The organism is Faecalispora jeddahensis, from assembly GCF_000577335.1.
In the GTDB taxonomy this organism is placed as follows: Bacteria; Bacillota; Clostridia; order Oscillospirales; family Acutalibacteraceae; genus Faecalispora; species Faecalispora jeddahensis.
The window spans coordinates 1-57,671 of sequence record NZ_CBYL010000016.1; the positions used below are offsets into that span (position 1 = coordinate 1).

At 52.1% G+C, this 57,671-nt stretch carries 47 protein-coding genes, 1 tRNA gene and 1 other annotated feature; of the genes, 8 read left to right on the top strand and 40 right to left on the bottom strand.

Annotated features, from left to right (window positions below; all coding sequences use genetic code 11):
* Positions 1–292 precede the first annotated feature (292 nt).
* The 3 genes from TY09_RS18595 to TY09_RS07810 all read right to left on the bottom strand — a co-directional run bounded on the left by TY09_RS18595 (position 293) and on the right by TY09_RS07810 (position 2,559).
* Positions 293–448 (bottom strand): hypothetical protein, encoded by a 156-nt coding sequence (locus tag TY09_RS18595; protein ID WP_009061695.1) that lies wholly within the window; start codon positions 446–448, stop codon positions 293–295.
* Between the two features lie 834 nt (positions 449–1,282).
* Positions 1,283–1,462, bottom strand: coding sequence for a hypothetical protein (locus TY09_RS07805; RefSeq protein ID WP_042432816.1), 180 nt, complete (start codon positions 1,460–1,462; stop codon positions 1,283–1,285).
* Positions 1,463–2,115: 653 nt separating this feature from the next.
* Positions 2,116–2,559, bottom strand: coding sequence for a DUF3888 domain-containing protein (locus TY09_RS07810; protein ID WP_042432820.1), 444 nt, complete (start codon positions 2,557–2,559; stop codon positions 2,116–2,118).
* A 185-nt stretch (positions 2,560–2,744) separates the two neighbouring features.
* Between TY09_RS07810 and TY09_RS18310 the strand changes: the two genes are divergently transcribed.
* The 3 genes from TY09_RS18310 (at position 2,745) to TY09_RS07820 (ending at position 4,691) form a co-directional block, all read left to right on the top strand.
* Entirely contained in the window at positions 2,745–2,897 is a 153-nt protein-coding gene (locus tag TY09_RS18310; protein ID WP_157037047.1) for a hypothetical protein, read from the top strand.
* A 175-nt stretch (positions 2,898–3,072) separates the two neighbouring features.
* Positions 3,073–3,876, top strand: a complete 804-nt coding sequence (locus TY09_RS07815) for a hypothetical protein (protein WP_042432823.1) — start codon at positions 3,073–3,075, stop codon at positions 3,874–3,876.
* Positions 3,877–4,415: 539 nt separating this feature from the next.
* Positions 4,416–4,691 carry a late competence development ComFB family protein gene (locus TY09_RS07820; RefSeq protein WP_009061721.1) on the top strand — a complete coding sequence of 92 codons (276 nt, stop codon included), beginning with the start codon at positions 4,416–4,418 and terminating at the stop codon, positions 4,689–4,691.
* A gap of 168 nt (positions 4,692–4,859) precedes the next feature.
* Here the strand turns inward: TY09_RS07820 and TY09_RS18315 are convergent, their stop codons facing one another.
* From TY09_RS18315 to TY09_RS07890, 14 genes are all read right to left on the bottom strand, one after another.
* Positions 4,860–5,027 (bottom strand): DUF6774 domain-containing protein, encoded by a 168-nt coding sequence (locus tag TY09_RS18315; RefSeq protein ID WP_155863503.1) that lies wholly within the window; start codon positions 5,025–5,027, stop codon positions 4,860–4,862.
* Positions 5,028–5,456: 429 nt separating this feature from the next.
* The gene (locus tag TY09_RS07825; protein WP_042432826.1) at positions 5,457–6,314 is read right to left on the bottom strand and encodes a YitT family protein; all 858 of its coding nucleotides are present in this window, start codon (positions 6,312–6,314) and stop codon (positions 5,457–5,459) included.
* Positions 6,315–7,026: 712 nt separating this feature from the next.
* The gene (locus TY09_RS07835) at positions 7,027–8,220 is read right to left on the bottom strand and encodes an ABC transporter substrate-binding protein (protein ID WP_042432832.1); all 1,194 of its coding nucleotides are present in this window, start codon (positions 8,218–8,220) and stop codon (positions 7,027–7,029) included.
* Between the two features lie 4 nt (positions 8,221–8,224).
* On the bottom strand, positions 8,225–9,037 hold the full coding sequence (locus TY09_RS07840; RefSeq protein ID WP_009061662.1) for an ABC transporter permease: 813 nt from the start codon (positions 9,035–9,037) through the stop codon (positions 8,225–8,227).
* On the bottom strand, positions 9,034–9,858 hold the full coding sequence (locus TY09_RS07845; RefSeq protein ID WP_042432835.1) for an ABC transporter permease: 825 nt from the start codon (positions 9,856–9,858) through the stop codon (positions 9,034–9,036). Before TY09_RS07845 ends, TY09_RS07840 begins: the two co-directional genes overlap by 4 nt.
* The gene (gene potA / locus TY09_RS07850; protein ID WP_042432838.1) at positions 9,859–10,992 is read right to left on the bottom strand and encodes a spermidine/putrescine ABC transporter ATP-binding protein; all 1,134 of its coding nucleotides are present in this window, start codon (positions 10,990–10,992) and stop codon (positions 9,859–9,861) included.
* 486 nt (positions 10,993–11,478) lie between these two features.
* Positions 11,479–12,285 (bottom strand): hypothetical protein, encoded by an 807-nt coding sequence (locus TY09_RS07855; protein ID WP_242841457.1) that lies wholly within the window; start codon positions 12,283–12,285, stop codon positions 11,479–11,481.
* Positions 12,286–12,904: 619 nt separating this feature from the next.
* Positions 12,905–16,009, bottom strand: a complete 3,105-nt coding sequence (locus tag TY09_RS07860; protein ID WP_042432841.1) for an EAL domain-containing protein — start codon at positions 16,007–16,009, stop codon at positions 12,905–12,907.
* Positions 16,010–16,013: 4 nt separating this feature from the next.
* Positions 16,014–19,154 carry an EAL domain-containing protein gene (locus tag TY09_RS07865; RefSeq protein WP_242841458.1) on the bottom strand — a complete coding sequence of 1,047 codons (3,141 nt, stop codon included), beginning with the start codon at positions 19,152–19,154 and terminating at the stop codon, positions 16,014–16,016.
* 353 nt (positions 19,155–19,507) lie between these two features.
* Entirely contained in the window at positions 19,508–20,632 is a 1,125-nt protein-coding gene (locus tag TY09_RS07870) for an iron-containing alcohol dehydrogenase family protein (RefSeq protein ID WP_042432846.1), read from the bottom strand.
* 155 nt (positions 20,633–20,787) lie between these two features.
* Positions 20,788–21,042 (bottom strand) — a binding site (T-box leader).
* Positions 21,043–21,352: 310 nt separating this feature from the next.
* On the bottom strand, positions 21,353–23,119 hold the full coding sequence (locus TY09_RS07875) for a [FeFe] hydrogenase, group A (protein WP_042432848.1): 1,767 nt from the start codon (positions 23,117–23,119) through the stop codon (positions 21,353–21,355).
* Positions 23,113–24,948, bottom strand: coding sequence for an NAD(P)-binding protein (locus tag TY09_RS07880; protein ID WP_009061774.1), 1,836 nt, complete (start codon positions 24,946–24,948; stop codon positions 23,113–23,115). The genes TY09_RS07875 and TY09_RS07880 overlap by 7 nt, the downstream gene beginning before the upstream one ends.
* Before the next feature lie 382 nt (positions 24,949–25,330).
* Complete coding sequence (locus TY09_RS07885) at positions 25,331–26,629, bottom strand: MFS transporter (protein WP_042432851.1); 1,299 nt, start codon at positions 26,627–26,629, stop codon at positions 25,331–25,333.
* Between the two features lie 156 nt (positions 26,630–26,785).
* Complete coding sequence (locus TY09_RS07890; RefSeq protein ID WP_081759625.1) at positions 26,786–28,225, bottom strand: M20 family metallopeptidase; 1,440 nt, start codon at positions 28,223–28,225, stop codon at positions 26,786–26,788.
* Between the two features lie 211 nt (positions 28,226–28,436).
* Here TY09_RS07890 and TY09_RS07895 point away from each other — a divergent pair, with 211 nt between their 5' ends.
* On the top strand, positions 28,437–29,393 hold the full coding sequence (locus tag TY09_RS07895; protein ID WP_042432857.1) for a LysR family transcriptional regulator: 957 nt from the start codon (positions 28,437–28,439) through the stop codon (positions 29,391–29,393).
* A gap of 95 nt (positions 29,394–29,488) precedes the next feature.
* On the opposite strand, the gene TY09_RS07900 is transcribed toward TY09_RS07895, so the two are convergent.
* The 10 genes from TY09_RS07900 to TY09_RS07945 form a co-directional block, all read right to left on the bottom strand.
* On the bottom strand, positions 29,489–30,115 hold the full coding sequence (locus TY09_RS07900; protein WP_042432859.1) for a flavodoxin family protein: 627 nt from the start codon (positions 30,113–30,115) through the stop codon (positions 29,489–29,491).
* A 233-nt stretch (positions 30,116–30,348) separates the two neighbouring features.
* Positions 30,349–32,427 carry a methyl-accepting chemotaxis protein gene (locus tag TY09_RS07905; RefSeq protein ID WP_074432620.1) on the bottom strand — a complete coding sequence of 693 codons (2,079 nt, stop codon included), beginning with the start codon at positions 32,425–32,427 and terminating at the stop codon, positions 30,349–30,351.
* Positions 32,428–32,879: 452 nt separating this feature from the next.
* Positions 32,880–33,500 carry a sugar O-acetyltransferase gene (locus TY09_RS07910; RefSeq protein ID WP_042432863.1) on the bottom strand — a complete coding sequence of 207 codons (621 nt, stop codon included), beginning with the start codon at positions 33,498–33,500 and terminating at the stop codon, positions 32,880–32,882.
* A gap of 30 nt (positions 33,501–33,530) precedes the next feature.
* On the bottom strand, positions 33,531–33,851 hold the full coding sequence (locus tag TY09_RS07915) for a hypothetical protein (RefSeq protein WP_042432866.1): 321 nt from the start codon (positions 33,849–33,851) through the stop codon (positions 33,531–33,533).
* A 147-nt stretch (positions 33,852–33,998) separates the two neighbouring features.
* Positions 33,999–34,178: a ribbon-helix-helix domain-containing protein gene (locus TY09_RS07920; protein WP_042432870.1), complete on the bottom strand. Its 180-nt coding sequence runs from the start codon at positions 34,176–34,178 to the stop codon at positions 33,999–34,001.
* 77 nt (positions 34,179–34,255) lie between these two features.
* The gene (locus tag TY09_RS18835) at positions 34,256–34,519 is read right to left on the bottom strand and encodes a hypothetical protein (protein WP_242841459.1); all 264 of its coding nucleotides are present in this window, start codon (positions 34,517–34,519) and stop codon (positions 34,256–34,258) included.
* Between the two features lie 127 nt (positions 34,520–34,646).
* Positions 34,647–34,829, bottom strand: a complete 183-nt coding sequence (locus TY09_RS07930; RefSeq protein ID WP_042432878.1) for a hypothetical protein — start codon at positions 34,827–34,829, stop codon at positions 34,647–34,649.
* Between the two features lie 225 nt (positions 34,830–35,054).
* A complete protein-coding gene (locus TY09_RS07935) occupies positions 35,055–35,999 on the bottom strand; it encodes a hypothetical protein (protein ID WP_042432879.1) in 945 nt (314 codons plus the stop codon).
* A 124-nt stretch (positions 36,000–36,123) separates the two neighbouring features.
* Entirely contained in the window at positions 36,124–36,753 is a 630-nt protein-coding gene (locus TY09_RS07940; protein ID WP_081759626.1) for an L-2-amino-thiazoline-4-carboxylic acid hydrolase, read from the bottom strand.
* Positions 36,737–36,970 (bottom strand): AbrB/MazE/SpoVT family DNA-binding domain-containing protein, encoded by a 234-nt coding sequence (locus TY09_RS07945; RefSeq protein WP_009061760.1) that lies wholly within the window; start codon positions 36,968–36,970, stop codon positions 36,737–36,739. The genes TY09_RS07940 and TY09_RS07945 overlap by 17 nt, the downstream gene beginning before the upstream one ends.
* A 664-nt stretch (positions 36,971–37,634) precedes the next feature.
* On the opposite strand from TY09_RS07945, the gene TY09_RS07950 reads away from it, so the two are divergent.
* Positions 37,635–38,696: an NAD(P)-dependent alcohol dehydrogenase gene (locus tag TY09_RS07950; protein ID WP_009061708.1), complete on the top strand. Its 1,062-nt coding sequence runs from the start codon at positions 37,635–37,637 to the stop codon at positions 38,694–38,696.
* Between the two features lie 142 nt (positions 38,697–38,838).
* Here the strand turns inward: TY09_RS07950 and TY09_RS07955 are convergent, their stop codons facing one another.
* The 9 genes from TY09_RS07955 to TY09_RS08000 form a co-directional block, all read right to left on the bottom strand.
* On the bottom strand, positions 38,839–39,357 hold the full coding sequence (locus tag TY09_RS07955) for a nitroreductase family protein (RefSeq protein ID WP_009061673.1): 519 nt from the start codon (positions 39,355–39,357) through the stop codon (positions 38,839–38,841).
* Between the two features lie 244 nt (positions 39,358–39,601).
* Positions 39,602–39,686, bottom strand: a tRNA-Leu gene (locus TY09_RS07960).
* 95 nt (positions 39,687–39,781) lie between these two features.
* Positions 39,782–40,390 (bottom strand): toprim domain-containing protein, encoded by a 609-nt coding sequence (locus TY09_RS07965; protein ID WP_009061712.1) that lies wholly within the window; start codon positions 40,388–40,390, stop codon positions 39,782–39,784.
* Positions 40,387–41,439: a DNA polymerase III subunit delta gene (holA, locus tag TY09_RS07970; protein ID WP_042432883.1), complete on the bottom strand. Its 1,053-nt coding sequence runs from the start codon at positions 41,437–41,439 to the stop codon at positions 40,387–40,389. Before holA ends, TY09_RS07965 begins: the two co-directional genes overlap by 4 nt.
* Positions 41,439–43,667, bottom strand: a complete 2,229-nt coding sequence (locus TY09_RS07975) for a ComEC/Rec2 family competence protein (protein ID WP_042432886.1) — start codon at positions 43,665–43,667, stop codon at positions 41,439–41,441. Before TY09_RS07975 ends, holA begins: the two co-directional genes overlap by 1 nt.
* A gap of 28 nt (positions 43,668–43,695) precedes the next feature.
* On the bottom strand, positions 43,696–44,217 hold the full coding sequence (locus TY09_RS07980) for a phosphoribosyltransferase family protein (protein WP_242841460.1): 522 nt from the start codon (positions 44,215–44,217) through the stop codon (positions 43,696–43,698).
* A 65-nt stretch (positions 44,218–44,282) separates the two neighbouring features.
* Positions 44,283–44,621, bottom strand: a complete 339-nt coding sequence (locus TY09_RS07985) for a histidine triad nucleotide-binding protein (protein ID WP_042432891.1) — start codon at positions 44,619–44,621, stop codon at positions 44,283–44,285.
* A gap of 252 nt (positions 44,622–44,873) precedes the next feature.
* Positions 44,874–47,504 carry an alanine--tRNA ligase gene (gene alaS, locus TY09_RS07990; protein WP_042432894.1) on the bottom strand — a complete coding sequence of 877 codons (2,631 nt, stop codon included), beginning with the start codon at positions 47,502–47,504 and terminating at the stop codon, positions 44,874–44,876.
* Between the two features lie 453 nt (positions 47,505–47,957).
* Complete coding sequence (locus TY09_RS08000; RefSeq protein WP_042432899.1) at positions 47,958–49,556, bottom strand: peptidoglycan D,D-transpeptidase FtsI family protein; 1,599 nt, start codon at positions 49,554–49,556, stop codon at positions 47,958–47,960.
* A gap of 439 nt (positions 49,557–49,995) precedes the next feature.
* On the opposite strand from TY09_RS08000, the gene TY09_RS08010 reads away from it, so the two are divergent.
* Positions 49,996–50,910 (top strand): sensor domain-containing diguanylate cyclase, encoded by a 915-nt coding sequence (locus TY09_RS08010; protein WP_009061770.1) that lies wholly within the window; start codon positions 49,996–49,998, stop codon positions 50,908–50,910.
* Positions 50,911–50,992: 82 nt separating this feature from the next.
* On the opposite strand, the gene TY09_RS08015 is transcribed toward TY09_RS08010, so the two are convergent.
* Complete coding sequence (locus TY09_RS08015; protein ID WP_042432904.1) at positions 50,993–51,853, bottom strand: NAD(P)-dependent oxidoreductase; 861 nt, start codon at positions 51,851–51,853, stop codon at positions 50,993–50,995.
* A 302-nt stretch (positions 51,854–52,155) separates the two neighbouring features.
* Positions 52,156–52,368: a cold-shock protein gene (locus TY09_RS08020; RefSeq protein WP_009061697.1), complete on the bottom strand. Its 213-nt coding sequence runs from the start codon at positions 52,366–52,368 to the stop codon at positions 52,156–52,158.
* A gap of 313 nt (positions 52,369–52,681) precedes the next feature.
* Here TY09_RS08020 and TY09_RS08025 point away from each other — a divergent pair, with 313 nt between their 5' ends.
* Complete coding sequence (locus TY09_RS08025; RefSeq protein ID WP_009061678.1) at positions 52,682–53,245, top strand: ferritin-like domain-containing protein; 564 nt, start codon at positions 52,682–52,684, stop codon at positions 53,243–53,245.
* Between the two features lie 44 nt (positions 53,246–53,289).
* The gene (locus tag TY09_RS08030) at positions 53,290–53,556 is read left to right on the top strand and encodes a hypothetical protein (protein WP_009061745.1); all 267 of its coding nucleotides are present in this window, start codon (positions 53,290–53,292) and stop codon (positions 53,554–53,556) included.
* Between the two features lie 6 nt (positions 53,557–53,562).
* Here the strand turns inward: TY09_RS08030 and TY09_RS08035 are convergent, their stop codons facing one another.
* Together TY09_RS08035 and TY09_RS08040 are read right to left on the bottom strand one after the other, a co-directional pair.
* Entirely contained in the window at positions 53,563–56,052 is a 2,490-nt protein-coding gene (locus tag TY09_RS08035) for a methyl-accepting chemotaxis protein (protein WP_042432907.1), read from the bottom strand.
* Positions 56,053–56,483: 431 nt separating this feature from the next.
* Positions 56,484–57,662 carry a DegT/DnrJ/EryC1/StrS family aminotransferase gene (locus tag TY09_RS08040; RefSeq protein ID WP_042432909.1) on the bottom strand — a complete coding sequence of 393 codons (1,179 nt, stop codon included), beginning with the start codon at positions 57,660–57,662 and terminating at the stop codon, positions 56,484–56,486.
* Between the last annotated feature and the right edge of the window lie 9 nt (positions 57,663–57,671).

Consider the following 57,671-nt stretch of genomic DNA (forward strand, 5'->3'; position numbering starts at 1 on the left):
GAAGAAAGAACGAGAAAAACCGCATCAGGCAGCTTATTTTTGAGCTGTTTGATGCGGTTTTTCCTTTCCTTTAAAATTGACTGTAAAATCCGGCTGTAAATTTCGGCCCTTACTATGGCTGGTTGGTAAAACCGTCAAGCTGGAATCTGAAAATTTTACGTTGGGAAAGGCGCTGAAGTTATCGATTGAAACCCACAGTACCGATCAGTGACAGCTTGAACGCCTTATGCGATATTACATCCAACAAGCACAGAAACAAAAACAGCTCCTGCTATCATGCAAGAGCTGCTACCTAATCTACCAGTATGGATAATTCGTTTTTTAAATCATTCATGATCGTTCCTAAACGCACCATACGCTTAAGGTCTTTCGCTTTCTTGGCCTCCTGGTAGCAGACCGAATACACTGCTAACTTGCTTTGTATGACCGCTTTTTCATTCTGGCTCATGTGCAGACCTCCATCAATATATTTGTTAACATAATATCAGAAAAGTGTGTCCCAGGTATGAACATGAAGATTATGATCAAAGTGATAGAAAGTAATGATCTTACTGCTAATAAGTACATAAAGGGAATAATCGGTGTTTGCCGTTTCTATCGACTGCTTTTGGGCACGCATATAACCATTTGTGTAGCTCTGATGATTGCAATAATGAAGACAGTTATAGTCCAACAAGAGCAATGAGTACGTATGAATACACGAAGTTCATACAGTCACTATATCGTTGCTACACAACAGCTACCAAACCCGCATTCTGTCCGGATTTTACTTTGACTGGAGATCAAGAGGCTCTATGAGTTTATTTTTCGCCACTCGGACCAGAGCTAAGAGCGAGAGAACGCGTCAGACATTATTTTTGAACCGTTTGGTGCGGTTTTTCCTTTCCTTCAAAATTGACTGAAATCGACCGCAAACCCTGGCTGTTATTACAGGGTTGCTACGTGTTCTAAGAGAGTTTTCAATTAATTTTGGTAGTTTGTAAATGGTGTTGCCAACTTTTGTCAACCAAAGCGTTGACAAAATCGTAAAATGGATTATAATGTAATTGCATTGTGCGGTTTAGCTGTTGTTTATGGAGACGGCAACTCCATAGGCAGGGGGAAGGAATGATTTACATCATTCCTTCCCCGCTTTTTTATGTCCTGAAATGACGATCCCCGTAGCTGGAGCAAATCCGGCTGCGGGGGATTTTTATAATACCATCCTCAGAGGAAAATTTTATGTATTGTTTTTACTGAAAATGAATGAAAGGCGCGTTTTACACGCGCCGAATAATTGAGACTATTGGGTTTTAAGAGAATCTACAAAAGCCTGCATCTCTTTTTTAGAATCTATACTGTGGGTTTTCTCTATCAAACGGCGGCGTTCCGATTCGGAAAGCGAATCGAAGTATATCTCAGCATCCCGGTTTTGAAGTAAAGCGATACCGAAACCCATCGGTAAATCTTGTGGATAATCCATGTATGTCACCTCAAGATTAGTGTGTACGGATACTGCGGCTTTATTACAACCAAGAAAGTATGGATGATGCGCTTGAGAAATTTCGCAAAAGCGTTGAGCTGAGCGCCAAATACTTTTCACCCCTTGGAATGTGCTGATCCGACAGACTAAAACAGAAAGAAAAAGAGTGAGAGCACTCTTTTATAAAAACACCCTCACTCTAATGGATTAGAACCACCACCGACGGCAACAACGCCGACAACGACAGCCGCACCATCCTCGCCGACACCAACGATTCCAGCACACGATCTAATCACTCCTTTCTATAAGGAGATATGACATAATATGAATTCTTTTAAGGGCTTGTCAATATTGGATTTTGACATATTTTAGAGGTAACAGCTGCGGTGCTGCATTTGAAACGCTGCCGCAAAGCGAACAAGCTATGGATTTTCTCGCCTTTTCTGATGATATGGACAAAAAATATGCGCATTGCTTTTACTGCTGTTAAACAGCAACGCGGAAAAACAGAATAGAAGCAACGAAGCGGCATTCCGGAATGATCTTCCAGAATACCGCTTTTATTTTTATGTTATTGGAATATCCAACGGAAAGAGGAGAAGTCCCGTGAATCAGTCTATTACCCTCAATATTTGTTTGTTTAGAAGCTTATTTTACGAAGGAGGCCATTGAATGATATAATCTTGATAACTTCCATACATCTCATAACTCTCTAAATGCTGAAAGCTTTTTATTTCAATCCTGTTTTCGGTTACATATAAAAGCATTTGATCTTTCCCGACAGAATTATGAGGGCCGTAGTACGGTAACACAGTTACTGTAATATCATAACCTCCATTAGAATCTTTACGGATATCTGAGATTTCAACGGAACCACTCCCGACCCCAGGCGTCTCCGTAAAATATCTTTTATAATAGTCATCCACGCCTTGCTGAATCGTCGGGCGCAGCAACATGATCAGAACATCATTGCAAAGCTCAGATTGATCTGCGGTGGATACAAATGTTTGTTGAATGCCATTCTTACTGTAAGAAATAAACACCGCTAAAAACAAAGTTGTTAAAACGAGAATACCGAGGATCACTTTTTTCAACATGCTATCACCTACTAAATGTTACTGCAAAGAATATGCTTGCTGTAAATGTTTTAGACATCAAAATCCCCTCAGCTGAATCAATCCAGCTGAGGGGATTTTTTGCTGATTTTACTTGTAAAATTACTTCACCATTTTCTTCCAATTGTGCCTTTTTATGATAGAATAAAAGAAAAGGGGCAATGATCATGGAAGATTTAAAAATGCTGCTTGAGCAGATCAACCAGAACTTGAACACGGTCATCAAAAACCAAGTGCTGATCTACGGAAAGCTGGAACGGCTGGAGGATTTGATCACACCGCTGTCACCCCCAGCCAAGAATAAGGGCAGCGTAGCGTAATTGTGGCGGATATCCATACCTTCGCAATTTGAATGCTTTTTATTTGAGTTCAAGTCTTGCCGCTCAGACCAAAATCGTTTCTAAAGGAATTGAGCAATCATTCTTTAGAAACGTTTTTTTATGTGATATAATAGGTTTATCAAACATTGAGATTTGGCGTTCAAGGAGATAAATAATGAATTGGGTTATAAACAATATCAGTTGGTTTAAAGATGTCTTGTGGGTTCTGTTTACTTTGATAGCAACATTAATTGCTATCTTAACATATAGACGTGCAAGGTATACACTATTACAACCCTTACGATCTGAAGTTGTAAAAAGACAGACAGAGGTTCTTGTTGAGCTATTAGATTTTGTTTCTGTTGAAAAAGGTGAATTCTATTTTGATCTTGATTATATGGGGATAGCCGCTTGCAATGCTTTTGATTTGTTAACCACTTACAATTTTAAATTAACTGATGATAAAATTGGCAAAACGGTTCAAGAAAATATTGGTGGTTTTATGTTACTTGAAGATAGTGGACCTACTAAAACTTTTAAAGTCCATCGTTCACCTTTTCATGAGCAATTGTTTGATGATGAAAAAGAGTTTGAAAATTACAAAAAAGGATTAAACGATCAGATAGAAAAAGGGATAGTAAGAATGGAAAAACTATATCTTACTAAAAAATATCAAAAAACAATACAAAAAATCAATAAATTTACTGCTAACCCTTTTATGCCAACAAAAATCATTAACTTGTTAGAAACATTACTTGCAGATATTAATTCCAACTTGAAGGACTACATGATACCTGAATTAAAAAAATTTATTTTGCAAGCCAAATCTTTTGATTCAAATGAAGAAAATCCTTTACATATTTCTTATCAGGCAATCTATAATAGTTTTATTTATGAAAGCAAATCTCATGTTCCAACAATCAAAGATATTCGTAAGGAAATACGTGAGTATCTTCTTATAGACAAGAAATGGTTTTGATATGATTCAGCATTTTCATATTTGTAATATTCGTTTGCTTGATGCCGAAAACCTTTATTTTATGCGGGTTCCCGAGTTTATCCTTATGAACACTCGCACCAGCTTTTCAGCCGTACAGATGCTGAAAATTCAGCATCTGTACGGCTTTCTTTATTTTAGATGAATATCTATTTATCTAAAGACAGGTATTCTATTGTAAGTGTATTTCAGTATCAGCATTCCTAATCCTTTTTGAACCGCATGGAAATTACATTGGCTAAAACGGTTGCTATCAGACTTAACCCAAGTGACATCAAAAAAAGAACGAACGCATTGGGGCGCTTTCTGCTCACAAAATCACCTCCTGCTTCAAAGATATACGAAAAGGCGATCAAATGCAAGGGATCTGCGGTAAAGGCAAATCCCTAGCCATCAGGCTCCAAAGGTCCTCTATGTAATTTGTGCACAAAATCTAATTTACTTCAAAAATTGATTATGCTACAATAAATTTATCGGACATGCATTTTCATGTATTCTGGAAAAAGGCAGGTGATTCTGTGATGGAAGTCATTTTAAAAAATGTGATGGAACAGATGGTTCTTCAAAAACTGGATGAAACCATTGACAAGCTGGGCTGCTGCAAATGTGACAAATGCAGAATGGACATTGCTTCTTATGCCTTAAACCGCCTTCCGCCCAAATACGTGGCCACCTATGAAGGTGAAGTGTACTCAAAGCTCGACACACTTTCTCTTCAGTATGAAACGGACCTGTTAAATGAACTGTATCAGGCGGCGCAGGTTGTCACCCAAAATCCCCGCCACAAAGTTTCATAATCCATTTCAAATCTTTGATCGATATTTCCCCCCTTCCGCTTCCGGTTGTTTTCGGTAGCGGAATTTTTTTGCTTATTCGCCTGCTGAAAATACTCCGTTCTATTCAGAATCCATAGTGATCCGTTCAGATCCTCCTTTACAGAATCCGAACTTTTCAATTATAAAAGATCAGCCTTTTTCGCAGGCTTCTTTTTTTGCCGCGATAATTGCCAGATTATCGCCGATCGCGCTGAAAAGCTCCCCCAGAATGTTTACCTCGGTGGCGCTTTTTCCCTGCGAAATGGAAATGGCGATGGCCGCCGCGGCCAGCACGAGATCATCCCCTGGGTTGCACATTCTCATCACCTCGAAATATCATATGCAGAAAAAAGAAAACCGCCCGATAGACGGGCGGCTTGCAAGGAAGGAAAACGAAAAAGGATCTATGATGATGAATCCTGTTTCACAGGCTCTTGTTGTTCGTCTGCTGCCCGGCGGCACGGTATTCCGTCCACTCCGCCGGGCTGTGATGCAGTGTTTTGTTTCATTGGTACTAATATACCCTATCGATGTGTCCAGACTATTGCAATTTAGTTAGAATATCTTAAATTTGAGATGAAGAAAATTTGAACATACCAATGGAAACCACAGAACGGGCACACCGGATTCCATAAGAGTAGTGCCATTGTACGTCCTTTTCTATTTCAAAAACTGCTGAAAAACGAAAAGCTCCATGACCCGGAAGAAAAATCCGGGTCATGGAGCTTTTTGTTTGAAACATCAGGTTTAGTGGATTGCTTTCTTGCGGTACTTTTTCCCCGCTACCTCAACATTGCCGATGGTAATCAGTGCGTCGCTGTCAAATCCGAGAACAATGGATTTCAGCTTCGTTATCTCCAGGCGCGATACCACAACGTAAATCACCGTTGTTTCGAGCTTGGAATAGCCGCCTTGTCCCTCCAGCAGCGTGACGCCTCGTCCCAGCCGGTCGGTCAGCGCGGTGGCAATGTCTGAGTAGCAGTCCGAAACGATCATGACTCCTTTGGAGCTGTCGAAGCCTTCCACCACAATATCGATCACCTTGAACGCAATGAAATAGGTGACAAGAGAATACATTGCGCGATCCCATCCATATAAAAAGCCCGCGGAGCCAAGAATGAATACATTGAAAAACATGACGATTTCGCCGATGGAAAAGCTGATCTTCTTATCGAAGATGATCGCGATCATTTCCGTTCCATCCAGCGAACCACCGGCCCGGATAATCAGGCCAACACCGGCACCGTTGATGATGCCACCGAAAATCGCCGCAAGAAAAACATCGTGTGTCAGCCCAGAAATCGGGTGAAGCAGCGAAACCCCGACGGAAAGACAGATAATCGCAAACAAAGTGGAGAGGACAAAGGTTTTTCCGATCTGCCGATACCCCATGATCAAGAACGGAAGATTCAAGCCAAAAGTAAAAATTCCCAACGGAAAATGCGTAATATAACTGCTCATGATGGAAATGCCCACGATACCGCCGTCGATGATATTATTCGGGATCAAAAAAATCTCGAGTCCGACGGAAGAAAGGGCTGCGCCCAGGATGATCATCGCCGATTTCAGCAGCAGCGTCCGCGCCCGATTATTGTTATGTATCATAGTTGCTCCCCGTTCCACTTAGTTGATAATTTAATTGTAGCATAAAATGGAACAGCTGTTATGAAAAAATTTTTTCATAAAATTTATTTATTATTAGGCAAAATGATGTGATTCCCACCAGTGGGCCTTGAGACGTAACCTTTTAAACCAAAGCGGCATATGCAGGACGTTAGAAAATACCCACCATTTACCGGACTGGTTTCCGCAAGTGTCTTTAGAAATTATGTTATGCGTGATAACACAGAAAAGCGAGGCGGTAAGCCTCGCTTTTGGACAGATTATCTTGGCGGACGCGGAGGTCCGGGTTGATACGGAGGTCTGGGCGGTCCGGGCGGATACGGGGGTCTGGGTCGCCGCGGCGGCGGGGGCCCCCATGGTGGTCTGGAGCACTGCCCGCAGGGCGGAAAAAGCCACCAGAAAGGCATCGACATTTCGAACTCCTCCTTTTTTTCCTATCATATGCAGCTTGTCACACAATGGGAAGAGGATTCGATTTTCGGGTCATATTTTGCTGAACACCTGAACTGGAGGCGCTCAAAGAAATCACATGTTTCAGAGCCAGAGAAATCACAGCTTCCTCCTTTTAAGAGATCAGGCGATATGCTGAAAAGTCAGAAATCATGTAAAAATGCGCCTCAAAAAAACCTTCACAGGTCTTTGAGGCGCATTCAGCTTAGTTAGTCAGAAAAGCAAATCCGAGCAGCTCTGCGCTTTACTTGAAATCCCATCTTCGCTTATGGCGCTTATACAGCACCACCGCGATGTACAGCAGCAAAAATCCGGCGAGAATGGCAATCAGTGTTGCCGTCTGCCCCGGGCCGCCCATCTTCACCTCTGCCCACAGGGTATCGAGCAGCAGGTTGGTATCATCCGGCAGCGTGGCAAAGGTTTCGGCCTTCTCCAGAATCTCTTTGGGCGGGTAATAAATCGGGTTATCCTGAATCTCTTCCGGCAACAGGGCCTTGGCGGCGCTTTCCGGTGTGGAATAGCCGATATAGTCTACGTTGGCCGCGGCAATTTCAGGATCGCACAAAAAGTTGATGTACGCTTCCGCCGCCGCTTTATTCTGTGCGCTGGTGGGAATGCACATGGCATCGACAAAGAAGTTCGTTCCCTGCTTAGTCGGAATCGCAAAGCCGATGTCTGGGTTCGAATCCACCAGAGTGGCCGCGTCGCCGGCGTAATAGGGCGCGAGCCACGCCTCGCCGCTGGCCATCTTATCGAAAATCTGATCCATCACGTAGGCCTGTACCAGCGGCTTCTGCTTTTTCAGCAGCATGGCCGCTTCCTCCCACTCATTCGGATCGGTGCTGTTAAAGGAAAAGTCCAGACGCTTTTGGGCAATGCCGAACGCGTCGCGCGGGTTATCGAACATCAGGATTTTCCCCGCATATTTCTCGTCCCACAGAATATCCCAGCTGTCCACCGTTTCTTTTACATACTTTTTGTTATAAAAGATGCCGACGACGCCCCAGGTATAGGGCACGGAATATTCGTTGGTCGGGTCGTAAACAGGCTTTAAAAAGTCCTGATCGATATACTTGCTATTCGGAATATTTTGATAGTCCAGCTTCTGCACCAGATTTTCCTTGATCAGCTTCGAGATCATGTAATCTGACGGAATAATCACATCGTAATTTGCGCCGCCGCTGACCAGCTTTGCATACAGATTCTCGTTGCTCTCAAAAGTGGTGTAGTTCACCTGAATCCCCGTTCTGCGGGTAAATTCCTTGTTGACGTCGATACTGTCGTCGACGCCGTTGGAGATATACTCTCCCCAGTTATACACATTGATGGTCACGCCCGTTTTGGGCGCCGCTTCCCCGCTGGCCTGAGCCGAAACAGGGAGCGCTGCGGGCCATAAAAAGAAAAGGGAAAGCGCGAAAGCCGCCAATCTTTTTTTCAAGAGCCTATGCCTCCTCCCTCTCCGCCTCCTGCTGTTTGTCCTTCGAACGGCGGACATTGACAATCAGCAGCAGCACCAGAATCGTACCGAACAGCAGCGTACTCAGCGCGTTGATTTCGGGGCTGATCCGTTTTCTGGTCATGGAATAAATATAAATCGGCAGCGTTTGAGTTGTTCCGCTGGTAAAGTAGCTGATGACAAAATCATCGATCGACAGCGTAAACGCCATGATCATGCCGGTGACAACGCCGGGGATGATTTCGGGCAGAACCACCTTCAAAAAGGATTTGACCGGCGGGCAGCCCAAATCCTGCGCCGCTTCGTACAAATGGGGGTCCATCTGCCGAAGCTTCGGCAGCACAGACAAAATCACATACGGCAGAGAGAACGTGACGTGCGCCAGAATCAGCGATACCATGCCGAGCGAAACCCCGCCCATCGCGCGGGCAAAGAACACAAACAGCAGCATCAGCGATACGCCTGTGACGATTTCAGGGTTTACCATCGGGAAATTCGTGATGTTCATCACGGCCTTGCGCGTAAAGCGCTTCATGCCGTTGATGCCAATGGCCGCCGCCGTGCCGATCGCCGTCGCCCCCAGTGAGGAAATCAGCGCGATGATCAGCGTGTTCTGCAGAGCCTCCATAATCAGGCGATCCTGAAAGAGCTGTCGGTACCAGCGCAGCGAAAAGCCCGACCATACCGAACGGCTCATGGTGGAGGAATCGTTAAACGAAAAGATGATCAGAATAAAAATCGGGGCGTACAGAAACAGGTACACGAGCGCCATATACAGGCGGGATACGGTTTTTGTCATATCAGCATCCCCTCCCCGTCTTCACTGCCGCCCTCGTCAAACTGGTTCATGATGCCCATGCAGATCAGGATCAGCACCATCAGTACCAGAGAAATCGCAGAGCCGAGGTTGGGATTATAGGCACTGCCGAGGAACTGCATGTCGATCAGGTCACCGATCAAAAGGTTCCCGCCGCCGCCCAACATCTTAGAGATAATAAACGTACTGACCGACGGTACGAACACCATCGTCACGCCGGAAATGACCCCCGGCATGCTCATGGGCAGCGTCACCTTGAGGAACACCTTGCGCCGCCCGGCGCCAAGATCCTGCGCCGCTTCGATCACGCTTTGGTCAATTTTGGTCAGCACCGAGTAAATCGGCAGAATCATATACGGAATATAGTTGTATACCATGCCGAGCACCACCGCGCCCGCCGTGTTGATCAGGTGCAGCCGGCCGAGCCCGATACCGACAAGGAAGGTATTGATGATTCCGCTGTCTTCGAGCAGGGTCATCCACGCATAGGTGCGCAGCAGAAAGTTCATCCACATGGGAAGCATAATCAGCATGATCAGAATGGCCTGCCGATGCGGGCCAGTACGCGAAATCAGGTACGCCAAAGGGTAGCCCATCAAAAGCGAGATCACCGTAGCGATTAGACCGAGCCAGATGGAACGCAGAAACACATTGGAATACTGCCCCACCTCGGTCAGGTTTTTCAGGGTGAAAGCGCCGTGCGGGTCGGTAAACGCAAAATAACCCACGAGGATCATCGGAACGATAATGAAAATTCCCATCCAGACAAGGTAAGGCGCGGACGCCGTTTTCGATTTGATCATTCAGCTCTCAGCCTCCTCTCCCTCTTCCGGGGGCTGAGAATCCTCCTCCATCTCGTCGCTGAAGGTACTGTAATCGCCAAACATGCCGGAATATTCTGATTTTTTCATGATATGGATGTCGTCGGGCTGCAGAATCAGGCCGATCTCGTTGCCGACCTCCTGAAACTCCGTGGACTGGATCATCCATTTAAAATCCTGCACATCCACAATAATCTCGTAATGGACGCCCTTAAAGTTAACGGACGTTACCACGCCGGAGATATGGCCCGCCACGGGAGAAACGACCTCAATATCCTCGGGGCGGATGACGACGTCCACCGGCTCCATGGGGCGGAAGCCCTTATCAAGGCAGTCGAACCTGCGGCCGGCAAACTCCACGAGGAAGTCGCGGTGCATCACACCGTCGATGATATTGCTCTCGCCGATAAAGTCTGCGATAAAGGCGTTCTGGGGTTCGTTGTAAATGTCCTGCGGCGTGCCGATCTGCTGGATGCGGCCTTTGTCCATGACGACAACGGTGTCGGACATGGAGAGGGCCTCCTCCTGATCATGTGTGACAAACACGAACGTGATGCCCAGCTGCTGCTGGATTTTCTTGAGCTCTGTCTGCATGTCTTTGCGCAGCTTCAAGTCGAGCGCGCCGAGCGGCTCGTCCAGCAAAAGCACCTTGGGTTCGTTGGCCAGCGCCCGCGCGATGGCCACGCGCTGCTGCTGCCCGCCCGAAAGCGAATTGACACTGCGGCGGGCAAAGCCGCCGAGGTTCACCATCTCGAGCATGCGGCCAACCGTTTCGCGAATCTGCGCTTCCGGCTTTCTGTGCACGCGCATGCCGAACGCAACATTTTCAAACACGTTCAGGTGCGGGAACAGGGCGTATTTTTGAAAAATAGTGTTAACCTCCCGTTTATGCGGCGGCAGGTCGTTGATTTTTTTGCCATTAAAAAAAACATCGCCTGTGTCTGGCGTTACAAATCCGCCGATAATACGCAGAGTCGTCGTTTTGCCGCAGCCCGAAGGCCCCAGCAGCGTAACGAACTCACCGTCGCGGATGTTGAGATTGAAGCTTTTCAGCACATTCTCTTTGCCAAACGACACATCAATGTTCTGTAATGAAATAATGGTGTTATTCTCCATTTGTGCATCCCCTTTGCGGTAATAGTCAAAGTTGCGCTAAACCAAAATTCCGGCTCTAACGCAAGCCCAGCCTCGCCGTATTCGTTGCCCCCCGCAAAGGATTTTTCACAATCACTGCTGACTGCGGCAACAGAGTGAAGCCGATATTTCTTAGATGCAAACGCAACATGTAAAATAATAGAGTGAAAAACGCGATTTGTCAAGATATGATTTGATTTTTTACCGAATTTTGATATTTTATGAATATATCATACAGATCATACGGGTTTTGATTGATTTTTCTTCCATATCCTTTGATTTTCACGCTTTTTGTTTTCCATCAATCTATATAAAAAAAGCGGCAGGGGGAAAGCCCGCCCTGCCGGAATAAATAACGATGTCCAGTATGGTTGCAAAAGATTTGATCGGCGTTTACTGTCACCAGTATAGCACCGATAGATCGCCGGGTCAAATCGATCGTAGCTTTTCAAAAAGATCTGACAAAAATCAGGAAACCGGAGTCAGAAGTGTTTGAGCAGCCTGCATCACATCGACAGGCACCGGCTCACTCACGGCTGCCTGCTGCGCGCTTTCGGCCGCCGTCTTTGCGGCCGCCTCGGCCAACGCCGCGGCCTGCCGTGCCTGAGCCTCAGGCGTCAAAGCGCTTGCCGCAATAATTCCGTCGGCGCCGATGGTGTAGATCTTATCCCCGATGGTGCGGGTCGTTTTGATGGCGTACTCGCCGTTCTCGTAGTAATATTCGTTTCCGTCATATGTAACAAAGCCCGTTGTGGGGTAGCTCAGCTGAGTCAGCTTGAACCATGTTGTCCATTTGTTTCTGGCACGCCCGAAAACGGGTTCCTTTTTCATGTCATAACCAACATCGCGATTATCGACGCCGACATTGTTGCCCACATACACGCCGACATGGCCCGGCTGGTACAGAATCAGACCGTGGGTTCTGGGCAAAGAGGACCAGTCGCTGTAATTGATGGCTCCCTTTGACTTGGCATCCTTCAGCATTCCGCTGCCGGTGCCGGAAACAGACAGCAGGCTGGGATTCGGATTTGTCTTATCGCCCGTCCACCACAAATAGGACTTGATCAGGCCGGAGCAATCCGTATAACGTGCTCCGTTTCTCAGCTGGCCGTAGGAGCCGTAATTATATTTCCACTTTTCGGTATAGGCTTTCAGAACATGCTCGGACAAGCCGACGCCGGTTTTGACTTCTGCCGCCTGTGCGGGTGCGCACAGACCGGTAACGGTTAACAGACAAAAAGCAAACGCAGCGGCTGCCGCCAATAATTTCTGCATTCCTGAAATCCTCCCTGTTTTCAAATCATCCGGGAAAGACATCCCGCATTACAAAATATTACAACTGTAACAAATTGGTTACAGTTTAACATAATCCTTGGAAGATTTCAAGTTAAAATTCTATTATTTTGATTTTTTTTGGAGAGCGATTTGTAGAAAATAACAGGAATAATTTTCCAAAATCAACAAAAGCCCCCATTCCGCGCGGATTTTCAGGGGTTGTCCCCTTAAAATTATGTCACCTGCAAATTTCATCCATGACGCGGCGTCGATTCGTTTTGCCAGAATAAGGAATTTGCCCTGAGGGCTTTTCCTGATATATAATTAAAAAAATACCGAATGATGGAGAAAATTCCCTTCGCAATCTCTTCCAGCGGCTTTATGTTTGATACACTCTTCCATCGCTTTTTGATTGCGCCCGCCGTGTTTACATCATAATTGACGGCGTCAAAGATACCGGCTATCATCCCTCACTTAAAATTGGCGTGTTTGTTGAAAGTCATCAAACTGCTCTGAATTTTTATCTGCACGGCATAACCGATGAAACTTTTTCGTGAAAGCCAAAAAACCAATCCCCGGAAGAATCCACCGTTACGGCAGGCTCTTCCGGGGATTGCTTTCATAGTCCCGTGCTGTATGTATTCTCTTTCTGTGTGCATAGAGTCTCCCGCAGCAGAGCCTCTGCCTCGTCTGCGGGCATTGGGCGGTAACAATAGAAGCCCTGCACCTCGTCGCACATCCGCTGGCTGAGAAAATCTAGCTGCGGCTCCGTTTCCACTCCCTCGGCAGTCACCTTCATTTTCAGGTTCTTGGCAAGATTGATAATCACCTTTGAGATTGCCCGGTCCTTATTGTTTTTTTCAATGCCGTGAACAAACTGCATATCCATTTTGATCCGGTCAACCGGCAGAAGCTTTAACCGGCTGAGAGAGGAATACTCCGTGCCGAAATCATCGATGGAGAGCGACACGCCCAGTGCCTTTAACCGGTGGAGCACCGTAATGATGTGGTGATCTGTATTGCCGTTTGCCACGCTCTCGGTAACCTCCAGCTCCAGGCAGTTCGGCGGAAGCTCCATCGTCTGCAAGATTTCCTTGACCAGCGGAATAAACTTCGGGTTCCTGAGCTGCTGCACCGAAACGTTGACCGCCATGCGCAGATTCGTGCAGCCCATCCCCAGCCAGAGCTGATTCTGCCGGCAGGCCTCGCGCATCACCCATTCGCCGATCGCATAAATCAGTCCGGTCTGCTCTGCCAGCGGAATAAATTCCGTCGGGCTGACGATCCCCCGACCCGGCAGATTCCAACGGGCCAAAGCCTCCATCCCCACAATCCGGCGCGTGGCCACGTCGATCTGCGGCTGATAATGCAGCAGAAGCTGATTTTTTTCCAGCGCATGGTAAAGCTGGTTCACAAGCTGCGTTTTGGCCTGTATTTCATCCTTGATTTCCTGAGAGCAAAACACATAACGGCCCTTCCCCTCGCTTTTGGCGCGGTACATAGCTGTGTCCGCATTTTTGAGGAGCACCTCCGGGTCATCCCCGTCCTGCGGGTAAACAGCCACACCGGCACTCACCGAAATAAAGAACTCCTGCTCCGCCAATAGGATAGGCTTCTGCACTACCTTCATCAACCGATCCATGATCGCGGTCAGCTCCTCCTGTGAGGCAATCTGGCTGAGCATCAAAATGAACTCATCCCCGCCAAAGCGGGCTACCGTATCCCCATCCCGAATCGAGCTGCTCAGTGCCTTGGCGACCTCAATCAAAAGCCGATCCCCCTGGCCGTGCCCTAACGTATCGTTCACCGATTTGAACGCATCCAGATCCAGGAACACGACGCCGATCATTTTGTGGGCTCTTTTCGCACGGGGGATCCATTCGCTGAGCCTTTCCTTAAACAGGGTGCGGTTCGGCAAACCGGTCAGCTGATCGTGAAACGCCAAGTAATCCAGCTCTTTTTCATCATCCGCCTTAATGACAGCATCGGAAAGGATGAGCCCGACAACCTCGACAAACGCGATGGAATCCAGATTCCACATGGAAAACGGACGGCCCGCATGAAACCCGACGAATCCCATGAGCTCACCCTTGTTCCGGATCGGCACGGCAACAAGGGCGCGGATGCCCTGTGCAAGCAATTGGGCTCGCACCTCCGCGGCCTCCGTAGGCAGGAAGAGAGTATCTTTCAGCACAAGAGCCTCATCGCCTTGGAACCGACGGAACATCTCTGAGCGAATATTTTGTATGGCGTCGCTTAATGTGCCGCGGGGCAGGTCTGCCGCTTCCGACATCCACTCCACCGCATAGCGCACGGTATTTGTCTGCATGTCCATCAGCACCAGGCAGGCCCGGTCACATTCGATAAAGCGCCCGCACTCCTCCAACGCCGCATACAGCTTTTGATCGATATTCATTTCGCCGGAGGATACGAAGCTGTGTGAAATATCTGACGCGATGGACTGCATGGTAACATGGTTGATGTTTTCCTGAAGCCTGGTCGTATAAATTTTATTGACGTACATTGCAAAAATAGCGGCAAAGGCAATCACTCCCATCCGGTCCAGATAATATTTTCCGGACAGCACAATCACTTCGGGCGGCGTGTAGCCCCACGCAAACAGCTGCGTTAAAAACGCAGTAACGATCACGGTTGAAAGGATAATAAGGCGGTTGAAGAGCAGACAGATGATCATAAGCAAAAAAACAAATGACCAGGCGATAAAGATTCCCTCATCGGCAAACCAAAGCGTGTAAAACGGAATCATCAGCGCAAAGGACAAAGATACCAGCATTTCCTTCGCATTGTCCTCAAGCCGCAAATGTTCAATCGAAGCCAGAAAGATGCCAAGAAGCACCAGCAGCCCGCTCACCACCTGCACGGGGATGGCGTTCTGATGCCCGGTATAAAAAGACCGGTCTGTCAGCAGCAGACACGCACCGACAAACAGCATCAGCCCCAAATAGAGGTAAACGTTCGTGCGGGCCGATTTGGAAAGGATCATCTCGTTCTGGCTGATGGCGACCGGCTGCAGAAAATGGTACCGGTTGATGCAGTAGCCAACCGCAAAAATCATCACCAGCGCAAAAATGGCTGCCACCTGCGGAAAACGGATGTGAAAAAAGACAGGCAGAACGTCTGTGATGTACCCCAGCACGGCGGCAAAGAAAAAGGAAAAAGAGATAATTTTGGCCTGCTTTTTCTCATCGTTCGAAGTGGAGTGCCGCCCCCACCGCAGCAGCAGAACTACGGCCACAGCGGCGTAAAGGACGATATAAATATAATAAAACCAGTCCCATCCGTCCGTCCTTGAGATATTCACCCAGCCGTGTTCCGTACGAACCAGCGTATCGGGATTCTGGTCAAAAAGCGGCAGAACGGTGTAGGCATAGACCGACACAGCGGCAGGCAGATAAATCAGGAAAAATAACCACCGTTTTTTCAGCAGTCCCTCCCGCCCCGTCAGCAGCAGAACGGCGTGCATCGTCAGGCTGCCGATGATCCCCCAGCCCAGCGGCGCAATGCGGCGGCCGACAGAACAGATTTCTTCCGTCCGGGCCGCGCCGGTGAGTGCAAGGCCAAACGCCCATACCGCAAGCGTCGCGCAGATCGCCAAAAACAACCGGTTCAGGCGCGTTACACTGCCGTGAACGGCGTAAAGCCCGCAGGCCACCGCGGCACCGCAGGTTGTTAAAAGCAATACGCTGTACGTTTCTATGATCAAATCATCACTCCTCATTGCCGCTGCGGTCGGTCTGCTCCCTCACGGACGATTCCTTTTCATCCACCTGCCGGATCACTCTGCGGCCAAAATCCGGGCAGCGGCGGAAAACCTCCTCCAGCTCCTCCGGGGGCATCGGCCTGTAATAATAAAAGCCCTGCACCTCGTCGCACATTCTGCGGCTTAAAAAACGAAGCTGTTCCTCGGTTTCCACCCCCTCAGCGATCACCTTCATCTCAAGGCTTTTCCCAAGACTGATGATGGCTTGCGCGATCGCCCGGTCTTTGTCGCTCCGCTCGATCCCCCTGACAAACTGCATGTCCATCTTGATCCGGTCGATCGGCAGCAGCTTTAATCGCTCCAGAGAGGAATATTCCGTTCCAAAATCATCGATCGAAAGGCAGACCCCCAGCCGCTTGAGCTGGTTCATCAAAACGACCATATCGATATTGCCGCTGTTGGCCCCGCTCTCGGTCACCTCCAGTTCCAGATACTTTGGGGGAAGCCCTGTTTTCTCGAGCACCTGTGCTACCTGCTGCACAAATCCTCTGTTTTCCAGCTGATGTACAGAGATATTTACGGCTATGCGTACCGGGGGAAGGCCCATGTCCTGCCACGCCTTACACTTGGCGCAGGCGGTTTCGAGCACCCACGCGCCGATGGACTGGATCAGCCCCGTCTGTTCCGCCAGGGGAATAAAAACGGTTGGGCTGACAGATCCACGGTCCGGCAGTTCCCACCGCAGAAGGGCCTCGATCCCAACAATTTTCCCGGTTTGCAGATCGATCTGCGGCTGATAGTGAACCCTGAGCTGCTTTTTCTCCATCGCGCGGTAAAGCAGGTTGCTCAGCCGCGCATTTTCCATCGCTTTGTCCTTATAGGCCTGCAGACACAGGGCGTATTGGTTTTTGCCGTGCCCTTTCGCCTCGTACATGGCAATGTCGGCGTTTTTCATCAGCGTTTCGGCATCTGTTCCATCGTATGGGTACAACGACACGCCGATGCTGGCTGTCATATAGAAATCCTGGCCGCGCAGAACGATCGGCCTTTGAATGGCCTCCAAAACCCTGCGGATTGCCTGAACCAGTTCCTCCTCGTCCGCCACCCGGCTCAGCATCAGTACAAATTCATCCCCGCCGATCCGCGCCACCACGTCGCCTGCCCCAATGCTTCCGGCAATCGCCTTTGAAACCTCCCGAAGAAGCAGGTCGCCCGTATCGTGCCCCAAGGTGTCGTTGATCGATTTAAAGGCATCCAGATCGATGAAAGCCACCGCGATTTTGATATTTTCTTTCTGAGCACGTTCCATTTCCAGATTCAGCTGATGCTTGAAGGACAGGCGGTTCGGCAGCCCTGTGAGCGTATCGTGAAACGCAGACCATTCGATTCTTCTGCGATCATCGAGCTTAATGGCCGCATCGGTGATCGTATCGGCCACAAGGGACAAAAACAGCGGCGGCTCCTTTGCCCAATCCGGATGCACCGAAGACGACGCAAAGCTCATAAAGCCAAACTCTTCCCCGTTCCTGACAATGGAGGTCAGAACAAATCCGCGGATTCCCATCCGCCGCAGCTGGACCTTCACCATTTCTGCCTCCAGCGGCAGCTGTTCGACGTCCGACACCACAAGCACCCGGCTATCGGGAATTCGATCGAGAAGCTCCTTGCACAAAAACGGGGCTCCGTTCTTGCAGATAGTGGGAATGGAAGCGGCCGTGCCCGCCCGCCACTCACGACAGTACTGGATCACCCTGTTTTGGGGATTCCAAAGGGCCAGATACGCCCATTCACACTGAACGAACGGGCCGCATTTGGAAAGCAGGCTCTCAATCTTCTCGTCGAAGCTTTTCTCATCCACCGAAATCATGCTGTACGCAACCTCGGCGATCAGCGTCTGGCGGTACGCGTGGCCGGCATTTTCCCGAAGCCTGTTCCGGTATACCCGGCTGATGTAAAAACTCATGATACCGGCCAGCGCGATCAGGCCCAGCCGAACCATATAGTCCGCGGAATCGAGCCTTACCACCGCAAACGGTGTAACACAGTAGACCAGCAGTTGGGTCTGCCCAGCGGAAAGCAGAATGGTAATGAGCAGAATCCGTTTATTGAACAGCAGGCCGACCATCAGCAGCAGAAAAAAGAACGTCCAGATCGTAATACTGCCGTAAACTGCGAATCGCAGTGTGACAAAAGGAATCAGCAAAGAGAACAGCACCGCAAAAAGGAGCTCTTTGAACAGCTCGTTGAGCACAAGCCTGCTGAGAAACAAAATGAAACCGCCGGTCAGCATCAGCAGCCCACTGAACAAAAAGGACGAGGACAGCATGGTCTCTCGATAAAAAAAGTGCTGGCTGAGCAGATTCATCAAGCTCCCAAAGAGAAAAAAGAAGCCTAAAATCTGATACAGCATGGTGCGGTTCGCGCGGTCCAAAATGGTTTCGTTGGGGTTCCCCGCAGCGGGCTGCATAAAGCCATATCGCCTGACGCAATGGCTCACCGCCAGAACAGGCAGCAGGGAAAAAATCGGCGCAATGCTCGGAGTATGGATCCCCAGCAGGGGCAGAATCACTTCCGTCACCGTGCCGAGCGCAATACAGACCCACAGAGAAACCAGAAGCAGACGCGCCTGATTTCGCACTTCCGCCGACGCCGTTTTAGAGCCCCAGTTTTTCAGCAGCAGCGCAATGATAATGAAGTACACAATATAATAACAGCAAAACGCGGTATACCAGCCGCTTAAGGGAATAGTCGCCCAGCCAAGCGCTGTTTGGACCATATGGTCCCGTCTCGCCCCAAGCAGCGGCCGCAGCGCCAGACCATAAAGGAAAACCGTGCCCGGCAGATAAATCAGTACGGGAATCCACGGCCTTTTTAAAAACGGGGGAGGTTCGGTTAGAAACAGGATATAGTGCAGCAGAAATGCAAATATCGTTATATAACCAACGGGTGCAAGGCGGCTCCCCCAAAAACGGATGGCCGGCAAGGAACCGACGGTCTGAATCGCCAGACCAAGCGACCATAGGAAAACGGAACCCCCCATGGCTGCAAATATTCTGTTGATGACAGGCCGGTAATTGCCCTGAACCGTGTACAGCACACATGCAATCGAAGCTCCGCCGCTCGCCATGAGCAACACTGGTAACAGCAAAAAGAGTTCCACCTTTTTTCCTCCAACAACAGGATGGTCTGTCATTCCATCGATAAAAACAATAAAGAAACTTGTTTTATTATTTAATCGGTTCAATCGCCCAGGAATGAAGAGAGTGAAAGTTAAAAATAAATATTATTTATAAAAACAGGCGCTTATCCGCAAAATTCCGCTTTCGTTTTAGAAAGAAACATCAGAAAAACAGGTGTCAGAAAAAGCCGACACCTGTTTTGTTGTCGTACTGATCTTTCCGGTGCTTCCGGACACGGGCACATCCGGCTATCGCCTACCGCCCGCTGCCGATTTTTATTTGTAGAAACAAATTTTATAGATTCCGCCCTGTCAGACCAGATTCAGATACTGCCGCGGGCAAGCGCTTTGCGCCCGGCCCTGTCGGCCTCGAGAACCGCCTGAATGAACTTCTCTTCCGTAGGGTTGCCGGGGGCATATTCCCACTCCACCACAGAGGAAGCCTTTTTCGTGACCACCGGCAGATCCGCTTCGGTCAGACCGATCTGCTCCATGGTAACAGGAAGCCCAATGCTGCGGTTAAAATCCAGAATCCTGTCCCGCTCTTCTGTCTGATTATCATACGTCAAAAGACAGAGTACGCCGAAGGAAACAATCTCGCCGTGCAGGTGCTTTTCACAGGCGGGAATCAGAGAGCTGCCGTAATACACGCAGTGGGCCAGCGAGCTATTGTAATAGTAATTATCCTTGGGGTCGGGCTGATTCTGGTGCACGGTGCAGTTTGAAACGATCCCTGTTAAAATGATAATATCCAAAGCGACCTGCTCCAGCTCGAACGAAACCCGTTTGTTTTTGCAGTCCTGCAGCGCCCGGCTGCCGAAGGTAAGCAGCGGAGAGGTGCAGGTTTTTGAAATCCCCAGACCCAGCAGCGGCAGATGGTGCATTTTTTTGCCGCGGCAGGCAAACACCACCTCGTACTCCTTAGAAAGCGCATCGCCAATACCTGCCCAGAACATTTCGTACGGGGATTCCGCAATGATTCTGGTATTGATAAACGTATGGCAGGCGGGCTGCTTTTGGTAGTAATACTGCCGGAAGGAACCGTCTGTGTTGTAGATCACGCTCAGGTTCGTGCAGGCCGCACAGTTGGAAGCCAGCGTCGGGAAGGTAAACACGGGCTTATCCAGCAGATCACCGAGGGTTTTTACCGTATCGCAGGCCCGGCCGCCGCCGACCGCAAACAGCATATCCGCCTTTTGAACCAGTTCCTCCCGGCGGAGCTTTTCCACGTTTTCCATGGTGGAATCGCCGCCGTACCATAAAAATCCGACAAGCTCTACCCTGGAACCCTCGATCCCTTTGATGAGCGCATCCTTCGCTTTTTCCATCGCAGTTTTGCCGCCGATCACAACCGCCTTGTTGCCGTAGTTTCTTGTCAGAAACGGAATTTCCTGATAGCAGTCTTCCCCCACACTGTAATTCGGCAAATAAATATTCTGGCTTTTCATTTTTCCTGCTCCTCTTTTCTTTTCGAATCATAATTACTTTAAGGTTTCTTCTCCGCCGCAAGCGTGGGAAGAAACCGCTGTACTTTCACAAGGTCATTTTCAAACGAATCGCCCATCATCCAATCATTTTCGGGCATAAAAAAAGGACCCGCCCGTATTAGGACGAATCGATCGTGGTACCACCTAATTTCACGTGAAAGAATTGCCTTCACGCCTTATCACAACACAGGCATCCTGCGCCGTTTCCCATTTCTACGGCGGGCTTCCGTCAGAACCTACTGAGGGGCCGGCCCCTTTCAGCCTGCAGCTCCAAGAGGATTTCGAGCTCACCGCCGGGGAAACGTTCCCATCATCCGTTTCTCTCTTCGCTCGGTTGAGATGAGTCTACTTGTTCTTTTCACAGCTTTTTCTATTGAGTTGTATGAAATTCTGTACAATAGAGATATACCACAGCAGGCAGTTCTTGTCAAGCCGATTGCTAAAAAACCGGTTGGCGAAACACACAGATTGCCTAGTAAAAACGAGATCCGTATACAGGAGAAAATGCAAACGGGATCAGCCGGGAGCTTTGTTCCCGGCTGATCCCGTTTGACAGCATTAAGCGAAATCTTTTTTATCGTCAACTCACTTTCAATAACCTGTGCAAGTACAGTGAATTCCTCCCTCCGCCTGCGGCGGGGGAGGAATTTGATCACTTTTTAAAATGGTATTCCGATCAAATCAATAGACCTCATTTGACCGATCCTGATCAAGATACGGGGAAAGCGGACACTCCCACTTCTTATGCTTGGTATGAAGCAGCTTGTGGGAACGCTCCGACAGCGGCTTTTCAAAATAATCGCGATAAGCACCAAGCACCGCCGGATTTTCATGAGAGAAGCGCAGCGTATTCCCTTTATCCAGCTCGTAGAGCTGTTCGCCGCGAATCTGCGCGAATTCCATGCCGTCTGTAATCGGCTGGCCGCCGCCCCCGGCGCAGCCGCCCGGACAGGCCATCACTTCAACAAAATCATACGTGGTTCTCCCTGTGCGGATCGACTCCATCAGCTTTCTCGCGTTCCCGAGCCCGTTGACCACGGCCACCCGCAGAGTGCGGTCGGCAATGCGGAAGTTTGCTTCTTTCCAGCCCTGCATACCGCCAACCTCAAGGAACGCATCGGGGTCGGGATTTTCTCCCGTCGCCAGGTAATATGCGGAGCGCAGGGCCGCCTGCATCACGCCGCCGGTGGTACCGAAAATCACGGCCGCGCCGGTACCGACGCCGAGCGGCATATCAAACTCCTCTTCCTCCAGCTCAGACACCAGAATATGCTCCGCGCGGATCATGCGGTCGATCTCGCGCGTCGTCAGCACCAGATCAACGTCCTGCCCCGCTCCGGCATCATTGAGCACCTTCTGCGCGCATTCGTCCTTTTTGGCAAGGCACGGCATCACAGAAATGGAATAAATCTGTTTCGGGTCTACCTTCAGCAGCTCCGCATAGTAGCTTTTGGCCACGGCGCCGAACATCTGCTGGGGTGATTTGGCGCTGGAAAGGTTGCCGACCATGTCGGGATACTGCGATTTGATAAACCGCACCCACCCGGGACAGCACGAGGTAAACATCGGGAACCGGGCGGCTTCGGGGTGGCCCAGCTTTTCCAGCAGCTCGCTGCCCTCTTCCATGATGGTGAGGTCGGCGGCGAAATTCGTATCGAAAATATAGCGGAATCCCATTTTGCGCAGCGCCGCAACAAGGCGCTTCACCGTCGCCTGCTCACGGGACAGGCCGAACGGCTCTCCCCACGCCGCGCGCACGGAGGGCGCAATCTGAACCACCGTGATTTTATCCGGGTCCGCCAGCGCGGCAAACGCTTTTTCAGTATCATCGCGCTCGCGCAGCGCGCCTACCGGACAGTGTGTGATGCACTGACCGCAGAGCGCACAGTCGGAATCCTCGATTTTCCGGTTCCAGGTAACGTCTACCGTTGTACGGGAGCCGGTATTCGCCACATCCCAGATATGCATACCCTGAATCTCATCACAGACCTGAATGCAGCGCATACACTTGATGCACTTGGAAAAATCGCGGATCAGCGGGAAGCGTTTGTTCCACTCTGAAACCGGCAGCTCGCGCTGATACGGCAGGTCGAGAATGCCGAGATCGTTTGCGATCCGCTGCAGGCCGCAGTTGCCGCTGCGCACGCAGGTGGAACAGTAGCAGTCGTGCTGTGAAAGAATCAGCTCGACAATCCCCCGGCGGGCTTCACGGACGCGCGGGCTGTTGGTGTACACCACCATCCCCTCTTCCACCCGGTTATTGCACGAGGCCACAAGCTTATCCTTTCCGGCCAGCTCGACCACGCACACCCGGCAGGCCCCGATTTCGTTGATGCCCTTCAGGTAGCAGAGCGTGGGAATATGGATACCGACGGAGGCCGCCGCATCCAGAATCGTGGAGCCTTCCTCCACCTCATACGCCTTGTGATTGATCGTAACCGTTACCATCTGTAAGCCCTCCCCCCTTTGAACACGCCATAGCCGAAGTGATCACAGCGCAGACACCGCGAGGATTCCTGCGCGGCTTCCTGATCGGTCATGCCGCTTTCCATCAGGTCAAAATCGTTCTTTCGCTCGTCAGATTCCCGCTCGGTCAGGTTCACCCTGCCGCAGGGGGTTCTGTCGTCCATATTGGCGGGGGGAATGACCACATCCGTCGTGATCTCGTGATGATATCCCAAGAAGTTATCGATATTGGCGGCAGCCACTTTACCGGCGGCCACGGCCTTGATCACCGTTGCGGGCCCGCTGACGCAGTCGCCGCCGGCAAACAGATTCGGAATATTGTCTACCCGGGCGCAGCTTTGCGCGATGATGCTTCCCCTGCTGACCGGCACGCCATATTCCGCAAACGGCCCATACTCCACGCTCTGGCCGATGGCCGATACGATCAGATCACAGGGAATCCGGCGTTCTTCCATATCCGCGTCCACCGGTTTCGGGCGCCCGGCGGAATCCATGTTGCCGATGATCTGGGGGCGGACCCACAGCGCGGCGACGTCGCCGTCTTCGGTGGCTTCAATCCGGGAGGGCGCCTGCAGACACAAAATCCGGCAACCCTCATTTGCGGCACCCTGCACCTCTTCCGGCAGAGCGGTCATGTCCTCCTCACGGCGGCGATAAACGATCGCGACCTTCTCCGCGCCAAGACGCACGGCAGAGCGGGCCGCATCCATCGCAACGTTTCCTCCGCCGATCACCACCACGGTTTTCCCGGCAAAGCCGGATTTCACATTGTTGCCGATTGCGCGCAGCATATCCACCGCGGAGAGGACACCGCGGCTGTTTTCGCCCGGAATGCCGATCTTTCTGTCTGAATGCGCGCCGATCGCGATGTAAACCGCATCATATGTTCCCGTCAGGTCGGAAATTTCGATATCCTTGCCGACGTTGACTCCGGTTTTCACCTGAACCCCGGTAGAGAGAATCGCCTCAATATCGTCCCAGAGCCGCTCACGCGGCAGGCGATAGCTCGGGATGCCATACCGCAGCATTCCGCCCAGATGCGGCTGCTTTTCGTAAACGGTGACGCTGTGACCCATCAGGGACAGATAATAAGCGGTGCTCAGTCCGCCCGGCCCAGCCCCAATGACCGCCACCTGTTTGCCGGTTGCAGGCGCGCAAACCGGCGCGGAAACCTTGCCCGCGTGGTCGACGGCATAGCGTTTGATCCCGCGGATATTGATGGAAGCGTCGATCATGTTCCTTCTGCAGCGCGCCTCGCAGGGGTGCTCGCAGACAAACGCGCAGGCCGTCGGGAACGGATTGTCCTTTCGGATGAGCTGAACCGCGTCGGCATACCTGCCCGCGTGCACCAGGGCAATATACCCCGGGATGTCCACCCCGGCAGGACACAGCGCAACGCAGGGAACCGGCTGATTCAGGCTGCACGTACATCGGCCCGTCACAACGTGCTCCACGTAATCCTCGCGGAAGCCCCGGACCCCTTTGAGCACCATGTCGGCCGCCTCGTAGCCGATCGCACAGTCTGCCGACTGCACAATAATGGAGGCCGTCCGCTCAATCAAATCTATGGTTTCCATTGTAGCCTTCTGATCCAGCACATCCTCCAGCAGGTGTTCCAGCTGTGCAAGTCCAATGCGGCACGGCACGCATTTTCCGCACGTCTGCGCCCTGCAGATTTTTAGAAAGGATGCCGCCAGATCGACGGGACACAGGTTTGGAGGGCTGGCAATGATCCGGCGTTCCAGATCACGGTAAAGCTTTTCGACAGTGGTTTGTGCTCTATTCGGTGTGATAATTTCAAGTCTGCTCATGTTTCTGACCACTCCCAATTCAGAAAATACGAAACTGCAACAATTATAATATAATTTCAGGGGAGTGTAAATGATTTTTCGGTAAATATTTATCAAACAAATTTGGTAATTATTTAAATTTTGTTAAAATTGCTGTAAATTCATCTTCTTAACTTGCTTTCGGGAGTATTCCCGGTGTTGTACAGAAGAGCAATCCAAGGCGATTACCCACATAGACCAAGTACATTAAAAAATACAGACGAAACCCGGCGGACGAGCCATTGGCTCATCTGCCGGGTTTCCCACACGATCAATCCACGCTGATCAAACCACACAAAACAAATCTATCAAAAAGTGCTCTTTCCCGCTCGGGAGAACAGGTAAGGCACCCGCGCGGCAGGGTTTAAACCGCTTGAGAGACTGCCGCCTCTTTGGCTCTTCTTTCCTCCACACTCTTGTTGATGGTCGGAATCAACAGCATGCCGATCAGCATCATCGGCATCATGGTAAACATGGCGGGTACCATGCCCATCCCCAGCGTTTCGCCAAAGTAAGCGATGATCTTGGGCGACACCATATGCAGGCCGAGGTTCATGACACTGGTAAAGATCGAGAACATAAAGCCTTCGATCGATTCGGAGCAAAGCCGCATCAGGACAGCGTAGGTAATAACAGAAACGGCTCCTCTGGCGAATCCCATCGCAGCTTGGGCAAAAATAACCATAAAGGTGTTGTCCCAGTTCCCATTCACCAGCAGCCAGGGACACATCAAAACCCAGATAGCAACAAACAGAATGGCAAGATTCCTGTTGGTGAGGCCGCCGATTTTCTCTACAAGCTGCCCTACGACAAAAGCACCGGCCGCAACCGCGATGTATTGCGTCATCGTGGCCATTCCAAAAACCGCCGAATTGGTATTCTTCATCACCACAGGGCCGATCATGATCGCCATTCCCATAGCGCCCATAAAAAAGACCGCAAACAGCAAGCCCAGCCATGCGCCCCTGTTTCCAAACCCTATTTTGATAGCGGATTTGATGGGGATCAGCTTTTCTTTCTCCTTGGCTTCGGGGAGTTCTTTGAACAGGAGGGTGACAAACGCCTGACCCGCCGCGGCAACACCCAGGAAAATAGCGACGACATGCCAGCCGACGATACCCGGCAACGCGCTGGCAAGCGCAACGCCTATCGCCATTCCCACATATCTGCCGCCGTTGGCAAAACCCTGCATTTTGCTGGTATGCTCATCCGGCGTAATGTCTACGGTCAAAGCGTCCGCCGTACCGTCGACAATCACAAAACAGATATTGCAGAGGATGATGGCGCTAAGCCAGATTACAGAATATGTAGAGATCGTAGAGAGAACGATAAAGGCGGGGATGAACAGGATGCCGCCCATGATTAAATACGGTTTTCTTCTGCCGAATTTCCCCACAGGCACTCTGTCGGACAAAAGGCCGGTGAACATCTTCAAATAGGTAGGGAGTCCGGAGAGCGCAGTAACGGTGGCAATCGCCGCATAATCCAGCTTGAACACATTCGTAGTGTAATAAACGATATAGACCTGAAGACCCGCAACATAAATACCCTGTAAAACATAGAAAAGCAGTTCAACATAAAAATAATAGTTCTTGAAATTGCGCTGTTTTCGCTGATCCAACGTCAATTCAACGCCTCGATCAACAGTTTCCATAACTTCCATGGCTGACCCTCCTTTTATTTTGGAAAACGAACGTGGCTTCCAACCTTTCTGTAAAAAAACCTCAAGCTCTAAAATATTGTGCCTGGCTACGCGCTCACTGCAAAACCCGCCGCCAGAAAGAAACTTAGTTCAGGGCTGCTCCGGCGGCGGAAAAGCTTACAGCTCGCTGATGGCGCGGGGTTTTACGTCGGCGGGGATGGGCGAGATATATTTCTTCCCTTTCATCCGGCGGACAAATTCCTCCTGAGCGGCTTTGAGCAGACTGTCGTCCTCAATGAGGTCGATGGCGGTTCCGGCCAGCACCTGGGCGGCATAGATAAGTCCCTTGTGAGCAGCCTCGCTGCGACCGATCGCTACCGTCTGCCATGTGTGCGCCGGCGATTTCAAAGTCCAGCACGTGGCGGAGATTTGCGCCGTGGGCACATTCCAGCTGACGTCGCCCACATCGCTGGAACCGGGAGCCACCTTGATTTCCCGCTGGGCATTAAAAGGAAGCACCTGTGTAAAAAGTGCCTGCCCGGCCATTTCTTCCTCAAAGGCCTCCGCCTCCGCTTCCGTCACACCAACGCTGGATAGATTGGGCATGTTGGCCAGTGTGGCGTCCAGCGCCTTGCCAAGAGCCAGATCTTCGTCGCTGTAAACGATGGGCGGCGCCAAGAGAAGGTTTTGGTAAAGCACCGAGTTCAGGGCCTTATTGGGAACCAGGTTGGCGCAGGACTTGATGAATTCGATTTCCACCTCGGTCTCCGTGGCCATAGCCATACCTCTGGCGATTTGATTGATGCGCTGATAAATCTCTTCCACCTGTTCCAGTTTCGGCGCACGGATCAGATAGAGCACCTCGGCCCTGGGCTGCACCACATTGGGGGAGAATCCGCCGGCATTCGTAATGGCGTAGTGGATGCGGGTTTCCTGCGGAACGTGCTCCCGCAAAAACTGCACGCCCACATTCATCAGCTCCAACGCATCCAGCGCGCTGCGGCCATTCTGCGGCGCAGCCGCAGCGTGGGACGCGCGCCCCTTGAATTTGTAAAGAATCTGGTAATTGGCAAGAAAATTGATGTCCGCAACACCGTTGAAATTGCCAGGGTGCCAGGTAAGCGCGGCATCCACGCCGTCAAAGACGCCGCCGCGAGCCATAAAGGCTTTTCCGGAGCCACCCTCTTCCCCCGGGCAGCCGAAATACTTGACGGTACCCTGCTTCCCGTTTTTCTCCAGATATTCCTTCAAAGCGACGGCGGCCCCCAAAGAGCCCGCGCCGAGGAGGTTGTGACCGCAGCCGTGGCCGTTGCCCCCTTCGCAAACGGGCTTCTGTTCGGCGGCGCCGGCCTCCTGGCTCATTCCCGAAAGAGCGTCGAATTCACCGAGGAAGCCGATCACCGGGTGACCCGACCCCCAAGTGCCAATGAACGCGGTGGGAACCTCCGCCACACCTTTTTCAACACGGAAACCGAAACGTTCCAGCGCTTCGCAGATGCAGTCCATCGACTGGAATTCCTGGAAAGCGGTCTCGGCGTAGTCCCAGACATGGTCGCTCACATCGCTGAACACCGCCCGGTTTTTCTCAAGGAATTCATATACTTGCTTTTTTTCCACAAAATGACCTCCTTTTTCAGGTTGCATTGTCCTTGCACGCAAAATGCGCAAAAAGAGAAGGGAAAATCCCCTTTTCCTGTATCAGGTTTACCATAGAAACGCCGGACTTTGCAGCTCTGAAAACGCATATCTGGGGATTTGATTTTACTTATAGGTGCTTTTATGATATAATGCGTTAAAGTCAAATTCGGCAAATTACGGGGGTGGTTATATGACGTTCAACCAGTTGCGTTATGTGGTGGAAGCGGCTAAAATCGGTTCGATTTCGAAAGCGGCCCGGCTCCTGTTCCTGACCCAATCCAATCTGAGCAGTACCATCCTCTCCCTTGAAAAAGAGCTGGGGATTAAACTGTTTTTTCGAACCCAGGATGGCATTCGGCTGACCGATCAGGGGGAAATGTTTATGGTGCATGCCCGAAGCATTCTGAACAGCTACGATGAATTGATGCAGCTGAACGTCCCCAAGGAGAAAGAGTGCTTTCATATCGGGGTGATTTCCTCTTCTTCCTTTTGCACCAATGCCTTTGCCAAGCTTTGCAGCCGCTATTACGATCAAAAAGACCTGCACATGACCATGCAGAACTGCGACCTTGACCACTCCGTCGATTTGCTCCGCACCGGTCAGATCGATCTTGAGGTGATGATGGCAAACTTCTCGATCAAATATCATCTTCACGAGCTTCGCGACCAAAAAAAGATTCAACTGGATGTTTTAGGCGCCCTGCCCGTCAATGTCCTTCTGCGCAGGGGGCATCCCTTATTGGCGCATTGCGATCCGGATGATCCGGGAAAGGACTTTGATTTTCAGGCATTGGCGAACTATCCCTGTGTGGATTATGTGAAAAAACAAGACGGCACGAATCTTCTGACCACAGTCATGCAGGAAACCCGCACATTTCTTCCAAACAGCGCGATCAATATGATTCTGGTTACCGACCGCGATCAAAAAGACGGCATTCTTCTCAGCACGGATGCATTTGCGCTGGGCATATCGCGGGCCCCATCCCAGCGAAATCAGGATACCGTTATCATCCCTCTCCCCGGCTGCGTCGTTGAACTCTGCCTTTGCACTTCGCCGCTGTACCCTGCAAGCAGATTTATTCCCGAGTTTCGCTCGCTGTTGATCGACGAGCTGATGCTCAGCCCGGAATTTCAGCCCGCCTGCTGATAAAAAAAGAAGAGCTCCGATCGAAACAATTTCGATCGGAGCTCTTCTTTTTTTATCATTTCATACACAGGTGCACGGTTCCGTTTTTGCCGCTGTCACCGGATGAAATTGGTCATCGCACGATCTTCCCCCTCCGGGAAAGGTACATGCTCTTTGCCAGCTTCAATGACCTTAAGAAGCCATGCCATACATCGGGCATTTTTGCGGATGGTCTGGATGCCCTCTTCATCCCGGAGCACCTCTCCCGGATTCATTCCGTATCCGACTGTCCAGTACTGGGACGGCGGTGTGACCGTCTCCGCCAGATTCAGATAGTTATTCAGCTGGTGTACCACATCTACCCCGCCGGCACGCCGCACAACCGCGACAGAGGTCGCCACTTTATATTTGAAATATTCCGAGCTTGTGAAGAATACCCTGTCCAGAAAGGACTTCATGGTTCCCGCAATTCCGGCGTAATAGGTGGGAGAGGCCAGAATAAAGCCATCTGCCTCACGCATCTTTGCGGCGGTTTCATTTACGATGTCGTTCTGATAAACACACCGGTTCTGTTCGGAAGTGGAACAGTAGCCGCAGGCAATACAGCCATGAATGTTCAGGCGCCCGACCCAGATCACTTCAACCTCTATCCCCTGCCGCTCCAGCTCTTTTTTCATGATTTGCAGGGCGTGACCTGTATTTCCGTCCTGATTGGGACTGCCGTTGATCGCTATGACTTTCATCATCTCTCGCTCCTTTCTTTCTTCTGTGAACAGTATAGCACTGATAGTGCGCTCTAAGTCAATAGGGGGCACACAAAATACTGCACCCCTGACGCAGAGTAAAACGGGAGCGATATTGTATGATAAATATGCAATGATTGGAAGTGATCCCGGCAATTGACAGCATGATAAAAACTGCTGTAAAAACGAACCCGGCCGCATCCACCTTACGGTGCCGCGGCCGGGAGCTTTGTTTAGAAAAAGCGTTCTTCCATTCCATCCAAACGGTCTGTATCAGCCGCCGGCGGTTTTTCCAGAATGAACTTGGAAACCTCCTGCTGCAGGGCCTGGGCCTGCGCCGCCAGCTCTTCGCTGGAAGCGGAGCTTTCTTCCGCCGTGGCCGCGTTGTTCTGTACCACGGAAGATACCTGCGACAGCCCCAGCGTGATCTGCTCGATCGCGCCGGCCTGCTCCACAGAGCCGCGCTCGACCTGCTCGATCGAAACGCTGATCATTTTTGCCTGCTCGCCCGCCTGGGAAAGCACGCGCGAGGTATTCGCCGCGATCTCACCGCCCTCTTTGACGGTGCCCCCGGCATTCTGAAGCAGAACGGCCGTCTGCTTGGCGGCCTCCGCCGATTTGGCCGCCAGGTTGCGCACCTCATCCGCCACCACGGCAAAGCCCTTGCCCGCCGTACCGGCCCGCGCGGCCTCGATCGCCGCGTTCAGGGCGAGGATATTCGTCTGGAGCGCGATATCTTCGATCACCTTGGTAATGCTTGAAATCTGCTCGGACGACTCGCGGATCTCATCCATTGCGCGGGTCAGCTTCTGCATCTCTTCATTGCTCTGCAGGATCCCCGCGGCGGCCTGCGTCACATATTCCGTGGCCTGCCGCACATTCTGCACGTTGGCCTCCGCCTGCTGGTCGACGGTCGCGATCGAGGCCGTCAGCTCCTGCACGGTGGCCGCCTGCTCAGAGGCGCCCGCGGCCAGGGCCTGCGCCGCCGCAGACACCTGCTCGGCCCCGGTATTGACCTGCTGCGACGCGACATCAATGAGCGAAAGCGTTTGATTCAGCGAGCTGGAAATCTGAACCAGCGCGGTCTGGATCGGCGCGAAGTCACCCACATATTCCAAATCCATTTGCACGCGCATATCCCGCTGCGCCATCTGATGGAGCTTTTCCGAAATATCCCGAATGTAGCTTTGCAGAGACGAAACGGTCGACCGCAGAGCATCCGCCAGAATCCCCAGCTCATTCTTCGCGCGGTATTCCAGCGCAATATTCAGGTTCCCCTGCGCGAGCTGCGTCGCGACCTGTGCCATTTCGTCCAGCGGACGCGAAATGGTGCGCCTGACGAACAGCAGCAGAAGCGTGATCGCCAGCAATACCAGCAGAAGCTCCAGCACAACGGAAATCACCGTGGCGTTGCGCATTGCCGCATTAGATTCCTCCAGAGAAAGACCGGCGAAATAAATGCCGATCGCCTGATTGTTGGAATCCACAATCGGCTGATAGGCGGTCGCGTGGGGAACGCCCAGAATATCGGCCGAGCCGAAATACTGCGACTTTTCGTCGAGCACGGTTTTGGCGATTTTCTGATCCAGCTTTGTGCCGACGGCGCGCTGGCCGTTGCTGATGATCGTGGTATTGACACGCTCGTCCCCCACAAAAATAGTGAACTCGCTGCCGGTCATGCTTTTCATTTTGTCTACAAACTCGGTGTTCACCAAAGAGTACCCGGTTGAGATCGCGCCGATAATCTTACCCGAAGAATCCTTGACGGGCGAGCCGGTGCGAATGGCGAGCTTGATATCGGCGCCGGTTTCGGTAACCGTCGCGGTTTCTCCCTTAAGCGCCTTTGCAACGTTGGCCTGGCCCGTCACCGAATCGCCCGTTTTATCGTCGAGGGTGCGCGCGATCACAACCCCCTGGCCGTTGACAACCGTTACAAAGTCCACATCTGTGGCCATTTGTTTCATGGACTGACTCACCGCCGTTTTTACAGCGGCGGCATCGCCAAGCTGCACCGCATGGATCACCTCCGCATTGGCGGCAAGGTGTTCGGCGGCCGCGGCGGACTGTGTTTCGTAGTCCTTTATCATGGAATTCATGGTGGTAAGCGCCATCTGGCTTCTTTCGGTATCGATCTGATTGATGACGTTTCGATTGCTGGCCGACATGTAGAGCACCGACACACTGCCCACGATAAGAATGGCACAGGTCGCAAACAAAGCCAGCTGGAACCCGATTTTGCGAATCATCGGCAGCTTACCGGGAGTACCGGGGCTTTGCGGCATGTGTCTTGACGTTTTCATTGATTTGATCATACAAATCTTCCCTTTCAAAGGTGTTTTTTATGAGATATACAGGCAGACAGTTTCACCGCCGGGTGCGCAATAAAGCGTTCAAAAATGCTTTTCTGGCAAAGCTGAAATTTCTTCTTCGACAAAAATCGACATTCCAAATATTAACAGCTTTATTATACAGGGAGGGCATTTCCAGTGTCAATCAGAAGCAGAACGCAAAAAGGACCAAACTTAAACGCGTAAAATAAAAGAATAATAGTCATTATTATCAAAATGTTTTTCTTTCCACCCTTTTGGAAAAAATTCCCTTGCAAACGGGGTGAAAACACATCACCTTGATGCGTTTATGAGGGGTGCAAGGCGGTGCGGAACACCCTGCCGCGGGGCACTCCATTGGGAGCGAAAAGGAGATCAAAAAAGCCCCCATCGCCGCCGGATTTCTTCGGCAGAGATGGGGGCTCCCCTGTATTGTGTTAACGCGGCAGACCTGCCGCCTGCTCGAGTTCTGCTCTTTGTTTCTGCCAATAGGCCGCGTCCTCTTGCGTGATTTCCCGGATCACCCTGCAGGGATTCCCGACGGCGATCACACCGGCGGGGATCGATTTTGTGACCACAGACCCAGACCCGATAATACTGCCGCTGCCGATCTCGACGCCGCCGTTGATCACCGCGTGCCCGCCGATCCACACATCGTCCCCGATGGTGACGGGGCTGCCGTATTCCAGCATGTCTGCCCTCACCTCTGCATCGATGGGGTGCGAGGGTGTATAGATGCCGACCTGCGGCCCAAGCAAAACGTGATTGCCGATCGTCACGGGGCAAACGTCTAAGATCACGCAGTCAAAGTTGGCGTAAAAGTGGTTCCCGATGGTGATTTGACTGCCGTAATCACAGCGAAAGTTTGGCTCGATGTAAATATGTTCCCCAATCGACCCAAGCATTTCTTTCAGAAGCTGCGTGCGGTACTCGAATTCATCCTCCCCGGTGTTGTTGTATGTCCGCAGCAATCTTCTGACCCTGCGCATGTCTTCCCACAGCTCTTCATCGCCGCGGTACGTCATTCCCCGGATCATTCGCTCTTTCATGCTCAGCATTTCGCTTGTGCTCCTTTCCCAATTTGAGTTTCACGACAGGTGAATGTTTTCCACAAGAGTCGGCGGGCTTTCCCCCGCTCTTTGGTGAATCAGGAGTTCCATCAATGAGGAAAGCAGACTGCTTTTGGTGATCAGCTCAAAGCCTGGGCCGTCTTCCCGCCGGGTAATCCGCAGGGCCTGCAGAACCGCTATTTTGTGATGCCGCTCCGGCTGCAGTCTTACCGCATATTCTACACCATCCACCGTCATGCTGACAACATAGCTTGCGCTGAGCGGTTCGGCCTGCGCATTTTTCAGTAAGGAGTTGCGGAGGGTTTCATATTGATTTTCTTTTAGCTGCCGAATGATCATAAACATGCTCCTTTTTATGATGTTTTCCGACAGTGCTTGAAAGGAAGTGCGGCGCATGCTATACTATTTACACTGCATTTGCCTTATGGCATCTGTCGGTTGGGTGGGAAGTGGCGTGTTTCTTAGTTGGAGAGGCGCCGCTTCCCTTCATTTTTTGAGGTCGTCATGTATCTTTTCAATTCCTTTGCGCACAACATCTGACCGTGTTATTTTCAACTCTTTCGCACATTCTTCAAGTTTTGCCATTGATGTATCATCAAGGCGGACACGGAACATTGTATGCTTGGAATCGGGCGATACCGGACGTCCGATTTTCTTTTGCGACATACGCACCTCCTTCCTGTAGCTACAACAATTATATTCCTGTAGCAACGGAAAGTCAAGTGAAATTATGCCGCTTCCTTTCATTTTTTGAGGCTTTTATGCACAAGTTCAATCCCTTTTCGCACTACATCCGACTTGCTGATTTTCAGCGATTCGGCGGATTCCTCCAGTTCTTGTACACTCTTATCATCCAGCCGAACCCGGAACATCGTATCTTTTGGATTGTCCGTTGGCCGCCCCATCTTTTTGGGTTCGCTGATAGTCTCACCTCCTTTTGTGGCGACAATGCCATTACAAGTTATGCAACCAAAAAAGTCAAATAAAATTGCATCGCTTCCTTTCATGATGTTCCCGACAGTGCTTGAAAGGAGCTGCGGCGCATGTTATACTATTTACGCTGCATTTGCCTTATGGCATCTGTCGGTTTTGGGGAAGTGGCGATTTGCTTTGGAGAGTGAGCGCCGCTTCCTTTCATTTTTTGAGGTCTGATTCTAACCGGCTTATCCCACGCCTGATTGCTTCTGCTCCTGAAACCTTTTCCTGTTCGCAATAGGCATCTAAAATCCTTTTGGATTTTTCGTCAAGCTTAATACCCATCTTGTGTGTTTTGGGATTTTCGGTTTTGGGACCTCGCTTTTTGCCCGTTTCCAGCATAGCACCTCCTTAGGAAAATAGGACTCACCTAAATTATAATTAGGTGAGTCCTATTTGTCAATATGATTGTCATCTTATTTTTTAAAATATTATAAATGAAGGCTCTTCTCCAAAAAAAGCGCCTGTTGTAATCGGTGCGAGACAGAAAAATAAGCGAAGCCTAAGACTTCGCTTACTGAACAAATACGCATGGAAACACCTGATACGGTTCTTTTCTGCTGACGCTCATTGCGCTGAAATGGAGATCGAATGATCTGCGCGCGCCGCGCCGGTTACCTTCTGGATCGAGAAAATCTGCGGGGTCACGACAAGCATCATAGAGGTCGCGTCCGCAAAAACAAGAATGCCGTACTCGTTGATCGTAATATCGCCGGAAGCGCTTGTGGTGGGGCCGGTCGTAAACGATATGCTGTCGCCCACCGCAACATAATCATGAATGTTCTTGATCTGATCCGTATCGCAGTTCTGCGGGAACGGATCGGGAGGAGTCAAATAGGTAATGGAGCTGTCGTAAACGCTGTCCGGAAAATAGAGAACCGTTATTTTATCGATGCTGAAAGCGACCGGCTCATCCCCCAGCAGCAGCATGGGGATGCTCCCGGCGTCAGGCGATCGATACAGGGAATTGATCGGCCCGGTGATCGTCGCAAGCCTGTTGGAAAATAGGCTGACCGATGCGCCCGGGTAGAGCGTTACGATCTGTTCCAGAACATGCGCGAACTGATCCAGCGCGAAGCAGCGGCTGTTGTCCGCCGCGCCGCCGCCGCTGTCGACGGCAGAAATCCGCAGATTGGCTTTCGATGAAATCATACCGGAGAAAAAGAGAGTCGCACTCGACATGTTCACCAGTGAAAAAGTAACCGGGGCGTCGTCGATATCCAGAACGGCGATCCCGCCCATATTGCCTGTTTTATTGGGCGAGTTGCTGTCAAATACCTGGCCTTTGTCCGAGATCAGCTGAACAGTAGTACCCGGCGAGCCGGAGGTGGACTGGATCGACACCCACCAGTCGACGATATACAGGCCGTTTTCAGGAATCGTGACAACGCCTGTCACCGGATCATAACCGAGATTCCCGGCCGAGCTGATCACTTGATCAAAGATAAAATTGCCGCTGTCTAAAATGCTTGTGACACTGTTTTTTTGGAGCTGCAATACTGTACTGGCCATCACTATCACCTTTTTATTTAGTTTTGATCGCCCTCCTCTACCATATGGTATGTGCTGTGATTCAAAAAGTTAAGAACGGCCTGCAAAAACGAGGAACACGGCGCGGGGCGGCGGATTCGGCCGATCAATCGCGCGCAGCGTATCTTCCGTTGAGGAAATGAAAGTCGCAGCACGCCGCGCCTTCCCCCAGGGTTCCGCTGCGCTCAAACCGGATTTTCGGCAGCAGCCCCGAGAAAGCCGTGGTATCGTTCTCGCAGTAAACCGTGCAGAGCTCAGGGCAGCCATGCTGCCGACAGGAATCCCAGTACAGACATCGGTGCAGATTAAAGTGGATTTCTCTTCCGCTGTTGCTCACCCATTCCGTTTCCCAGCCCTCTGCCGGGAAATTCCTGCTCATATGCGATTTTACGCCCATGCGGTACAGAAGAAACGCAAACGGGATGCGCGCCATCTGGGCGCTGCTCTCTTTCTTGATCAGCGCGGCTTTCTGCGTTTCGCGCCGGACGGCGGCCAGCGCGTCGCTCTGGGGGATGCCCTCCGCCAGCAACGCTTTGTAGTAGGCCATTGCCGGGAACAGCTTGCCGCGCAGGTGCTCCGCGATCGCGGGATTCCCTTTGTCGTCCGCCTGCGCCACCAGCTCGTGATACAGCTCCTCTGCCCTGCCATAAATGCGTGTTCCCATGGGATCGGCGAATTCCTGTTCACAATCTTCCCGCAAAAACGGAAGATTCGTTGACTCAAACGCTTTCATCATTCGAGGTCTCCTCTATCTTCTCAAATATTTCGCCGGCGTGCTTTTGCAGGACATCCGCTTTGGTCACAGCGATCCCCCACTTTTCGTCGCCCAGAACGATCAGGGTATCGCCCGCCTGAATCCCGAACACCTCGCGCGCGTCCTTCGGAATAATGATCTGCCCGCGCTCCCCCACCTTTACAGTACCAAAAATATAGTGGCCTTTTGGGATTTCCATTCCTATCACCTCGTCATATAATACATACTAATATGAATAGTATGACGGATAAAAGAAAATGTCAAGGCTTCCATCAAAAAAGCCCCGCATCGTTACCAAATGCTTCCGGTAACGATGCGGGGCTGCTTTTTTATCTTTGCCGAAGGATTCTGCTTTCCTGCGAAGGATGGGATTCCAGAATATCGATTGTGCCTTAACCTAATTCCTGATCGATCGGGATTTCGAGAAACGAGAACAGCAAACCGCTTTTTGTCATCGGCCCAAAGTCTGAACTTCTCTCTTCGGTCAACTCGCAGAGCCTGCAAAACCGCCCTTCTGTTATCCCTCTCCGGCTGCCGCTTTCCCGCCTATTCTGCACCACTGATTGTCCTATGACAAGGCGGGCCGCACCCAGTGGCCCGGGCATTTTTCATTATTCCAGCAGCGACAGAAAGTCAGGTAAAAATGATGTGATCCTATTTCCAGATATAAATAATAATGATTCTAATTATATTTTTATTTGTATTTGTATTCAAAGAAGTCTCATGATATAATCAACACAATCATCAGATACGGCTCTGCCGTACCGAAGCGTTCATTGCGTCACCTGCCGATCAGCCTGGTGATAAAATGAACACAATAGGCCATCAACAGAATTTCTTGATTCAGATAAGGAGGTTATAAGATGAAGGGTTTTGGTGTTTTAAAAATTAACGAAGTCGGCTGGATCGAAAAAGAAAGGCCGGTTTGCGGTCCTTTGGACGCAATTGTCCGGCCGACAACACTGGCGCCCTGCACGTCAGACGTGCACACTTCTCATGGCGGCGCAGGAGCCGAGGGCAAGGACAACATGATTCTCGGCCATGAGGCAGTAGGCGAAATTGTCGAGGTCGGCGAACTGGTAACGCGTTTCAAGCCGGGCGACAAGGTCGTTGTTGCGACAACAACACCGGACTGGATGCAGCCGGGAACACAGGGCAGATATCATCAGCACGACACAGGCCCTTTGCATAGCTTCAAATACACAACGACAAAGGATGGCTCGTTTGCAGAGTTTTTCCATGTGAATCATGCCGACGCCAACATGGCATTTTTACCGGAGGGTGTGACGGAAGACCAGGCGGTTATGGTAGTGGATATGATGTCCACAGGCTTCCACAGCGTTGAAAACGCAAGAGTGACCTTTGGAGACACCGTTGTCGTCATTGGAATCGGCCCGGTTGGGCTGATGGCAATTGCCGGGGCGAAGCTTGCCGGAGCAGGAAGAATCCTTGCGGTAGGAACGCGGCCCAATTGTATTGAAATCGCAAAAAAATATGGAGCTACCGATATCATCAGCTACAAAAAAGGCGACATTGTGGAGCAAATTGTGACGCTGACAAACGGCGATGTGGACTCTGTCATCATTGCCGGCGGAAACAAAGACAGCCTTGCCCAGGCAATCGCCATGGTAAAAGCAGGCGGAACTGTATCGAATGTCAATTACTACGATGTCACCGATGTTTTGGCGTTCCCGGCCTATTTGTGGGGGCTTGGCATGAAGAATGTAGACATCCGCGGCGGATTCTGCCCCGGCGGTGCGCTTCGTATTGAAAAACTGCTCAAGATGATTCAGTACGGCAGAGTCGATACCTCCTTATTGATCACTCATACCTTTGAAGGCTTTGAGAAGATTGAGGATGCATTCAAGCTGATGGCCGAGAAACCCAGTGATTTGATCAAGCCGGTGATTCATATTAAATGGTAATCCCCAGTTTAGAGCTGTAACCCAAAAAGAAGAAGCGAATCAATGATAAATTGATTCGCTTCTTCTTTTCCATTTGTCGCAAAACGGACGCGGGAAATCACATCGTCATTGTTGATAGCACTTTTTACTGATTTGGACGTGCTTAATAAGTTTCTGTATGAATTTTTGCCTGATCCACTTCGTCTAATTGATGTGCAGGCATTGTCCCACTCGGATATCCCACCGCAATAATAGAAAGCACTGCCATATGCTCCGGAATCCCAAGGAGTTTACGCACATACTCTTCACTGCTCATTCCCTGGTTGGATTCTCTTAACCGAATCTGCACCCAGCAGGAGCCAAGCCCTAATTTCTCTGCTTCCAGCTGCATAATGACAGCGGCGATCGAGGCGTCTTCTATCCAGGTATCGGTTTTCTGTGTATTGCCCAATACCACAATCGCAAGGGGTGTCTTCGGTAAAAACGGCTGATTAGGCTGCCGGCAGTCGCCAAGCTTTTGAAGCGTCTCTTTCTTTTCGACCACTACAAACTCCCATGGGCGGGTATTCTTCCCGGTGGGCCCCAGCTGTGCTGCCTGAAGAAGCTTTTCTTTTTTCTCCGCTTCCACAGCCTTGTCTTCAAATTTTCGGCAGCTTCTTCTTGTAAGCAACAGATCCAACATAAATTTTTCCTCACTTTCTTACACCTGTAATACAATTATATTACAAAATTAGTATAGTACAATAGGGCAGAAAAAACTGATATAGTAATAAAAACACACTATTTAGAGTTGAGAGATATAAAACAAGGAAAATGGTACAGGTGTAGTACAAGTGTCGTGTGAGCGTAAATTCAGATCTAAAACCGCAAAAAGAAAACCCGCGCAATCACCGGAATCATCCGGTAACTACGTGGGTTTTCCTCTTTGGTGCGGCTAATGGGACTTGAACCCATACGAGATAACTCACACGCCCCTCAAACGTGCCTGTCTGCCAGTTCCAGCACAGCCGCATTTCTGCAAAATGATAGTACCGAGCAGGCGCGGAGCCGACTCGACGAACAGTATTATATCATTCCGGAGAAAGACTTGTCAACTAAAATTCGCTTTATTTCAAAAGTTTTTCGACAAGAACGCCGTATTCCTCGTAAGTCATCATGCTGTTGAGCACTTTCAGCAGTGCGTTTGTCGCAAGATGCTCCGGCAGACTCAGGTGTTCCAGCAGCAGTCTGCGGTTCTGCGCGCTGTTTTCCCCGCCGGTCAGACCGTCGCGGAACAGGTCGGCTTTTTCGATCTTTCGCACCGCCGCGGGAGCTTCCCACTGCGAAACGGATTCTTCTTCACAAAGCACTCCCGCGCGATCGAGCGCCTCTAAAATCTGCTGCTTCGAGACACCTTCCACCCCCAGCTTGCCCTCTTTAGAGCCTTTTACCTTGCGGCGCTCTTTGCCCAGAACATCCGGAATATAGGCATGCTTGATGTACTTTTCGGGGATCGCGCTCATCAGGTGGTGGCGGATGAGAAAGCCCGCGGAATCGCTGTCGGTCAGAATCAACAGGCCGCGCGTTTCCGCCATGCGGCGGATCAGCGCCATCTGCCGCTCATCTTTAAAAATGCGAAAGCCGCGCGTTTCGATAATCAGGCCGTCGATGATCGAAGAAAGCTTGATTTTATCATACTTTCCCTCCACGATCACAGCTTCTTTGATTTTGATCAAGTTATTCGCTCCTTCTCGGCAATCAGCAGCAGCCGGGCAATCAGCTTTTCCATTAAAATACGGTCCCCGGTGCGCGAGCTTTTCAGCCCGATGTCGGTTTCCAGCAGTACTTCAAGGCTCTCTCTCAGTTTTTCCAAAGAAAGGCCTTTCATGTCACGCTCCGCATTTTTCAGGCGGAATTCCTTTCCCTTATACGGAAAATAATTTGCAAGCTCCGCCGGGCTGTGGCCGCCCTGCACGCATGCGCGCACGCGGTACAAATCCACATAGGCAGACGACAGCACCGCCAGCACCGCCACCGGCTCTTCCCGCTGCTGGTACAGCAGATCGAGCAGAGAATACGCCTTATCGTACTGCGCGGACACCAGCGCTTTCGAGAGCAGGAACACTGTCGTCTCCAAGTTTTTCACCGCAACGCGGTCGATCGCCGCGCGGGTGATCGCACCCTTGCCTATGTAGGCGCAGAGCTTGTCCAGCTCGTGGAACAGCGTTTGCAGCTCTTTGCCGCACTGAGAGATCAAAAAAGCCGCGTCCTGCCGCGAAAGCTCGCAGCCGCGTTTTTCCGCGTAGGCGCACAGCAAGCGCTCGAGCTCGGCCCCGTCGCGCGGGCGCACCTCGACCACCGTGCCCTGCTTTTTGACCGCAGTGAGCCATTTTTTCCACGCAGCGGATTTTTTCATATCCATCTCAAGCGTCGGCTGAAACACGAGCAGCACCGTGGTTTCGGGCAAGTTTTCCACCAGCTCGTACAGCTTACTTAGCTCGCGCGCGGGCAGCTTTTCCACATCCAGATCGGTAATGACAACGTACTTTTTTTCCGCCATCATCGGCAGAGCTTCCGCCGCGTCGGCTACCTTGTCGGCCAAAAGGCCGTCGCCAGAAAAGCGTTGCACGTTAAAATCCGCAAAGGGCTGTTCTGAAGCTTTCTTCAGCAGCCGTTTCAGATAGGCTGCAATCAGATATTTTTCTTCCCCATATAGAAAGTACAGGCCGTCCAGCTCCAGACGATCGGCGGCTTTTTTCCACTGGGCTTCCGTAAGTTCCGGCATCAGACGTTCCTCCTTAATACAATCTTTCCTCCCGGTCGGGTATCGATCAGCACATGGCCGGCATCCCCGGTAGACGCCGATACAAGTCCAACGTCGCCGAGCCGAATAACACTAGCCTGCGCGGTTTCCTCCGACATCGACATCACCGTCACAAACGGCGACAGCATTTCCATCCGGCGCGGCAGATCGTCGGCAATCACAAAATCGGTCTGCCGCCACTCCGCAGGCAAGGCATCGGCGCGGCACTCTGCGGATGCAAGCAGAAACGTGACGCCATTGACCGAAATGCCCGTATAACCCTGCAGACCATCGGCATACTGCTCTATCTGAACCATATCCCACAGCTCGGTCTGTGCTTTGGTATCAAAATAATGGACCTGCTCCGCGTTTTCCAGCTGTTTCTGCAGGAACTCGTTGTCCTGCCCGTTTTTCCACAACAGCACCTGTTTCGGTTGAAAAGACGAAATCAGCTCCGACGCAAGCAGGGCTTCTTCCTTGGAATCCCCCACCATTTGCAGATAATCGAGCTGCCGCACGCCCTGTCCGCGCAGGTAATTCCGCGCGGTAGACGATGTAAATCCGCCGCAGCCGATCACCGCGCCGTGCCCCTGGTGGGTGAGCACGACGCAGAGCCCGTCGCCCTCCTGAAGCACTGCGACCCGCGTGACCGACCGCATGGAAAGCTGGTAGGAAAACACGCCACACAGCAGCAGAATCACGCTGAGCAGCGCCGCCGACCGCTTTGCTGCACCGGACGGCGGCCGGACGATCAGGATCGCCGCAAGCAGCAGGGAGCCCGCAAGCCACAGATGTACAAAACCGTAGGAAGCCGAAATGCTCGCCCAGGGAACCTGCGCCAGCAGGCGCGCGCAGCCAATCATGTAATTCGAAAGCACTCCCGTGCCAAACGCGAAGGGCATCGCCAGAAACGGCAGGCCCGCCACATAGATTCCTGCGCCCAGCGCCGCACACACCATCAGCAGTGTGGACGGCAGAATCTGAAGCACGTTCGACACCGGCGAAATCAGCGACACCGTGCCGAACGACAAAATCAGAATGGGCAGCGTGAACACTGTGGCCGTGACGGTGGTGCACACGGCGGAATTGATGCCGTCGAGCAGAGCACGCCCGACGGGAACTGTTTCATACAAGGCGCGCAAGCGGGTACTGAGCGGCCCGGCACATAGAATCATGCCGAGCGTGGCGGAAAAGGACAGGAGCAGCCCCAGATCCGCCGCGGCATATGGGTTTGCCGTACAGATCAGCAGCGCGGCAATTCCCAGTGAATTCAGGGAATCTGCCTGGCGGCGCGCCACGATGCCGAACAGGTAAATCAGGCTCATAATGCCGCTGCGCAGCACTGAGGGTACAAAGCCCGTCACCGCCATAAAGCCGAACACACCGGCCATCGCGGCCGCGGCACCGGCCCTGCGCGGGAGCCGCAGAAGCCCGAGCAGCAGCAGAAAAAACTGCGCCATGGTCGTCATGTGCAGACCCGAAACCGAGAGGATATGCGTCACGCCTGTCGTCTGAAAATCCGACTTCACCTGCTCGTCGATGCCGGAGGTATCGCCCAGCAGCACCCCCGCGGAAAGCCCGGCCTGCCGCGCGGGCAGCAGGCGGTACAGTGCGCCGGTCATGCTGCGCCGCAGCGAAAGCGCGGCAAAGTACGGCGGCCTGTGCTGTGCGACAGTGATTTTGACCGGCTCGTACTCGTACAAATACGCAAACAGCGTGATGCCCTTTGACGCGTAGTAGGATGGGGAATCGAACCCTTCCCCGCCCCTGGGCGTATAAAAGTGCGCTTTGCCCTCAATGGTGTCGTAGGGCTCCACGTTCAATGCGTTCTGGGTGGAAAGACGGATTTTTTCCACATACGGCGCGCCGTCTGCGGAAATGCTCTGCACCCGGATGACATAATAATACCGTCCATAGGCGCTGACGGGCAGCTCGCAGACCGTACCCGTCAGTACAGCGTCGCGCCCGTTCATCTGCTGAGCGGGCAGCACCACTGCCTGAGCATACGCGTAAAACAAGCCGAACGCCGCCGCTGTCGAGAGCAGCGCCATCTGAACGGTACGAAGGGATCGGGTTTTCCGCACACATGCCAGCACGCAGAAGACCAGCGCGCACGTGCAGCCCATTAGAAGGGCGCCCGCCGCACCCAAATACACCGCCGCCGTTTGGGCCAGCAGGTAGCTAAAGCCGATGAGTGCGAAGGGACGCATAAAAACCCCTCCCGATACGCTTTTGGGATTACTTCAAGAACAGGGGAAGCGGCTCGAGGAAGATAATATCGTCGCGCTTTGCGGCGTCGCCCTCAGCCAGAACACAGGCGCGGCCTACCACGTTGCCGCCGAATTCGTGAACCAGCTTCTCGATCGCAGCCAGGGATTCGCCGGTGCTGATCACGTCGTCGACGATCAGAATGCGCCTTCCGGCAAGATCCTTATAATCGTCCTCCGAAAGATACAAGTCCTGTACGTGATCTGTCGTGATGGATTTCACCTCGACATGGATGCAGTTGCGCATATACGCCTTTACGCTTTTGCGCGCCACCACATAGCGGCGGCAGCCTCTGCGCGCCATTTCGTAGCACAGGGGGATTCCCTTTGTCTCTGCCGTGATGACCACATCGTGCTCAGGGCAGCGGGCCAGCAGCTCTTCCGCCGCACGCTCGGTGATCTCGACATCACCGAACATTACGAAACCCGCGATGTCGAGATGCTCGTCGATCGGGCAAATGGGGAGCTGTCTCTCGCACCCGGCGATTGTCATTTGATATGTTTCTGCCATAATTCTAGATACAGACCTTTCTTCTGATAAATTCAAAGGGATGCGAATCAGCCCGGAGGCCACGCCATAAACCGGCCGCCCAGCAGATGAAAATGCAGATGCTGCACGGTCTGGCCGCCGTCGTTGCCGCAGTTGTTGACCAGGCGGAAGCCACCGTCAAGCCCGAGCTGCTTTGCAAGCTGCGGAGCCTTTTCAAAAACATAGGCGATGATCCCGCTGTTCTCCTCCGTGATTTCCCACGTGGAGGAAATATGCTGCTTGGGGATAATGAGAACATGCACCGGGGCCTGAGGGTCCAGGTCGTGGAACACGAGGATCTTATCGTCCTCATAGACTTTTTTGCTGGGAATTTCGCCATTTGCGATTTTGCAGAATACACAATCCACCGAAAATTCCTCCTAACATTGAAACATATGCGATCTTATTTTGAAATAGATGTTGATTTTTCCCGTCTTTGGAAAGAGTGAAATACGCAGGCCGCCCGAAAATTGCAAGACAGCAGGCGCCGCAAAGGAAGGAGCATCCTTATCGTATCATACTGAACTTTGCAGCATATTGTTACCCTGCGGGCACACAGCGGCGTGGAAAGCAATATTGGAAACCCATTCTGCGGCTGTGCCATTTTTCAACGGTTCGACTTATTTGAGCATCGCGGCGATGATTTCATTCGCCGCGGAGAGCGCTTCTTCAAGCTTTGAGGGGTCCTTCGCGCCAGCCATCGCCAAGTCGGGCTTGCCGCCGCCGTTGCCACCTGCCAGCTTTGCCACCTGACCAACGAGCTTGCCTGCGTGTACGCCGAGCTTCTGCGCTTCGGTTCCCGCCGTCGCGGCGATGGTCGCCTTGCCGTCGGTCACGCCTGCCAGAATCGCGACAACATCCGCCTGCTGGCTCTTGATCTGATCGCACATGGCGCGAAGCGCATCCGCACCCGTGCCGGGCAGAACCGCGGTCATCACGCGAACGCCGTCCACCGGCTGAGCGCTTGCCAGCATGCCGCTGATGCGAACGGACGCGAGCTTTCCGGTCAGGCTTTCGATCTCGCGGTCTTTTTCCTTGAGCTCAACCGCGACCTGCTTTGCACGCTGCACCAGATCGGATACATTGTTCACCTTGAGCGCCGCGGCAGTCTCCTGCATCAGCTCGGTTTGACGGGAGAGCAGCGCCAGAACGCCGGTTCCGGTAACGCCCTCAATCCGGCGGACGCCCGCTGCAACGGAGCTTTCGGAAACAATGCGGAACAGCCCAAGCTTCGCGGTATTGTCGATATGCGTGCCGCCGCACAGCTCACGGGAGAAGTCCCCGGCGCTGACCATGCGGACAACATCGCCGTACTTTTCGCCGAACAGCGCCATTGCACCGAGCTTCTTTGCTTCCTCGATCGGCATTTCGCGGCATTCCACAGAAATTCCCTCAAGGATCGCCTGATTGACCAGCGCTTCGGTCTGCTGCAGCTCCTCCGGCGTCATCGCAGAGAAATGCGTAAAGTCAAAGCGCACATGCTCGTCGTTGACAAGCTGACCGGCCTGCTCCACATGGGCGCCCAGCACACGGCGCAGCGCCGCCTGCAGCAGGTGGGCCGCCGTATGATTGCGCATGATCGCCGCACGGCGCTCGCCATCTACCTTCGCGGTGACGGTATCGCCCTCCGAAATGCGCCCGGCGGTGATTTTGCCGCGGTGCAGAAAAATGCCGCTGTGGTTCTTTGTGGTGTCGGTCACCGCAAATTCGGTGTCCTCCGCGGTGATCACGCCGGTGTCGCCCACCTGTCCGCCGCTTTCGGCATAGAACGGGCTTTGACTCAGCACCAGAGTGACCTCGTCGCCCACCTCGGCAGAATCCACGCGCTCGCCGTCTTTGATCACGGCCAGCACCTTGGCCTCGCTCAGCAGTGTTTCGTACCCTACAAATGCGGTAGCGGGAAGCTCTTCCGTGCCGTTCGCACCGCCTGCCCAGGCATCCGCACCCGCGTTCTTGCGGGCCGCGCGGGCGCGCTGCTTCTGCTCGGTCATCAGGCGGCGGAAGGCTTCCTCATCGACGGTCATGCCCTGCTCCGCAACGATTTCCTTCGTCAAATCGAGCGGGAAGCCATAGGTATCGTTCAGGCGGAACGCGTCCTCGCCGGAAAACACCTTGCCTTCCATCCCCTGCATCAGGTGATTCAAAAGCTGCAGGCCCTGATCAATCGTACGGGCAAAGCTCTCTTCTTCCACGTGAATCAGCTTCACGATCATGTCGCGCTTTTCCGCCAGCTCGGGGTAAGCATTTTTATTTTCGGCAATCACGGTCTCCGCCACTTCAAACAGGAACGGACGGTTGATGCCGATCAGTTTGCCGTGACGCGCCGCACGGCGCAGCAGGCGGCGCAGCACATAGCCACGGCCCTCGTTGGAGGGCATCACACCGTCGCCGATCATGAAGGTGGTACTGCGGATGTGATCGGTGATCACGCGCAGGGAAATATCGTTCTTGGAATCATCGCCGTAATGAATGTCTGCGATACGGCTGACATGTTTCATAATATTCTGCACGGTATCTACCAGGAACAGGTTGTCCACGCCCTGCATGATGCAGGCCAGGCGCTCAAGACCCATGCCGGTATCGATATTCGGGTGATCCAGAGGGGTGTAGGTACCCTTTCCGTCGCTGTCGAACTGAGTGAACACCAGGTTCCAGAACTCCACATAGCGGTCGCAGTCGCAGCCGGGGCCGCAGGTGGGCGAACCGCAGCCGTACTGCTCGCCACGGTCAAAATGCAGCTCGGAGCAGGGGCCGCAGGGGCCGGAGCCGTGCTCCCAGAAGTTATCCTCTTTGCCAAGGCGCACGATGCGGTCGGGAGAAACGCCGACCTCTTTCGTCCAGATCTCAAACGCTTCGTCGTCGTCCTGATAAATCGTGACCCATACGCGGTCCTCGGGCAGGGCCATCACCTTGGTACAGAACTCCCACGCCCAGGCCGTAGCCTCGTGCTTAAAGTAATCGCCGAACGAGAAATTGCCGAGCATTTCAAAATAAGTGCCGTGGCGCGCGGTAATGCCGACGCGCTCGATATCGGGCGTTCGGATGCACTTCTGGCAGGTGGTCACGCGTTTTCTGGGGGGCGTCACCTCACCCGTAAAATACTTTTTCATGGGCGCCATGCCGGAGTTGATCAGCAAAAGGCTGTTGTCTCCGCTCGGCACCAAAGAAAAGCTCTTCAGCCGCAAATGTCCTTTCGATTCAAAAAAAGACAGATACTTTTCGCGAATCTCGTTCAATCCTGTCCACTGCATGATTCTTAACTCTCCTGTCTGATCGTAATTCCACTTGAAAAAGCCATTGACTTTTTTCCTCTGCCCACGGCGGCGGAAGAAGCCCCTGTTTTTCCATAAAGAAAGTCACCTTTCAAGTGAATTGACTGCAATTGAAATGGGTGCGCGACAAACCATGGGAGCACAAAAAAACAGACCTCCACCGCCCGAAATGGGACGGAGAAAGCCCGTGGTACCACCCAAATTGCGCAAACCGCGCCACTCAAGCCCTTTAACGCGGGGAACGTCCGGATTCTTCACCCGGCGGCTGCGGGAGGGGCCTGCTGCCCGCTGCTCGCAAGGGTCTTTCAGCCAAACCGGCACTGTGCCGGCGGAACCCTCTCTCTGCTGCGAAACACGAAAACAGCTTCTTTCCCATATACGCCTTTTTTCTATCAAAATCGTTTTTATTATACTCCCGAATTCCAGCGGTTGTCAATTGGTTTTTGAGATCAGGGCATTCGCAATTTCCTGAAAAACCGGGGCTCCATCGCTGGCGCCCTGTGCGTTCTCGGAAAGCACCACAATGCTGTAGCGCGGGCTCTCGAGCGGGAAGAATCCCGTGTACCAGCCCTGCACGATCTCTTTGCTGCCTTCAAACTGCCCGGTCTGGGCTGTTCCCGTTTTCACCCCGGCCCCGCCGAGCACCGGCTTGCCCTTTTTCGCCGTGCCGTCCTCTACCGCCACGCCCATAAACTGCCGCAGCTGCGCCGCCGTGTCCTGCGACATCACCCGCACGGATTCCGCCTGTTTCGCCGCCTCTACATACTGCAGATTTTCATCCACCAGCCCCTGCACAAGGCTGGGCGGCGTATACAGTCCGCCAGAGGCCACCGCGTTCATCAGCCCGGCAATCTGCACCGGCGTCGCGGTCAGAACGCCCTGCCCAAACGAAAAATTCGCCAGCGCGCGCGGCACCAGAAGCTCGTCTTTCTCCGGCAGGCTCCCCGCCGCAGAGGCATAGCCCGGCGCTAAGGTCAGGCTCTGGCCAAAGCCGAGCGACTTTGCCATACTGAGAAAGGTCTCGTTCGGCACCTGCTGCATCAGCCTTACAAAGTAGGTATTGCACGACTGCGCGATCGCGCCCTGCATATCCAGCGTGCCGTGCGCCTTGCCGTTATAGCAGTGGTACACGCCCCCACCCACTTCAATTCCTCCGGTACAGGTAAAGGTGGTGCTCGGCGAAACGCCGCTCTCGAGCGCCGTGGCCGCGGAAACCACTTTAAACACGGAGCCGACGCTGTAAGCGGAAATCGCGCGGTTCAAAAGCGGGGAATCCGGATTATCCAGCGCCGACTGCAGATCATTCGGTGAAAAATCCGGCAGGCTGACCATCGCGCGGATTTTCCCGCTCGGCACCTCTGTAACGACGACAGCGCCCTTTTTCAGGTATTTTTTTGCCGACTGCTCCGCCAGCGCCTGAATTTCGGCATCCAGTGTCAGCACGACACCCTTTTTATTTTTGTTTGAGGTATCGGTTACCTCTTTATTCTCTCCCGGCAGAATCCGGTTGACCGCATCCACCCGGTAGCTGACTGCGACTTCTCCCGGATCGCTGGACAAAAATTCCTGATACGCCTTTTCAACTCCCGCTACGCCCGTGCCGCTCCCATCCAGATAGCCGATCACATTGGCGGCGATCTGTTCGCTCGTGCCATAGCGGCGGTTCGTTTCAAAGGTGTCGATCCCATCCGCCGAAACGGCTTTTGGCAGCCCCAGCAGAAACGGCTTTCCTTTTGTCAAAAGCATATAGACTTCTTCCATCCGCGTGCGGGGAAGAACCTCCGCCAGTGCGGAGGCTGACTCCGGCGTAGGGTTGATCACAGCCGTATATCCCTTTTCAGTTCCTGTAAGCGGATTGAGTTTTGTATCGTAAATGGTGCCTCGGCCTGATGCTACCGTCAAACGGTAGCTGCTTTGGCGGTCGGCGGTTTCGGCAAGCTGACTGCCCGTAGCAATGTGATACAGGTTCATCAGAAGCAGAAACATGCAGACCATAAAAATGGAAAAAAACGCTGCAACGCGCTTGCTCATCCCGAATCCCTCCCGTTTCTTAGCATATCCAGAAACAGGAAGCTTTAATCAGCGCAAAGCGGTACGAAAAACACCATATCCCGCTTAAAATCCCATTTTTCGAGCTTGTACGTTTCAGTTACTGCAAACCTACCGGGGAACCAGATCCCTCTGTTTTCCGGGATAGAAAAAACATCCAGAATTGCAGAAAAAGAAAAATAAAATTTATTTTTGTTATTTGGGCTTTCTATGCGATTCACCGCTTTACATCGTCAATTGATTGATATATATTCATAGTAAAAGAAACTGAATGGCAGTTTCAGAACCTCGCATAAAGCGTGGAAACCCCACCCTGCGTGCAGATCAGAATTTCGGACCAAAGCGGAACAAACGCCGCCGGTTTTCGAAATGCTGATGCAGATCCAGCCAACGCCTTCAGGATTCGAAGGAGGAAAACAAGATGGGATTTCAAATCAATGAAGATCATTATCGGCTCATTTTCGAAAACAGTCAGGACGCGATTCTGATCACAAGCCCAAGGGGAAAAATCTACCGGGCCAATCCGGCGGCCTGCCGCCTGTTTTTGAGAACAGAGGAAGAGCTGTGCCGCGCGGGACGAGCCGGGATCGTTGACCTGGGCGACCCCAAGCTGGCGCTTGCGATACAGGAGCGCGAAAGACTGGGAAAAACCCGAAAGGAGCTGACCTTTATCAAAGGCGACGGCAGCAAATTCGTTGCCGACTACACCTCCGCACTTTTTCAGGACAAGGATGGTGTGCGGCTCGCCGTGCTTTCCATCCGCGACATGACAACCTACAAGCAGGCTGAGGCCAACCTGCGCAGAAGCCAGGAGGAAAACGAGTTCCTGGCGATGCACGATTTTCTGACCGGGGCACTCAACCGCAGAAGCTTTGTGGAGCTGCTGAGCGCTGAAATGAACAGGGCCCGGTGGGAAAACCTGCCGCTGACCCTTGTGATTGCGGATATCGACTATTTTAAAAACATCAACGACACCTATGGCCACATCGGCGGCGATGTGGTACTCAAGCGGTTCACGGAGTGCCTTTCATCAAATCTGCGCCCGCACGATTTTCTGGGGCGGTTCGGCGGGGATGAGTTTGTCATCTGCCTGCCGAATACAGACCTTGAGGATGCTCTGGCGCATTTGGAGCATCTTCGCCGGCAGGTGGAATATCTGGAGGTTTACCACAACTCTCAGCGGATCGAGCTGACCGCAAGCTTTGGGGCGGCGGTGTATCACAGAGAATTCGGGGTGGATACGGACGCCTACCTTGCCAGGGCGGATGACTTTCTGTACCGGGCAAAGCTGGTTCGAAACTGCGTGCGCAGCGAAATTTCAGAGAAGATTGGGTGATCCGGCTTTAAAAATCACAGTGCAATATACAATTCCAGTCAATAAAAAGAGGCAGGACGGATTGCCGTCCTGCCTCTTTTTATTATTCATAATGCTTGATCAAAGCCTGCGTGCCCAAATCGCCGTATCCGGCATCTTCCAGCTCTTTCGAATTGGAAAGAGTCTGCCGCAGAACAGCAAGGTCAAGGCCCACGGCATCAGCTTCTTCCAAAGCAAGCTTCATATCCTTGACAAAATGCTTTAAAAAGAACCCGGGAGCATAATCGCCGTCCATCATTTTAGGGGCGAGGGAGCTAAGCTGCCTGCTTGCGGCAGACCCGGTGGAAACAGAATCAAACACCGTCTGCAAATCAAGCCCCTGTGCCTTCGCATAGGCCAGCGCTTCGCAGATACCAGAAAGCGTACCCGCAATGATAATTTGATTCGCCAGCTTGGCGTGCTGGCCGCATCCGGCCTTCCCGTGGTAGCGGATGTTTTCGCCCATCGCCTGAAACAGCGGCAAGCACGCTTCATAATCTTTCTGTTCGCCGCCAACCATAATAGAAAGGGTTCCGCTGCGGGCGCCGCGGTCACCGCCGGTGACCGGAGCGTCTATCATATAATACCCCCTTGCGGTACCCGCCTCACTCAGTCTTTTTGCCAAAGCAGGGCTGGTAGTCGTCATATCGATCAGATATGCGCCGACGCCGGCGCTGCTTAAAATATTGTTTTCCGCAAAGTAGACTTCCTCAACATCCCTGGGAAACCCCACCATGGTGATAACCGCCTCGCATCCCTCGACGCAGTCCCGTATGGTTTCGTGAAAGATGGCCCCCTCATGAATAACATCCTCCACTTTGGCTTTTGTACGGGCATAAATATGCAGTTCAAAGCCCGCCTTCATCAAATTGCGGACCATGGATTTGCCCATAATGCCCACACCAATCCATCCGATTTTCTTCATTGTCAGCCTTCTTTCCGATCACATTCAATGATTCAGATAACGATATCATCAATCAGCAAACCAGCTTATAAGCGTCTGCTCTACATTCTCGTGACCACCCTGCAGATGATTCCATGCTCTCTCAGCCGCCAAAAGCTTTGCTTTTGTCTGCGGCGTGAGGTTATTATAGCATAAATCAAGAGGAAATAGAGAAATGTTTTATTTTGGAAATTTCATCAACCGACGTCTCCGAAAAGAAAAGGCCCGGTTCATGAGAAAAAGCCGCCCCACACGGGACGGCTTTTCGTTCGTTTCAGAAAAAATTACTGAGCGATCTCAACATTGGCAGCCTTCAGCTTGCCATTGCGAGCGTCGGTTTCCACTTCAAAAGTGACCTTCTGACCTTCACTCAGTGATTTATATCCCTGACCGGCGATAGCGGAAAAATGAACGAACACGTCATCTCCACCATTGTCGTTGGCGATAAAACCATAACCCTTTTCTGCGTTGAACCATTTGACTGTACCTTTCTCCATAAGAAAAGCACCTCCTTAGAAAAATGTTGTATCCAAAACTGTAAAAAAGAAAAAGCCTACATCTTGCATAAATCATTAACGGACAATGACTTACATCAAGATGTGAGCTCATTTTCGTACATCATTTAGAATGCAAGATTAGTATAACATGAAGTGACTGCTTTGTCAAACAGTTTTCCACGTCCGCTTTTCTTTATACGCGGCTTTCGGGTTGGATTCTGCCCCGAAAAAATTCTTCAGACTGCTCTAAAACCCTTCTTCTTCTCATACCATGTAACAGCAAGAAGCCACCAAATGCAGGAAGGGGATCACCATGCCAGACGACGTTCTTCAGGCGGCGCTTTTTCCTTATCAGGTGAACCTGCCGTATCCGCAGGTAGAAGTACAGAGTCCGAACCGCCGGTATGCCACGCTGATTTCCGACGGCTATGCCGGGCGGGGATCTGAAATGACTGCCGTGAACCAGTACCTGGTACATCGCTATTATTTGGAAAAATATCCGCAAATATACCTCGCTTACCAAAAAATAGCGCAAGTGGAGCAAATTCACCTGCAGCTTTTGGGAAAGCTGATTTTTGATCTGGGAGGCCGGCCGTTTTTGCAGTCGTGTGTGACAAACCACTACTGGAGCGGCATGTTCCCGGATTACCAGTGTACGCTCGAAGCCATCCTAAAATCAGACATTGAGGGGGAGCTTGACGCGATTTCGCATTATAAGCTTCTCATCTGCCAGATCACAAACGACCAGATCCAGCGTCTGTTCGCCCGCATCATACTCGATGAACAGCGGCACATCCAGATTTTGACCAGTTTTTTGTCAGACCCGGGTAAAGCCGGGCCCCTGCTGAATGATTTTACAGATTCCGGCAACACTTGATCCATATCCATTGCGGGATTTCTCCCGCCGGAGGGAATGGTGTCATGCCGCAAAAGAAAAGGACAGAGACATTGCTCGGTGTGCTGGCGGTTGTGCTGGCCGTCATTTCTGTGCTGTGCTTTTTTGCCGCGTATCAGCTGCGCGCACAGGCCAGACAGAATATGGACACTTTGCCGTCCCGCATGCTGGTGGGGCAGTTTTCAAAAGATTTTGATCAAAACGAGAGCTCTGCGCCGCAGCCTGCTTGCCTGAACCATCCGCAGGCGGAAAGCGGCGCTTTTTCTGCCTGCCGGTTTTTAACGGTGCTGTGAAAGCGGTTAAGAAGCCTCTTCTGTCTCCGGTTCTTCCGTCTCCGGTTTTTCTGGGAGAGCTTCCTCATCCGCCGTTTCTAGATTCTCCGACTGCCAATCCAATGCAGCCTCCGCTTCTACGGGTTCGGCATCCGCTGTTTCGGCTTCTGCCTCATCGGAATAGGTTATTTCCAGATTTGGCTCATCACTTTGGGGAATAATCTCGCTTTCCTCTGTGTATTCTTCCGTCGGTTCCTCTTTGCCCGGCATCTCCTGTACAGGGAGATTGTCGGGCATTTTCGCGTCTATCAAGGGCAGGCACGTTTCTTCTGTTTTCCAGTGCGTCTGCTCCACAGAGGAAAAACGGAACCGGGCAAGCTCCCTGTGCAGCGCAGCCGCCTGCCCCGACAAAGCCTGGCTGGCCGAAGACCCCTCTTCCGCGGAAGCCGCGCTGCTCTGCACCCCGACAGACACCGATTCCAGGTCGCGGGTGATCTGCGCGATGGCAATCGCCTGCTCTGCCGCGGAAGAATCGATCTGATCCATAATCCCCTTCATCTGCCGGGCCTGCTCCTCGATCACGCTCAAGATTCCCGCCGTCTGGCCCGCAATATCAGAGCCCCTTTGCACCTGGCTGGAGGATTTTTGGATCAGCGCCTCCGCCTCCCGCGCGGCTTCAGCGGACTTTGCCGCAAGGTTGCGAACCTCCTGCGCCACAACGGAAAAGCCCCGGCCGGCCGCTCCCGCGTGCGCTGCTTCTATGGAAGCGTTCAGCGCCAGAATATTCGTCTGGAACGCGATTTCCTCGATCATGCGGGTGATCTGCTTGATTTGCGCCGAAGAAGCGCTGATCTCCCCCATGGCAGCCGTCAGTTCGGACATCCGCTCCGTCCCCTTGGAGGCCTGTTCGTCCGTCGACGCAACGTGCTGTGCCGCGCTGCGCACGCCGTCCGCGTTTTCTTCCGCCTGCGCCGACACCTGCCTGACCGCCGCGGAAAGCCGTTCGATCGCCTCGGCCTGCTCCCCCGCCCCCTGCGCGAGCGACTGAGAGGCCTCGAAAATCTGCGCGGAACCGGAATCCACCTGCTCAGCAGAATGGCCCACGCGGTAAAACGTTCGGTTCAGGGATTCCGAAATCTCGAGCAGGGCACGGCGGATGGGAGCAAAATCCCCCGCGTACTCATTCTGAATCTCCACCCGCAGGTCACCGGCGCTGATCTGCCCCAAAACGCGGGAAATCTCCTGCACATAGGTACTCAGCACAAGGCAGGTCTGACGGAAGGTATTCGCCAACTCGCCGAATTCATCCTGCGCGCTGATCGGAATATCCGCGTTCAGGTTCCCGTTCCTCATTTCCAGCGCAAGCTGCATCACATTCTGCAGAGGCGCAAGCGCACGCCGCAGCAGAAACGCGATACTAACCCCGAGCAGGATCACCCCGATACATGCGATCCCCAAAATAATCAGCGTCAGCTGCCGGGCCTGGCTCAGCGCTTCCCCCGTCTGCACTACAAACGCACTCGAAAGAGGCTGCTCTATGCCGGCTACGGAGAGCGGAATCTGGATTCGATAGGAATCTTTTCCCGTGGATTCATCCGTACCGGACAAAAATTCTTCCATTCCCTGCGCCGCAAGGTCACGCACATGGCCGGCGCTTTTTTCCCCGGCCTTGTCCGCCTGCCCATACTGCGTGCCGAGCAGCTCACTTTTTTGGGAGTGCGCAATATAGGTGCCCTCCCGTGTCAGCAAAAAGCTGTACGACGTTTGGTAGCCGCCCAGATCAAACGGGATCTGGTTCAGCGTATCCAGCAGCACATCGCAGTTCGCCACGCCGACAAACACGCCGGAAGGATCGAGGATCGGGTTGCTGATGCTGATGATCCACGCTTTTTTTCCAGCGGAAATCCCAGTGGAAAGCTCTACCTCATACGGCTCCGTAATAAAAGGCTTGCGCGTTTCCTTTACGGTTGCGTAATAGCTTTTATCGTGATACTGGTCATAATCGTTTTTCACCGTCATCGCCACATCGCTGCCGCTGCGGAAGGCATAGGACGAAAGCCCGTACGGCGTTTTGTCAAAATACACGTCTGGCTCCCACGCAACATAAACGGAAAAAATCCGTTCATCCTCCAGAATCCCGGTCAGCATATCATTCAGAAAAGGACGCAGCTGCTCCTTGGTCAGGTGAAGCTGCCCCAGCTCAGACATTGCAAGCGCCAGCGCGCTGGAACGGGTCTGCATGGTGTCCAGGTAAGCCGCCGCCAGATTCGCGTTCTGCTGCGCGAGGTATTTGACGTCTTTCTTGGTGTTGCTGACCATGATTCCGGAAAGATTCAGGCTCAGCACCGTCATGATCGCCGCCATCACCAGCGCAATCAGCGCCACGGCCTGTAAGGGCATACGCACGGCCAGCCGCTTGGTCCTGAACAGATTCCGCACATCAAAACGGTTATTGGGGTTTGTTTTTTGAAAAATCAGCGCTTTGATTTTTTGAAACAGCTGCGATAATTTCTGCATCTTTTCCTCCCTTTTCCGACCGGCCCCAAGGCCAAACCGAACTTACGGCTTCATCGTACCGGATTCCTGAAAAGGAATCAACCGATGCTGGGCCCATTCTGCAAAAACCGGAAAATAGAGGAAATACAGGGAAGAAAAGGAAGCATTCTTGTTGAAAAACGCTTTCATTTCTGCGCGGGTTAAAACGGGATTAAATCATCCCAAAAAGGGTACCAAATATTCCAGCCGGATACCGGAAATTTTTTGTCACAACGGATAGTTGCTCTCTTGTCAAATTTTCTGGCGCGTTTTATTTGCTTTGAAGAACATAAGAATTCTGTTAACTGTGTTAAAACCAACACAAAAAGGGAGAGAAGCCGTTTCTGGTTTCTCTCCCTTTTGGGGTTTGATTCTATTGTATCGTTCGCCGGCAGAATCCTGCCTTAAAATGCTTATTTGTGGTACTTCGCAGCGATATCCGCCACCGCGTCGATGATATACTGCACCTGCTCATCCGTCAGGCCGGGATACAGCGGCAGAGAAATGCAGCGCTCAAAATGCTTCTGCGTCTCCGGGAAATCCTCAGGCTTGTAGCCGAAGCGCTTGGTATACGCCGACATGTTGTGCACCGGGATAAAGTGTACGCTGGTACCGACATTGCGCTCGTTGAGCTCCGTGATAAACTGATCGCGGTCGATCGTGAGCACCTCAGGCACAATGCGGATCACATACAGGTGCCAGCAGTGGGTGGTGTACTCGGGAACAAACGGCTCGTCGATCGCATCCATCGCACCAAACGCCTCCTGGAAACGGGCGGCGATCTTCAGGCGGGCCTCCTGCATTTCCTCCAGGCGGCGAAGCTGGACCAGGCCCAAAGCGGCCTGAATGTCGAACATATTATTTTTATAACCGAATTCAGCGATGTCGTATTTCCACGTGCCGCCCTTTGCATAACGGTTCCAAGCATTCTGGCTCATACCGCTGTTTGAGAGCATGCGGGCCTTGACCGCGGTTTCCTCGTCGTCGGTAACCAGCATGCCGCCGTCGCCGGTGCACAGGTTCTTCGTGGCGTAAAAGCTGTAGGACGCGGCTCCCTGCAGGGAATTGCCGATCAGCCTGCCCTTGTAGCGGCTCCAGAGCGCGTGGGCGGCATCTTCGGAAACAAACAGATTGTGCTTGTCCGCAATTTCATAGATGCGGTCAAGATCGCATACCTGGCCGCTGTAATGGACGGGTACAATCGCCTTTGTTCTCGGCGTGATCTTCTTTTCGATTTCGTCCGGGTCGATACAGGTTGTGCGGTAATCAATATCCGCCAGAACAGGAGTCGCACCCAGGTGAACGACCGTATTCGCAGAGGCCACATAGGTCATCGGGGTGGTGATGACCTCATCCCCCGGGCCAATGCCCTGCGCCGCCAGCGCCATATGCAAAGCGGCCGTACAGGAGTTCATTGCAACGGCATATTTTGCGCCCAGATACTCGGCAAACTGCTTTTCAAACTGCATGGTGCGGGGGCCTTTGGCAAGCCAGCCGGATTTCAGCGTGGCAACCACTTCATCAATTTCGGCTTCTGTAATGTCGGGAACATTATAGGGAATAAACGTGTCGCGGCTAACAAACTTGCTCATAACTATCCC

Bases quoted from the DNA above. Each gene is read 5' to 3' on its own strand.
- TY09_RS07940 (WP_081759626.1), bottom strand. From the start codon at position 36,753: ATGATGAAAGCGTTTGAGTCAACGAATCTTCCGTTTTTGCGGGAAGAT.
- TY09_RS08040 (WP_042432909.1), bottom strand. From the start codon at position 57,662: ATGAGCAAGTTTGTTAGCCGCGACACGTTTATTCCCTATAATGTTCCC.
- TY09_RS07805 (WP_042432816.1), bottom strand. From the start codon at position 1,462: ATGGATTATCCACAAGATTTACCGATGGGTTTCGGTATCGCTTTACTT.
- TY09_RS07915 (WP_042432866.1), bottom strand. From the start codon at position 33,851: ATGATCATTCGGCAGCTAAAAGAAAATCAATATGAAACCCTCCGCAAC.
- alaS (WP_042432894.1), bottom strand. From the start codon at position 47,504: ATGCAGTGGACAGGATTGAACGAGATTCGCGAAAAGTATCTGTCTTTT.
- TY09_RS18835 (WP_242841459.1), bottom strand. From the start codon at position 34,519: ATGAAAGGAAGCGATGCAATTTTATTTGACTTTTTTGGTTGCATAACT.
- TY09_RS07920 (WP_042432870.1), bottom strand. From the start codon at position 34,178: ATGTCGCAAAAGAAAATCGGACGTCCGGTATCGCCCGATTCCAAGCAT.
- TY09_RS07905 (WP_074432620.1), bottom strand. From the start codon at position 32,427: ATGATCAAATCAATGAAAACGTCAAGACACATGCCGCAAAGCCCCGGT.
- TY09_RS07845 (WP_042432835.1), bottom strand. From the start codon at position 9,858: ATGATCAAATCGAAAACGGCGTCCGCGCCTTACCTTGTCTGGATGGGA.
- TY09_RS08020 (WP_009061697.1), bottom strand. From the start codon at position 52,368: ATGGAGAAAGGTACAGTCAAATGGTTCAACGCAGAAAAGGGTTATGGT.
- TY09_RS07900 (WP_042432859.1), bottom strand. From the start codon at position 30,115: ATGAAAGTCATAGCGATCAACGGCAGTCCCAATCAGGACGGAAATACA.
- TY09_RS07840 (WP_009061662.1), bottom strand. From the start codon at position 9,037: ATGACAAAAACCGTATCCCGCCTGTATATGGCGCTCGTGTACCTGTTT.
- TY09_RS18310 (WP_157037047.1), top strand. From the start codon at position 2,745: ATGGAAGATTTAAAAATGCTGCTTGAGCAGATCAACCAGAACTTGAAC.
- TY09_RS08030 (WP_009061745.1), top strand. From the start codon at position 53,290: ATGCCGCAAAAGAAAAGGACAGAGACATTGCTCGGTGTGCTGGCGGTT.
- TY09_RS07895 (WP_042432857.1), top strand. From the start codon at position 28,437: ATGACGTTCAACCAGTTGCGTTATGTGGTGGAAGCGGCTAAAATCGGT.
- TY09_RS07855 (WP_242841457.1), bottom strand. From the start codon at position 12,285: ATGCAGAAATTATTGGCGGCAGCCGCTGCGTTTGCTTTTTGTCTGTTA.
- TY09_RS07910 (WP_042432863.1), bottom strand. From the start codon at position 33,500: ATGCTGAGCATGAAAGAGCGAATGATCCGGGGAATGACGTACCGCGGC.
- holA (WP_042432883.1), bottom strand. From the start codon at position 41,439: ATGCCGGAACTTACGGAAGCCCAGTGGAAAAAAGCCGCCGATCGTCTG.
- TY09_RS18315 (WP_155863503.1), bottom strand. From the start codon at position 5,027: ATGTGCAACCCAGGGGATGATCTCGTGCTGGCCGCGGCGGCCATCGCC.
- TY09_RS07975 (WP_042432886.1), bottom strand. From the start codon at position 43,667: ATGCGTCCCTTCGCACTCATCGGCTTTAGCTACCTGCTGGCCCAAACG.
- TY09_RS07825 (WP_042432826.1), bottom strand. From the start codon at position 6,314: ATGATACATAACAATAATCGGGCGCGGACGCTGCTGCTGAAATCGGCG.
- potA (WP_042432838.1), bottom strand. From the start codon at position 10,992: ATGGAGAATAACACCATTATTTCATTACAGAACATTGATGTGTCGTTT.
- TY09_RS08010 (WP_009061770.1), top strand. From the start codon at position 49,996: ATGGGATTTCAAATCAATGAAGATCATTATCGGCTCATTTTCGAAAAC.
- TY09_RS07945 (WP_009061760.1), bottom strand. From the start codon at position 36,970: ATGGAAATCCCAAAAGGCCACTATATTTTTGGTACTGTAAAGGTGGGG.
- TY09_RS08000 (WP_042432899.1), bottom strand. From the start codon at position 49,556: ATGAGCAAGCGCGTTGCAGCGTTTTTTTCCATTTTTATGGTCTGCATG.
- TY09_RS07930 (WP_042432878.1), bottom strand. From the start codon at position 34,829: ATGCTGGAAACGGGCAAAAAGCGAGGTCCCAAAACCGAAAATCCCAAA.
- TY09_RS18595 (WP_009061695.1), bottom strand. From the start codon at position 448: ATGAGCCAGAATGAAAAAGCGGTCATACAAAGCAAGTTAGCAGTGTAT.
- TY09_RS08015 (WP_042432904.1), bottom strand. From the start codon at position 51,853: ATGAAGAAAATCGGATGGATTGGTGTGGGCATTATGGGCAAATCCATG.
- TY09_RS07810 (WP_042432820.1), bottom strand. From the start codon at position 2,559: ATGTTGAAAAAAGTGATCCTCGGTATTCTCGTTTTAACAACTTTGTTT.
- TY09_RS07815 (WP_042432823.1), top strand. From the start codon at position 3,073: ATGAATTGGGTTATAAACAATATCAGTTGGTTTAAAGATGTCTTGTGG.
- TY09_RS07880 (WP_009061774.1), bottom strand. From the start codon at position 24,948: ATGAGCAGACTTGAAATTATCACACCGAATAGAGCACAAACCACTGTC.
- TY09_RS08035 (WP_042432907.1), bottom strand. From the start codon at position 56,052: ATGCAGAAATTATCGCAGCTGTTTCAAAAAATCAAAGCGCTGATTTTT.
- TY09_RS07820 (WP_009061721.1), top strand. From the start codon at position 4,416: ATGGAAGTCATTTTAAAAAATGTGATGGAACAGATGGTTCTTCAAAAA.
- TY09_RS07885 (WP_042432851.1), bottom strand. From the start codon at position 26,629: ATGGAAGTTATGGAAACTGTTGATCGAGGCGTTGAATTGACGTTGGAT.
- TY09_RS07875 (WP_042432848.1), bottom strand. From the start codon at position 23,119: ATGGTAACGGTTACGATCAATCACAAGGCGTATGAGGTGGAGGAAGGC.
- TY09_RS07950 (WP_009061708.1), top strand. From the start codon at position 37,635: ATGAAGGGTTTTGGTGTTTTAAAAATTAACGAAGTCGGCTGGATCGAA.
- TY09_RS07870 (WP_042432846.1), bottom strand. From the start codon at position 20,632: ATGAAAAGCCAGAATATTTATTTGCCGAATTACAGTGTGGGGGAAGAC.
- TY09_RS08025 (WP_009061678.1), top strand. From the start codon at position 52,682: ATGCCAGACGACGTTCTTCAGGCGGCGCTTTTTCCTTATCAGGTGAAC.
- TY09_RS07955 (WP_009061673.1), bottom strand. From the start codon at position 39,357: ATGTTGGATCTGTTGCTTACAAGAAGAAGCTGCCGAAAATTTGAAGAC.
- TY09_RS07935 (WP_042432879.1), bottom strand. From the start codon at position 35,999: ATGGCCAGTACAGTATTGCAGCTCCAAAAAAACAGTGTCACAAGCATT.
- TY09_RS07980 (WP_242841460.1), bottom strand. From the start codon at position 44,217: ATGACAATCGCCGGGTGCGAGAGACAGCTCCCCATTTGCCCGATCGAC.